The organism is Allobosea sp., from assembly GCF_017308015.1.
GTDB lineage: Bacteria > Pseudomonadota > Alphaproteobacteria > Rhizobiales > Beijerinckiaceae > Allobosea.
This window is the reverse complement of record NZ_JAFKFW010000004.1, coordinates 1-55,367: the sequence shown is the minus strand read 5'-3', so window position 1 is coordinate 55,367 and position 55,367 is coordinate 1. Positions and strand designations below refer to the sequence as shown.

The 55,367-nt window shown below is 66.3% G+C and carries 56 protein-coding genes (1 of these 56 running past the window's edge); 33 read left to right on the top strand and 23 right to left on the bottom strand.

Annotation, left to right across the window (positions count from 1 at the left end; all coding sequences use genetic code 11):
* The 7 genes from J0I42_RS04675 to J0I42_RS04645 all read right to left on the bottom strand — a co-directional run.
* Positions 1-666, bottom strand: partial view of a hypothetical protein gene (locus J0I42_RS04675; RefSeq protein ID WP_291653250.1) — the 5' portion only. It extends 114 nt beyond the left edge of the window; 666 of the gene's 780 nt are visible here — the first part of the coding sequence; its start codon is at positions 664-666; its stop codon lies off the left edge, out of view.
* Positions 663-1,910, bottom strand: a complete 1,248-nt coding sequence (locus J0I42_RS04670; RefSeq protein WP_291653248.1) for a glycosyltransferase family 4 protein — start codon at positions 1,908-1,910, stop codon at positions 663-665. Before J0I42_RS04670 ends, J0I42_RS04675 begins: the two co-directional genes overlap by 4 nt.
* Positions 1,907-2,761, bottom strand: a complete 855-nt coding sequence (locus J0I42_RS04665) for a class I SAM-dependent methyltransferase (RefSeq protein ID WP_291653247.1) — start codon at positions 2,759-2,761, stop codon at positions 1,907-1,909. The genes J0I42_RS04670 and J0I42_RS04665 overlap by 4 nt, the downstream gene beginning before the upstream one ends.
* The gene (locus J0I42_RS04660) at positions 2,758-5,052 is read right to left on the bottom strand and encodes a glycosyltransferase (RefSeq protein ID WP_291653245.1); all 2,295 of its coding nucleotides are present in this window, start codon (positions 5,050-5,052) and stop codon (positions 2,758-2,760) included. Before J0I42_RS04660 ends, J0I42_RS04665 begins: the two co-directional genes overlap by 4 nt.
* A gap of 133 nt (positions 5,053-5,185) precedes the next feature.
* Positions 5,186-5,980 (bottom strand): calcium-binding protein, encoded by a 795-nt coding sequence (locus tag J0I42_RS04655; RefSeq protein ID WP_291653579.1) that lies wholly within the window; start codon positions 5,978-5,980, stop codon positions 5,186-5,188.
* A gap of 297 nt (positions 5,981-6,277) precedes the next feature.
* A complete protein-coding gene (locus J0I42_RS04650; protein ID WP_291653243.1) occupies positions 6,278-7,633 on the bottom strand; it encodes an HlyD family type I secretion periplasmic adaptor subunit in 1,356 nt (451 codons plus the stop codon).
* Positions 7,630-9,384, bottom strand: a complete 1,755-nt coding sequence (locus J0I42_RS04645) for a type I secretion system permease/ATPase (protein WP_291653241.1) — start codon at positions 9,382-9,384, stop codon at positions 7,630-7,632. The genes J0I42_RS04650 and J0I42_RS04645 overlap by 4 nt, the downstream gene beginning before the upstream one ends.
* A gap of 318 nt (positions 9,385-9,702) precedes the next feature.
* Here J0I42_RS04645 and J0I42_RS04640 point away from each other — a divergent pair, with 318 nt between their 5' ends.
* Positions 9,703-10,317: a MarR family winged helix-turn-helix transcriptional regulator gene (locus J0I42_RS04640; RefSeq protein ID WP_291653239.1), complete on the top strand. Its 615-nt coding sequence runs from the start codon at positions 9,703-9,705 to the stop codon at positions 10,315-10,317.
* On the top strand, positions 10,266-11,459 hold the full coding sequence (locus J0I42_RS04635; protein WP_291653237.1) for a glycosyltransferase: 1,194 nt from the start codon (positions 10,266-10,268) through the stop codon (positions 11,457-11,459). The genes J0I42_RS04640 and J0I42_RS04635 overlap by 52 nt, the downstream gene beginning before the upstream one ends.
* Positions 11,460-11,548: 89 nt before the next feature.
* Here the strand turns inward: J0I42_RS04635 and J0I42_RS04630 are convergent, their stop codons facing one another.
* Positions 11,549-12,451, bottom strand: a complete 903-nt coding sequence (locus J0I42_RS04630; RefSeq protein ID WP_291653235.1) for a LysR substrate-binding domain-containing protein — start codon at positions 12,449-12,451, stop codon at positions 11,549-11,551.
* Positions 12,452-12,576: 125 nt separating this feature from the next.
* On the opposite strand from J0I42_RS04630, the gene J0I42_RS04625 reads away from it, so the two are divergent.
* The 24 genes from J0I42_RS04625 to J0I42_RS04510 all read left to right on the top strand — a co-directional run bounded on the left by J0I42_RS04625 (position 12,577) and on the right by J0I42_RS04510 (position 33,511).
* Entirely contained in the window at positions 12,577-13,611 is a 1,035-nt protein-coding gene (locus tag J0I42_RS04625) for an ABC transporter substrate-binding protein (RefSeq protein ID WP_291653233.1), read from the top strand.
* Between the two features lie 92 nt (positions 13,612-13,703).
* Positions 13,704-14,747: an ABC transporter ATP-binding protein gene (locus J0I42_RS04620; protein WP_291653232.1), complete on the top strand. Its 1,044-nt coding sequence runs from the start codon at positions 13,704-13,706 to the stop codon at positions 14,745-14,747.
* The gene (locus J0I42_RS04615) at positions 14,744-15,610 is read left to right on the top strand and encodes an ABC transporter permease (protein WP_291653229.1); all 867 of its coding nucleotides are present in this window, start codon (positions 14,744-14,746) and stop codon (positions 15,608-15,610) included. Before J0I42_RS04620 ends, J0I42_RS04615 begins: the two co-directional genes overlap by 4 nt.
* Positions 15,607-16,407: an ABC transporter permease gene (locus tag J0I42_RS04610; RefSeq protein WP_291653228.1), complete on the top strand. Its 801-nt coding sequence runs from the start codon at positions 15,607-15,609 to the stop codon at positions 16,405-16,407. Before J0I42_RS04615 ends, J0I42_RS04610 begins: the two co-directional genes overlap by 4 nt.
* A 14-nt stretch (positions 16,408-16,421) precedes the next feature.
* On the top strand, positions 16,422-17,540 hold the full coding sequence (locus tag J0I42_RS04605) for an NAD(P)/FAD-dependent oxidoreductase (protein WP_291653577.1): 1,119 nt from the start codon (positions 16,422-16,424) through the stop codon (positions 17,538-17,540).
* The gene (locus J0I42_RS04600) at positions 17,521-17,829 is read left to right on the top strand and encodes a (2Fe-2S)-binding protein (protein WP_291653226.1); all 309 of its coding nucleotides are present in this window, start codon (positions 17,521-17,523) and stop codon (positions 17,827-17,829) included. The genes J0I42_RS04605 and J0I42_RS04600 overlap by 20 nt, the downstream gene beginning before the upstream one ends.
* On the top strand, positions 17,826-19,280 hold the full coding sequence (locus J0I42_RS04595) for an NAD(P)/FAD-dependent oxidoreductase (protein WP_291653224.1): 1,455 nt from the start codon (positions 17,826-17,828) through the stop codon (positions 19,278-19,280). The genes J0I42_RS04600 and J0I42_RS04595 overlap by 4 nt, the downstream gene beginning before the upstream one ends.
* Positions 19,277-20,404 (top strand): NAD(P)/FAD-dependent oxidoreductase, encoded by a 1,128-nt coding sequence (locus J0I42_RS04590; RefSeq protein ID WP_291653223.1) that lies wholly within the window; start codon positions 19,277-19,279, stop codon positions 20,402-20,404. Before J0I42_RS04595 ends, J0I42_RS04590 begins: the two co-directional genes overlap by 4 nt.
* Positions 20,405-20,423: 19 nt before the next feature.
* A complete protein-coding gene (locus tag J0I42_RS04585) occupies positions 20,424-20,765 on the top strand; it encodes a Rid family hydrolase (protein WP_113584410.1) in 342 nt (113 codons plus the stop codon).
* A 133-nt stretch (positions 20,766-20,898) separates the two neighbouring features.
* Positions 20,899-22,056: an acyl-CoA dehydrogenase family protein gene (locus J0I42_RS04580; protein ID WP_291653216.1), complete on the top strand. Its 1,158-nt coding sequence runs from the start codon at positions 20,899-20,901 to the stop codon at positions 22,054-22,056.
* A 175-nt stretch (positions 22,057-22,231) separates the two neighbouring features.
* Entirely contained in the window at positions 22,232-22,924 is a 693-nt protein-coding gene (locus J0I42_RS04575; protein WP_291653215.1) for a Crp/Fnr family transcriptional regulator, read from the top strand.
* Positions 22,925-23,071: 147 nt separating this feature from the next.
* Entirely contained in the window at positions 23,072-23,524 is a 453-nt protein-coding gene (locus J0I42_RS04570; RefSeq protein ID WP_291653213.1) for a c-type cytochrome, read from the top strand.
* Between the two features lie 22 nt (positions 23,525-23,546).
* Complete coding sequence (locus tag J0I42_RS04565) at positions 23,547-24,911, top strand: cbb3-type cytochrome c oxidase subunit I (RefSeq protein ID WP_291653211.1); 1,365 nt, start codon at positions 23,547-23,549, stop codon at positions 24,909-24,911.
* Between the two features lie 64 nt (positions 24,912-24,975).
* The gene (locus J0I42_RS04560) at positions 24,976-25,800 is read left to right on the top strand and encodes a CbbQ/NirQ/NorQ/GpvN family protein (protein ID WP_291653209.1); all 825 of its coding nucleotides are present in this window, start codon (positions 24,976-24,978) and stop codon (positions 25,798-25,800) included.
* Positions 25,801-25,809: 9 nt separating this feature from the next.
* Entirely contained in the window at positions 25,810-27,702 is a 1,893-nt protein-coding gene (locus J0I42_RS04555; RefSeq protein ID WP_291653207.1) for a nitric oxide reductase activation protein NorD, read from the top strand.
* Positions 27,703-27,712: 10 nt separating this feature from the next.
* Positions 27,713-27,868, top strand: coding sequence for a hypothetical protein (locus J0I42_RS04550; RefSeq protein ID WP_291653205.1), 156 nt, complete (start codon positions 27,713-27,715; stop codon positions 27,866-27,868).
* A 102-nt stretch (positions 27,869-27,970) separates the two neighbouring features.
* Complete coding sequence (locus J0I42_RS04545) at positions 27,971-28,279, top strand: DUF2249 domain-containing protein (RefSeq protein WP_291653203.1); 309 nt, start codon at positions 27,971-27,973, stop codon at positions 28,277-28,279.
* 27 nt (positions 28,280-28,306) lie between these two features.
* Positions 28,307-29,704 carry a hypothetical protein gene (locus tag J0I42_RS04540; RefSeq protein WP_291653201.1) on the top strand — a complete coding sequence of 466 codons (1,398 nt, stop codon included), beginning with the start codon at positions 28,307-28,309 and terminating at the stop codon, positions 29,702-29,704.
* Entirely contained in the window at positions 29,667-30,209 is a 543-nt protein-coding gene (locus tag J0I42_RS04535) for a DUF2249 domain-containing protein (protein ID WP_291653200.1), read from the top strand. Before J0I42_RS04540 ends, J0I42_RS04535 begins: the two co-directional genes overlap by 38 nt.
* Complete coding sequence (locus J0I42_RS04530) at positions 30,206-30,490, top strand: metal-sulfur cluster assembly factor (protein ID WP_291653198.1); 285 nt, start codon at positions 30,206-30,208, stop codon at positions 30,488-30,490. The genes J0I42_RS04535 and J0I42_RS04530 overlap by 4 nt, the downstream gene beginning before the upstream one ends.
* A gap of 113 nt (positions 30,491-30,603) precedes the next feature.
* Positions 30,604-31,749, top strand: coding sequence for a copper-containing nitrite reductase (nirK, locus tag J0I42_RS04525; RefSeq protein WP_291653196.1), 1,146 nt, complete (start codon positions 30,604-30,606; stop codon positions 31,747-31,749).
* Between the two features lie 61 nt (positions 31,750-31,810).
* On the top strand, positions 31,811-32,698 hold the full coding sequence (locus tag J0I42_RS04520; protein ID WP_291653194.1) for an SUMF1/EgtB/PvdO family nonheme iron enzyme: 888 nt from the start codon (positions 31,811-31,813) through the stop codon (positions 32,696-32,698).
* Positions 32,695-33,246: a cytochrome c oxidase subunit 3 family protein gene (locus J0I42_RS04515; protein WP_291653193.1), complete on the top strand. Its 552-nt coding sequence runs from the start codon at positions 32,695-32,697 to the stop codon at positions 33,244-33,246. Before J0I42_RS04520 ends, J0I42_RS04515 begins: the two co-directional genes overlap by 4 nt.
* 4 nt (positions 33,247-33,250) lie before the next feature.
* Complete coding sequence (locus J0I42_RS04510; protein ID WP_291653192.1) at positions 33,251-33,511, top strand: hypothetical protein; 261 nt, start codon at positions 33,251-33,253, stop codon at positions 33,509-33,511.
* Between the two features lie 89 nt (positions 33,512-33,600).
* Here the strand turns inward: J0I42_RS04510 and hemN are convergent, their stop codons facing one another.
* Entirely contained in the window at positions 33,601-34,944 is a 1,344-nt protein-coding gene (hemN, locus tag J0I42_RS04505; protein WP_291653191.1) for an oxygen-independent coproporphyrinogen III oxidase, read from the bottom strand.
* 201 nt (positions 34,945-35,145) lie between these two features.
* Here hemN and J0I42_RS04500 point away from each other — a divergent pair, with 201 nt between their 5' ends.
* Positions 35,146-35,532 (top strand): RidA family protein, encoded by a 387-nt coding sequence (locus J0I42_RS04500; RefSeq protein WP_291653190.1) that lies wholly within the window; start codon positions 35,146-35,148, stop codon positions 35,530-35,532.
* Positions 35,533-35,837: 305 nt separating this feature from the next.
* Here J0I42_RS04500 and J0I42_RS04495 read toward each other — a convergent pair whose 3' ends face one another.
* The 7 genes from J0I42_RS04495 to J0I42_RS04465 all read right to left on the bottom strand — a co-directional run bounded on the left by J0I42_RS04495 (position 35,838) and on the right by J0I42_RS04465 (position 41,975).
* Positions 35,838-36,743: a TIGR01459 family HAD-type hydrolase gene (locus J0I42_RS04495; protein WP_291653189.1), complete on the bottom strand. Its 906-nt coding sequence runs from the start codon at positions 36,741-36,743 to the stop codon at positions 35,838-35,840.
* Positions 36,721-37,551, bottom strand: a complete 831-nt coding sequence (gene phnE, locus J0I42_RS04490; protein ID WP_291653188.1) for a phosphonate ABC transporter, permease protein PhnE — start codon at positions 37,549-37,551, stop codon at positions 36,721-36,723. Before phnE (J0I42_RS04490) ends, J0I42_RS04495 begins: the two co-directional genes overlap by 23 nt.
* On the bottom strand, positions 37,548-38,354 hold the full coding sequence (phnE, locus tag J0I42_RS04485; protein WP_291653187.1) for a phosphonate ABC transporter, permease protein PhnE: 807 nt from the start codon (positions 38,352-38,354) through the stop codon (positions 37,548-37,550). The genes phnE (J0I42_RS04490) and phnE (J0I42_RS04485) overlap by 4 nt, the downstream gene beginning before the upstream one ends.
* A complete protein-coding gene (gene phnC / locus J0I42_RS04480) occupies positions 38,351-39,169 on the bottom strand; it encodes a phosphonate ABC transporter ATP-binding protein (RefSeq protein ID WP_291653574.1) in 819 nt (272 codons plus the stop codon). Before phnC ends, phnE (J0I42_RS04485) begins: the two co-directional genes overlap by 4 nt.
* A gap of 38 nt (positions 39,170-39,207) precedes the next feature.
* Positions 39,208-40,197, bottom strand: coding sequence for a phosphate/phosphite/phosphonate ABC transporter substrate-binding protein (gene phnD / locus J0I42_RS04475; protein WP_291653186.1), 990 nt, complete (start codon positions 40,195-40,197; stop codon positions 39,208-39,210).
* A gap of 122 nt (positions 40,198-40,319) precedes the next feature.
* Complete coding sequence (locus J0I42_RS04470; RefSeq protein ID WP_291653185.1) at positions 40,320-41,102, bottom strand: DeoR/GlpR family DNA-binding transcription regulator; 783 nt, start codon at positions 41,100-41,102, stop codon at positions 40,320-40,322.
* Positions 41,103-41,198: 96 nt separating this feature from the next.
* Positions 41,199-41,975 (bottom strand): sulfite exporter TauE/SafE family protein, encoded by a 777-nt coding sequence (locus J0I42_RS04465; RefSeq protein WP_291653184.1) that lies wholly within the window; start codon positions 41,973-41,975, stop codon positions 41,199-41,201.
* A 686-nt stretch (positions 41,976-42,661) separates the two neighbouring features.
* Between J0I42_RS04465 and J0I42_RS04460 the strand changes: the two genes are divergently transcribed.
* The 3 genes from J0I42_RS04460 to J0I42_RS04450 all read left to right on the top strand — a co-directional run bounded on the left by J0I42_RS04460 (position 42,662) and on the right by J0I42_RS04450 (position 46,069).
* The gene (locus tag J0I42_RS04460) at positions 42,662-43,684 is read left to right on the top strand and encodes an amino acid ABC transporter substrate-binding protein (RefSeq protein ID WP_291653572.1); all 1,023 of its coding nucleotides are present in this window, start codon (positions 42,662-42,664) and stop codon (positions 43,682-43,684) included.
* An 86-nt stretch (positions 43,685-43,770) separates the two neighbouring features.
* Positions 43,771-44,943, top strand: a complete 1,173-nt coding sequence (locus J0I42_RS04455; RefSeq protein ID WP_291653183.1) for an amino acid ABC transporter permease — start codon at positions 43,771-43,773, stop codon at positions 44,941-44,943.
* Between the two features lies 1 nt (position 44,944).
* Positions 44,945-46,069 (top strand): amino acid ABC transporter permease, encoded by a 1,125-nt coding sequence (locus J0I42_RS04450; protein ID WP_291653182.1) that lies wholly within the window; start codon positions 44,945-44,947, stop codon positions 46,067-46,069.
* Between the two features lie 53 nt (positions 46,070-46,122).
* Here the strand turns inward: J0I42_RS04450 and J0I42_RS04445 are convergent, their stop codons facing one another.
* The 6 genes from J0I42_RS04445 to J0I42_RS04420 all read right to left on the bottom strand — a co-directional run bounded on the left by J0I42_RS04445 (position 46,123) and on the right by J0I42_RS04420 (position 52,579).
* Positions 46,123-46,998, bottom strand: a complete 876-nt coding sequence (locus tag J0I42_RS04445) for an alpha/beta hydrolase family protein (RefSeq protein ID WP_291653181.1) — start codon at positions 46,996-46,998, stop codon at positions 46,123-46,125.
* The gene (locus J0I42_RS04440) at positions 46,995-48,014 is read right to left on the bottom strand and encodes an ABC transporter ATP-binding protein (RefSeq protein ID WP_291653180.1); all 1,020 of its coding nucleotides are present in this window, start codon (positions 48,012-48,014) and stop codon (positions 46,995-46,997) included. The genes J0I42_RS04445 and J0I42_RS04440 overlap by 4 nt, the downstream gene beginning before the upstream one ends.
* Entirely contained in the window at positions 48,011-49,003 is a 993-nt protein-coding gene (locus J0I42_RS04435) for an ABC transporter ATP-binding protein (RefSeq protein ID WP_291653179.1), read from the bottom strand. Before J0I42_RS04435 ends, J0I42_RS04440 begins: the two co-directional genes overlap by 4 nt.
* Entirely contained in the window at positions 49,000-49,908 is a 909-nt protein-coding gene (locus J0I42_RS04430) for an ABC transporter permease (RefSeq protein ID WP_291653178.1), read from the bottom strand. The genes J0I42_RS04435 and J0I42_RS04430 overlap by 4 nt, the downstream gene beginning before the upstream one ends.
* Entirely contained in the window at positions 49,905-50,882 is a 978-nt protein-coding gene (locus J0I42_RS04425; protein WP_291653177.1) for an ABC transporter permease, read from the bottom strand. The genes J0I42_RS04430 and J0I42_RS04425 overlap by 4 nt, the downstream gene beginning before the upstream one ends.
* An 83-nt stretch (positions 50,883-50,965) precedes the next feature.
* Positions 50,966-52,579, bottom strand: coding sequence for an ABC transporter substrate-binding protein (locus J0I42_RS04420; RefSeq protein WP_291653175.1), 1,614 nt, complete (start codon positions 52,577-52,579; stop codon positions 50,966-50,968).
* Between the two features lie 96 nt (positions 52,580-52,675).
* Here J0I42_RS04420 and J0I42_RS04415 point away from each other — a divergent pair, with 96 nt between their 5' ends.
* Positions 52,676-53,548, top strand: a complete 873-nt coding sequence (locus J0I42_RS04415) for a MurR/RpiR family transcriptional regulator (protein ID WP_291653173.1) — start codon at positions 52,676-52,678, stop codon at positions 53,546-53,548.
* Positions 53,549-53,556: 8 nt separating this feature from the next.
* Here J0I42_RS04415 and J0I42_RS04410 read toward each other — a convergent pair whose 3' ends face one another.
* Complete coding sequence (locus tag J0I42_RS04410) at positions 53,557-54,444, bottom strand: LysR family transcriptional regulator (protein WP_291653172.1); 888 nt, start codon at positions 54,442-54,444, stop codon at positions 53,557-53,559.
* A gap of 100 nt (positions 54,445-54,544) precedes the next feature.
* Here J0I42_RS04410 and J0I42_RS04405 point away from each other — a divergent pair, with 100 nt between their 5' ends.
* On the top strand, positions 54,545-54,979 hold the full coding sequence (locus tag J0I42_RS04405) for a PACE efflux transporter (RefSeq protein WP_291653569.1): 435 nt from the start codon (positions 54,545-54,547) through the stop codon (positions 54,977-54,979).
* Positions 54,980-55,164: 185 nt separating this feature from the next.
* Positions 55,165-55,367 (top strand): CoA-transferase (locus J0I42_RS04400; protein ID WP_291653170.1); only part of this gene is annotated, 203 nt, incomplete at its 3' end.

The following is a 55,367-nucleotide window of genomic DNA, read 5'->3' as shown; positions in this document are numbered from 1 at the left end:
GATCGCGTCGAGTCGCTCGTCAAAGCCGCGCAAGGTGCCGTCGAAACGGAGCTGGAAGACGTCGAGCTCGCCGAGCCGGCGCACGATCTCGCTCTGGCTCTCTGTCTCGGCCTTGGTCGCCTCGGCCAGCGCGTGGTTTTCTTCCAGCCGCGCCGCGATGCGGTCGAGCTTCTCGTTGAGCTCCTTCTGGGCAAGCTGGGCGCGCCGGTTGAGCACGATCAGCATCTCGACCTTGTCGAAGAAGCGCGCCAGCGGCACGGCGATCGCCGCCTCCGCCGCGAGTTCGTCCGCCGCCGGCAGGCGCAGTTCGAGCTCCACGCCGGTCGCAGGCGAAATGCCGACGACCGTCAGACGCGAGCGCGCCGCGACGAGGGTCTCGTCGAGATCAATCGAGAAGGCATGCTTGCCGTCACCGATGCCGTTGCGGCGCAGGTCGATGCGGCTCTGGTCGGCCTTGGCCTCGGCGACGACCTTGCCGTCGCGGGAGATCCTGACCGTGATCGCCTCGTCGGGCCGGGCCTCGTCCCAGATCCAGCCATGCAGGCGGCTGCCGTCGAGGGCATCGACCCGCCCGTTCAGACGGGCGGGATTGACGTTAGGGAGACGGACCTCGTTGTCTTGCTGAGGAAGACGGACCTCCTGGTCCTGATACTGAGCCGTTGTCATGCGGCCTCCGCGAGCTTGAGATCATCGAAGAGGGCGAGGTGGCGGCCGGCGCAGCCGGCAAGCGTCGGCTGCTCGGCGATACCGTGGACGAGGCGCTGCCAGAGGCCGGCCTCCTCCATCGCCCGGCGAAGAGTGCGGGCCAGCGCGGCCGGGTCGCCCGGCCGGACATGCAGCCCGTCGATCTCGTCGCGCACCATCTCGGCCATGCCGCCGATGGCGCTGACGATCGGCGGCCGGCGGTGCTGGAACGCTTCCTGGATGACGAGCGGCGCGTTCTCCCACCAGATCGAGGGCATCACCACCCAATCGACCTCGGCGATCAGGCCCGGCACCTCGTCGCGGGAATAAGGCCCGCAATGGGTGACGACACCCGCGGCGCCGGCGAGTGCCGTATCGAGCGCGGTCGTAAAGGCCTCGCTCTGGAACGGCGCGCCGCCATGGATGCGCAACGAAAATTCGGTCTCGCCGGACGCGCGCAGCAATTGCGCCGCCTGCAACAGCGGCAGCACGCCCTTCCAGGGATTGAGATTGCCGAAATAGCCGAAGCTGGCGCGCCGGCCTTTCACCGACCGATGCGGCGCGGCGTCCTGAGCGGGGCGGGCATTGGCGATGACCTCGATCCGCTCCCCGGGCAGGCCCCAGTCAATATAGCGCTGGCGCAGGAAGCGGCTCGGCGCGACGAAGCGGTCGACTGCTGCGAGATGCGTCTTGATGAAGCGCTCGCGCAGCAGGAAACGGTCCGAGCCGATCTCGGGGAAGCAGCCATGGCAGGCCGAGGGCGAGGAGCCCGTGCAGCGCTGGCGGTCGCCCGGCCGCACCATCAGCCCGTCATGGTGGCAGATCGGATAATAGTCGTGCAGCGTCATCACGATCGCCGCCTGCGGCAGCAGCCTTCGCGCCAGCGTCAGGAACTCGGCGCCGATCAGCACGAGATGGTGGACGTGGATGACGTCGGGCCGGAATTCCTCCAGCAGCGTCGCGAGATCCTGCAGCGTGCCGTAATGGTCGATCTGGCTCATATGGAAGCGGTCGTAATGCTGGCTCCACAGCACAACGTCCTCGCCGACCGCCTGCAGCGCCGTGCCCGGATGCGGCTCGCGATGCATCGCATTGGTCGCGCCGAGGAACAAAACCTCGCAGCCCTGCTCGCGATAGGCCTGCGACAGGTCATGCGCGAAGATCTCGGTGCCACCGGGATGCAGCGAGGGATGGTTATGCGCGACGACGAGGATACGGCGGCTCATGCCAAGTCTCCTGGTCCCTTGCCTCCCGGTCCCTTGCCCCCCGGCTTCGTCGCGATCAGCAGATCCTGGTAGTGCGCCGCGCTGATGCCGCGCCAATGGCCCGGACGCAGCGCCTCGACGGCGAGCCCGGCCTCCATCGCCTGCTCCAGCAGGAAGCGGCTGTCGATGCCGGCGGCCGCGAGCGGCGCCTCGTCGATGGCGTACCAGCCCGGCCCGTCCTGCCAGCGCTTGAACGAGAGGCGCTCCTGGCCGGTCGAGGTGCCATCGATCGCGAAGGCGGTGAGGAACAGGCGCCCACCCGGCGCCAGCAGGCGCGAAGCCTCCTGCAGATAGACCACCAGTTCCTCGGGCGGCAGATGCGTCGCGACCGAGGTCATCGTCACGAAATCGAAGCTGGCATTGGCGAAGCCGAAACGCACCTCGATGCCCGGCAGCGAGCCCTGCGGATTATAGAGCGGATGGGCGATGTCGAGCCGCTGGAAGCGGAAGCGCGGATAGGCTGGCGTGATCGTCTGGGCGCACCAGAGGATGCCCTCCATCACCGGGTCGACGCCGTCATAACTGCCGCGCTCGGGATCGAGGTATTGCGTCAACGGCACCGCCATGCGGCCGATGCCGCAGCCGATATCGAAGACGCGCTCATGCGGTTTCAGCCGGCCGATCCGGATGAAATGACCGAGGAATTCGGCACCGATCGCGCGATAATCGCCATCGCCGACGAAGATCGAATCCGGTGGTGGATGCGGCATGAAGCGGTTGCTCTGCAGCGAGGCCTGAAGCCAGTCGAGCTCCGGCCCGGCAGAAACCTCCGCGGGAACTGGCTCGGGTGCGATCTGTCTCAAGGCGGTCATGCAGCGGTCGCTCTCCTGAAGCCGAAGCGGGGGACAAGGTCGGGTTCGCTGGGAACGGCGGGCGCAGGCAGCGCAAGCTCCGGCCCAGAGATCTCGAAGGCCTGCATCAGCGCCTCGATCTGGGCGCCCCAACGGTGGGACTGCAGCCAGGCATTGTGCTGGGAGGCGGCGCCGCGCGTGTAATCGACGCTGCGCGCGATCGACTGCCGCTCGAGATGATAGAGCGCGACATCCGGGACATAGAGGATGCCGAAGCCGACTCGCCTGATCTTGAGGCAGAGATCGCTGTCTTCGTAATCGCCGATGACATAGCTCTCGTCGAAGCCGCCGAGCTCTTCGTAGAGCTCGCGCGCCATGACGATGCAGGCGCCGGTGACACCGGGTACGGGGCGCTCGATATTGGCCGGCGCGTAGCTTCCGGGCATGCCTTTGAAGTAATGATGGTTGAGCCAGGTGCCTTTGCTGTCGCGCTTGAAGAACAGCCCCGCGTGCTGCAAGGAACCGTCGTCGTAGAGCAGCTTCGGGCCGACGGCGCCGACCCGCGCTCCACGGTCGAGCTTGGCGATCAGTGCCGGCAGCCAGCCGTTGCCCGATGGAATCACGTCTGAATTGACGAGGGAGAGAACTTCGCCGCGCGCCTGCGCGGCGCCGGCATTGCAGGCGGCCGAGAAGCCGCCATTGCGCCGCATCGCGACAAGCTGCATCGGCAGGCCATAGGCGAGATGGAGCCCGCCGAGGAGATGCGCGACCTCGGCCTCGTGCTCGGGTGAATCGAGCACATAGATCAGCTCGGCATTTTCCGTGAACCACGGGTCGCCGGCGAAGGCAGCGACTTGCACGCGCAGGAAATCATAGACGCGGTAGAGGGGGATCACGACCGAGGCCTTCGGTCGCGCCGGCGGCTGGCCGAACGTCTTGACGACCGGCTCCGGCCGATTGTCGCGCAAATCCGCCTGACAGGCGGCCAGAATCGGCGCGAGCGTCGTCTCCAGCATCTCCGCCGTCAGGTATTGCGGCGGGATCGCCGCAAGCGCCCGCGCCCGGATCATCACCGCGTCGGCCGGCTGCACCGGCGGGCGCAATGTCAACGTCGTCCCGGATTTCAGCTTGATCTCGCAGCGCGGCTGCAGCACCGGCGCGCCACCGGCGTAATCCGGTGCAAAGCCGGCAAAGCCCGTAGCGGCGCGCGTCTCGCCATCCGCCCCGGTCGGCAGCCGCACGGGAAAGCGCTGCAGGCGGGAGAGCATCGCGATCGGCTCGCCATTGCCGCTATGGAGCAGCACCTCTTCCAGCAGGTCGTCGGGATCGCGCAGCCAGCCGCCGATGAGCAGACCGGCCCGGTTGCAGACGGCAAGGTCGAGCTCGGCAGCAGGCAGATCGTCGCTGCGGCGGACATGCTGGACGGCCAACGGCACACGCCGCTGCATCTCGACCGAGAGCAGGCGGCCCTGCTCGGACAGGCCGGCGAGTTGCTCGACGACCCAGTTGCGCAGGCCGTCGCGGCTTGCGGCCTTGCCCGCCCACCAGCGGCCGAGCGAGGGCGCGGATTGCCGGCCGGGCAGCGCGCGCAGCACCAGCGAACGCTCGCCCTGCAGGATGAGAAGTCCGCCGCCGCGGCTCGGGGGCGCATCCAGCACGAGATGGACCTCGCGCTTGCCGCTGCGATCGGCCGTGCCGAGGCGGGACTTGAGATCGAGGCGCGTGAGCCCCGCACCATCGAGGCGCGCGACGCCCTGCAAGGCGCCGAAATCGGCGGGCACGGCGGTCTCGAACAGCCATTGCCCCTCGACCAGCGCCGCGGTCGGCTGCATCGCGATGGGCTTGGGAAACAAGGTCAGCAGGAACTGGCGCAGGAAGGACAGATAATTCGGGATCGCGGCGAGGCCGAACAAGGGCGGCCAGGACCGGACCAGCGCATTGGCGAGCGTCAGGCGCGCCTGCGGAGCAAGCTCCTTCAGCAGCTCGGTCGGATCGGCAAGGCCATGGACCAGCGTCGGGTCGAAGCCCGCCGTCACCTCGCCCTGCGGTCCATGATCGCTGAGCGTCGCGACGACATTGTCGTGCCCGGACGAGCGGAAGGCGACGGCAAGCCGCTCGCGGCCGTCGCGCAAGCCAAGCGAGATCGAGGCCGCCGGCAGGCGCCGGCCGCCGCCCGCGAGCGCGATCGCAGGCTTGCCGAAGGGCGAGGCCTCGAGCGTCCAGCAGAGCAGGAAGACCGAGCCGCCGAGGCGGTGGAGTTCGAGCTGGGCAGGCGGTGTCGTCGCCATCGCGACGGGCGCGAGAGAAAGCATTGGGGGGTTCCTGCGGTATCGAGAATCCCGGAGCGCTTGCGGAAAGCGGGGACGCTTTCCGGGGGCGTGCACGCTCCGGGAGTTGCGAGCCTCTCGACCGGCCGCTGTGGCCAACCGAGAGGCAGCATCAGGATCAGGCGACCGTGAAATACGAGTTCGGATCGGCCTGAACGTCTTCGGCGCTGACACCGACCAGGGTCAGGGTGTCGCCATTACCGAGATCGACGACGGTGTTGCCGCCGACCGTGGTCGCCCGCGCGGCCACGTCTTCCGCTGTGTGAACACCCGTGCCGTTGATGTCGGAGGCGATCTGCAGCATGTCCGACCCGGCCTCGAAATCGAGGACGACGTCGTTGCCGCCGCCACCGGCGAACACGAAGGTGTCGCTGCCTGCGCCACCATGCAGGATGTCGTTGCCGGCACCGCCGAACAGCATGTCGTCGCCAGCGCCACCCTGCAGGATGTCATCGCCGGCGCCGCCATAGAGGATGTCGGCTCCTTCACCGCCCTGCAGAACGTCATTGCCGGCACCACCCTGAAGGATGTCGTCACCCGGTCCGCCTTGCAGGATATCGTTGCCTTCGCCGCCGATCAGGACATCGTCGCCGGCATTGCCGCGCAGGATGTCGTCGCCGGCGCCACCGATGAGCGTGTCGTTGCCCTCGCCGCCGAACAGGGCGTCATCGCCCTCATCGCCGGACAGGACGTCGTCGCCGAGCCCGCCGAAGAGGATGTCGTCACCCTCGCCACCGAACAGGGCATCGTTGCCGCCGTCGCCGAACAACGTGTCGTTGCCCTCCTCGCCGAACAACGAATCGACCTGATCCCCACCCTTGACGATGTCATCGCCGGCTCCGGCAAGGATCACGTCGCTGAAACGACTCCCAATCAAAAAGTCGTCGAATGCACTTCCTTCGATCGTCGCCATACGGCACCTCCTGGGCGATCTGGTGAACCTGGAACGTTCGGCGGCCGCACCGCGAAACGAGAAGACCAGGAACATTTTCGACAGCCTTCGATAGATCAGACTATCGATCGGCGCGAGGAAGATTGCTCAACGATCACAGATCAGCAAGAATTTTATTATGATCATTTTGCGACGCAACATGATTTGGACTTTATTATACAATCAATAATCTACACATAATGGGGAGTATATACTTTCAAAATCGAATTAAATTCTGAAATACACAAACCCGCCGTCCACGGCGCTGCTGACGCTCGCTCAATCCTCACGGAATGCCCGGTTGAAGCTGTCGGTAATCGGCGAGAGCAGGTAATCGACCGCCCGGCGTGCGCCATTGACGATCATGACCTCGGCAGTCATGCCGGGATGCAGCGTAACCTTGTAGTCGCGCAGGCTCTCCGGATCGATCTCGGCCCGGACGACGAAATAGGGAACGCCTGTCTTCTCGTCGACGAGTTGGTCCGGCGCGACGTAATTCACCTTGGCCTGGAGCGGCGGCAGCAGGCGAGAGTTGAACGCGGTCAGCCTCACTCGGGTACTGAAGCCGACACGCACCGCATCGATATCGCGGGGATCGACCTTCGCTTCGACGATCAAGGGCTCGTGCTCGGGAACGATATCAAGGATCGCCTCGCCCGCCGCGATCACGCTACCGGCCGTGCGCATCCGGATATTGGCGACGACGCCCTCCTGCGGCGCGGTCACCACCAGCCGACGCAGCACGTCCTCGGCCTGAACGATGCGCTCGCTCACCTCCGAGAGCATAAGCTGGGATTCCTGGATCTCGCCGCCGATATCGTTCTGCCGCTCGAGACCGATCGAGAGAATTTCGAGATTGGCGCCGGCGACCGCCTGCTCGGCCTTGGCCTTGCGGGCCGTGTATTCACCGACCTTGCCGGACAGCTCGCTCTGCTTGGTCTGCAGCTCGACGAGCTGACTGCGCTTGGCGTAGCGCTTCTCGTAGAGGTCGGCCATGATTCTGACCTCGTCGTCGATCAGCGAGCGTTGCTGCGCGGTGGCGTCGATTTGGGCCTTCAGCGCATCGGCCTCGGCCTGATGCTGCTCGATGACCCGCTGCTGGATATGGACCTTGCCGTCATGGACCTGAGCGCGGGACCTGAACAGGCCCTGCTCTGCCCGCAGAACCTCGCGCGCGATCGGCGAGTCCATTTGCGCGATGTCCTCGGGAAAGGTGATCGCCACGGCACCCGCCTGCTCGGCCCGCAGACGCGCGAGCTTGGCTTCCAGACCGATCCGCTTGGCCTGCAATTGCTGCAGTTCCGCACGCTGGCGCGCATCCTCCAGACGCAGCAGCGGTTCGCCCTTGGCGACGCGCTCGCCTTCGGCCTTCAGCAGGGTCTTGAGGATACCGCCTTCGAGATGGCTGACCGTCTTGCGCTTGCTGTCGACCGCGACGATGCCGCTGGCGACCGCAGCATTGTCGAGCCGGGCCGTCACCGCCCAGGCTCCGAAGCCGCCAAAACCAACGCCGATCGCGGCGACGCCCGCCAGCACGAGATTGCGCAGGCTGGGCGTGTGCTCGTCGTGGACTTCCGCCTCGATCTGGAGGGTGAGCGCGTGCTCGGGGCGCTTGATCAGGGAACGTCCGGTCATGCCTTCACCTCGCGAACCGGGGCAGTCGTGGCCGATGTCTTGGCTGCCGGCTCGATCTCGACCCGACCGCCTGGCGTAATCATGCCGGCGATCTCGCCGCGCGGCCCGAATTGCTGGACGCGGCCCTCGCGCAGCACGAGCAGCTTGTCGACGACCTGCATCACCGAAGGACGATGCGCGATCAGCACGACGATGGCGCCACTCTCGCGCGCCGCCGCGATGGCGCGGATCAGGCTCTGTTCGCCCTCGGCGTCGAGATTGGCATTGGGCTCGTCGAGCACGATCAGGCGCGGCATGCCGTAGAGCGCGCGCGCCAGCCCGATGCGCTGGCGCTGGCCGCCGGACAGATTGAAATCGCTGTCGGCGACATTGGTGTCGTAGCCCAGCGGCAAACGGCCGATCAGCTCGTGCACGCCGGCGACGCGGGCCGCCTCAAGGATCGCATGCGGGTCGGGATCGCGCATCCGGGCGATGTTCTCGGCGATCGTGCCGTTGAGCAGCGAGACCGATTGCGGGAGATAGCCAACCATCGCGCCGAAGGAACCGCGCTCCCACAGATAGGTGCTGTGCCCGTCCAGATAGACGCCGCCGACATTGGGCCGGAGCACCCCGACGAGCAGGCGCGCCAGCGTCGACTTGCCGGCGCCGGACGGGCCGACGACACCCAATACCTCGCCGGGCCGCAGCGAAAAGGAGACACTCTTGATGACGGTCTGCTCCTGCCCCGGCGGCGCATAGATGACGCGATCGACCACGAGGTCGCCCTGGCAGGGTGGCGTCGGCACGGTCTGGCGCTGGGAACTGCGGCTCAGCACGAGCTCTCGCACGCGCTTCCAGGCCGCAGCGGCGAGTACCCATTGCCGCCAGTCGGTGATCATCGAATCGAAAGGCGCCAGCAGCCGGCCGAGCAGGATGCTGGCGGCCATCAAGGTGCCGGCCGTCACCTCGTTGCGGATGATCAGAATGGCGCCGGTCGCATAGACCGCGAGCTGCATCGTCATCCGCGAGGAGCGCGTGACCGCGGCGATGAACTTGCCGCGCCGCGTGCCCATGTCGAGCTGCTCGATCATCGCCAGTTGCTGGCCGCGCCAGCGCCGGGCGAGGGCCGGCAGCATGCCCATTGCCTCGATCGTCTCGGCATGGCGCAGGCTGGCACCGACCTCGTTGATGCTGGCGACGCCAGCCTCGGTCGCTTCCTTCAGGATGCGGCGGGTCAGCATGTCGGAGAGCACGCCGAGCAGCAGCAGGATGATCAGCGAAGCGACGCCGACCAGCCCATAGACCGGATGCAGTGCGAAAAGTACGGCGAGGAAGATCGGCGACCAGGCCGCCTCGAGCGGCGTCGCGATCGCCGAACTCGCGATGAAGAACCGGATATCGTTGAGGTCACGGATCGCCTGCGTCGCCTGCCCCGATCCCTGCTCTAGCGAAGAACTCACCGCCGCCTGCAAGGCCGGCAAATTGAGTTTTCGCGCGAAGATGCTCGCCATCGCCTGGAATGTCAGAGAGCGGATGAACTCGATCGTGCCGTAAAGCGCCAGCGCACCGACGGCGATCACCAGCAGCATGGTCAGTGTGTCATAGCTGCGGCTGACGATGACCCGGTCCTGCACCTGCATCATGAACAGAGGGACGGTCAGCAGCAGCAGGTTCACGCATAGGCTGAGAAAAGCCGCGTAGCTCAGGCCGCCGACGAACGAGCGCTGGAGATTCCGGATCAGGGCGTCGGGCGCCGGCTTCACCGCCTTCATGCAAGGCTCCGAAGAATGAGGATGCGTTGGGTCCGAGAGGATTGCGGGCGGCAAGCCCGTCATCGGTCCGGCAACGAGACAGGGAGGGAGTGTCAAGATTATGACAGATTAGAAGCGTAGCTCACCGACTCAACATGAAGCAATCAAGGCAAAAACATGCGAAATTTTGAATTTCGAAACAGTTTCTGCGCATTAAAAGAAAAATACAATCTTATCTAACAGCTTACGTAGATAACGTATGCTTTGCCTATAGGCTTATCTCTACAGATGGAGGCAAAAGAGATGGATAGTTCAATTTTCGATCCGATGGGGTGAGGAATGCATTTCAAATTGCACGGCGGCGAGCAATTCACCGGCAGTTCCCCGAACGGCCACCATCCGGCAAATGGTTCGGGCGTCCTCGAAGAGGTCCCCGATCGCCGAATCTCTCCTTTCGACCTGGCACGGGTAGTCGAACGCGTCAGCCGGCGCTTCCTCGACTATCTCAGACTCGAACTGGCCAAGCTCGGCATCGACGACATCTCGCCATCGCAAGTCATGGTTCTGATGACGATCGGACAGGGCGAGATCGCGGTCCGGGATCTGCTGGACCGCGGCCATTATGGGGGCTCGAACGCCTCCTATAATCTCAAGCAACTGGTCGAGAGCGGCTATCTCGACCGTGGCGCCTCCCCGCGCGATCGCCGTCAGGCCCGCATTTCGCTCTCGCTCAAGGGCCAGATGCTGTGCGAGCGGCTGCGCCTTCTCGACGAGGCCAGCCAGTTCGGCCAGCGACTGGAAAGCAACCGCGACACCGACCTCAAGACGACGCACGAAACCCTGCGCCAACTCGAACAGTGGTGGAACGATGCGCTCCGCTACGGCGGAGTACTGCTCGCATCATGCATGTCCTATTCGTTCATCGCGCGGGATCTGGTCAATTCGCTGCTCTGATCAGCTGTCTCGTCGCCGAGGGCATCGAGATCACGCTGGTCACCGAACGCCCGGCGCCGGAGCAGCCGGGCGTGCATCAACTCGTCTATTCCGTAGCCGGGACCGCGACCCAGCACGCCGCGCTCGCAGCCACCGAATATCACCTGCGCACGGGCGAGGCCGTGGCGCGTCTGATGGAGCGCCTGAAGCGAAGTGACCCGCCCGATGTCGTCCTCGGCCATATCGGCTGGGGCGGCATGCTCTTCGCCCGTGACGCGCTGCCCGATGCGGCGCTGATCGGCTATTGCGAATATTATTACCGCAGCACCGGCTCGGACCTGGATTTCGGCATCGGCGAGCCGGCGCCCGCGGCCGATCGGCATCGCGTGCGCATGCGCAACGCGGCGCAGCTCCTCGCGCTCGATACGCTGGATGCAGCCTATGCGCCGACGCAATGGCAGCGTCGTCAATATCCGAGCGCCTATCGCCAGCGCATCGCCGTCTGCCATGACGGGATCGATACGCAGACCTGCCGCCCCGATGCCGGAGCCTCCTTCGTCCTGCCCGACGGTCGCCTCTTGAGGCCGGGGATGCCGGTCGTCACCTTCGTCGCGCGCGATCTCGATCCCTATCGTGGCTATCCGGAATTCATGCGCGCGGCAGCGATCCTGGCGGCGCGCGCGCCCGATGCGCTCTTCGTCGTGGTCGGCGGTGATGGCGCGGGCTACGGGCGTCCGCGCTCGGACGGCAAGAGCTGGCGCGAAGCGATGTGCGCCGAGACCGGGCTCGGCGACCGGATCGCCCATATTCCCTGGCTGCCTTATGAGAACCTGGTCCGGCTCTTCCAGGTCTCAGCCGTCCATGTCTATCTCACCGTACCCTTCGTGCTCTCATGGTCGCTGCTCGAGGCGATGGCCTGCGGCTGCCTTGTCGTAGGCTCCGAGACCGAACCGGTGGAGGAAGCGATCCGCGACGGCGCCAACGGCCTGCTCGCCCCATTCCATGATGCGGATGCGCTGGCGGAACGCATCGCCGAAGCCCTCTCCAGCCCTGCACTGATGCGGCCCTTGCGCCGCGCCGCGCGGGAAACCGTCCTGGCTGCTTACGAGCGGGAGCGCTGCATAGCGCGCCAGAGCGGCTGGATCCATCAGTTCGGCGCGTAAAGAAGCTCCTGTTCATCGCACCTCCCTCGCGCGGGACCCGTGCCGGCTTCGCTTGAAAATGCTGCAACAGCCCGCCGCAGGAGGCCGTTCTATTCCGCCTCCTGGTCGGCGAAGTCTCGGACCGCGGTGCGAACCCGTTCGGCGAAATCCAGAGCGGCGGCGGAGCGAAAGCGCCCGCCACCCCAGATGATCGCCATGTCGAACACCACCGCCGGCCGGAGCGGGCGAATTTCGATCCCGCGGCCGCGATATTCCGCCGCCGTGAACGGATCGACCACCGCAACACCAGCGCCGGCGGCAACCAATCCGCAAGCGATCATCGACAGCGGTGTCTCGATCCGCGTCAAGCGCGTCACGCGATGGGCCGAGAACAACGCATCGATCCGATAGCGCAACTGGGTCGACTGCTCCAGGGAGACGAACGGCTCGCCCGAAAAATCCTCCGGCTCGAGCTCCGCCTTCTCCGCGAGCCGGTGCCCCGTCGGCAGCACCGCGACCTGAGCGACTGGCGGCAACATCTCGATGTCGATCCCGGGAAAATCGAGCGGCATCTGCGCAAACCCCAGCTCGCAGAAGCCCGATGTGACCCAGTCCACCACCTGCGAGGAAATGCTGCCGTAGAGCGCGATCTCCAGCCCCGGCTTCTGCGCGAGGTAATGGCCGACGACTCGCGGCAGAAAGCCGACATTGAAGGCCGGAAGCGCCGCCACACGTAGCGAACCCGCACGCCCCTCGCGCAGGTTGCGGGCCGCATTCTCGATGCGCTCGAGCCCGACGAACTGGCGCTCGACCTCGCGATAGAGCGATAGTGCCTCGTTGGTCGGCACCAGCCGCGCGCCCCGCTTCACGAAAAGCGGCAGCCCGAGCGCATATTGCAGGTCCTGGATCAGGCGCGTCACCGCCGGCTGCGTGACGTTGAGCGCCTGGGCCGCCGCCGTGATGCCGCCAGTCACGATCACCGTCCGGAATGCCTCGATCTGGCGTGGATTCAACACATTTGGCTCCCCCCAGCCCCATCATAACATTTCGGCATGGACTGCGCGAAACATTCGATTTGACCAGTTCCAAAACAGCCCCGAACCTGACAACATCACTCGAAAAATGAGGAGGGGACACCGTGAAGCTCGCCATCACATTCGCTCTTGCCGCTGGAACCGCTCTCGCGGGCTCCATCGCCTTCGCCCAGCAGAAGACGCTTTACGTCGCTGGCTATGGCGGTTCCTACGAGCAGACCATGCGCAAGGAGGTCATCCCGGCCTTCGAGAAGCAGTCCAACGTCAAGGTCGAATATGTCGCCGGCAATTCGACCGACACGCTCGCCAAGCTGCAGGCGCAGAAGGGCAACCAGCAGATTGATGTCGCGATCGTCGACGATGGCCCGGCCTATCAGGCGGTGGCGCTCGGCTTTTGCGGCACGCTGGCCGACGCACCCGTCTACAAGGACGTCGCGCCGGTGATGAAGTTCAAGTCGAACAAGGGCGTCGGCCTCGGCCTCGTCGGCACCGGCCTGTTCTACAACAAGAAGATCTTCGACGAGAACAAATGGCCGGCCCCGACCTCGTGGAACGACCTGAAGTCGAAGACCTACGGCAAGAAGATCGTCAGCCCGCCTATCAACAACACTTATGGCCTGCACGCCCTGATCGCCTTCGCGCAGATCGGCGGCGGCGGCGAGAACAATATCGAGCCGGGCTTCGAGGCCTTCAAGAAGGACATCAACCCGAACATCGTCGCCTATGAACCTTCTCCGGCGAAGATGACCGAGCTCTTCCAGAACGGCCAGGCCGTGCTCGGCGTCTGGGGCTCGGGCCGCGTCAAGGCCTTCGCCGATACCGGCTTCCCGGTCGAGTTCGTCTATCCGAAGGAAGGTGGCTTCGCGCTCGGCTCGGCCGCCTGCCCGGTCGAGGGGTCGAAGAACGCGGCCGAGGCCAACGCCTTCATCCAGTTCATGCTCTCGCCCGCGATCCAGAAGATCATGGCGACCGGCGCCGGCTTCGGCCCTGCCAATATGACGGTGACGCTCACCGCCGACGAGCGGAAGGGCCTGCCCTATGGTGACGAGGTGAAGGCGCTCAAGGCGGTCGACTGGGACGTCGCCAACGCCAAGCGCGAGGAATGGACCCGCCGCTGGAACCGCGAGGTCGAGCGGTAAGGCGCTTCCGATTCTCACTGCCGTCGTTCCGGGCGTCGGTCCGGGATGACGGCAGTGTTTCGGCGACCTCCTTCACGACGCGCGCAGGATCCATGTCCCATCTCGTTCTCGAAGGCCTCGGCAAATCCTACGGCACGGCGGTCGCCGTCGAAGGGCTCGACCTCACGGTCGCGCGCGGCGAGTTCATCTCGCTGCTCGGCCCTTCCGGCTGCGGCAAGACCACGACCTTGCAGATGATCGCCGGCTTCGTGCCCGTCGATCGCGGCCGCATCCTGCTCGACGGCGGCGATCTCGGCGGCGTCTCCCCCAACAAGCGCGGCCTCGGCATCGTCTTCCAGAGCTATGCGCTCTTTCCGCATATGACGGTGGCGCAGAACATCGCCTTCGGCCTCGAAATGCGCGGCGTCGGGAAGGCGGAACGCGAGAAGCGCACGCTGGAAGCCATGGCGCTGGTCGGGCTCAAGGGCTTCGAGGACCGCTATCCTCGGCGGATGTCGGGCGGGCAGCAGCAGCGCGTCGCCCTCGCCCGTGCGCTGGTCATCCGGCCATCGCTCCTCCTGCTCGATGAACCCCTCTCCAATCTCGACGCCAAGCTGCGCGAGGAAATGCAAGGAGAACTGCGTCAGATCCAGCGCTCGATCGGCACGACCACGATCCTCGTCACCCATGACCAGCACGAGGCGATGGCGCTGTCCGACCGGATCGTCGTGATGAATCGCGGCCGCGTCGAACAGATCGGCGCCCCCGATGCCGTCTATGGCGCGCCCGATACCGCCTTCGTCGCGAACTTTCTCGGCAAGACCAACGTCCTGGCGGCAACCGGCGACGGCCATGGCCGGGTCACGATCGAAGCTCTTTCCGTGCCACTCGCTGGCGCGGGTTCAGGTGCGCTCCACATCGCGGTGCGCCCCGAGCGCCTTGGCTTCGCTGCTGACGGGGCTCCGGGCTTCACCGCCCGCATTACATCCCGCGTCTTCCAGGGCGCACACTGGCTGCTCACCGCCGAGAGCGTCGCCGGCCCGGTCACGCTGATCCGGCACAATGACGGCACGCTCGTCCCCGGCGAAGGGGAGAGCATCAGGCTGAGCTTCGGTCCCGGCGACGCCGCGCTCCTCGCGGAAGGTACAGGCTCATGAGCCCGAACGCCTCCGCCCGCGCGACGCCCTACTGGCTGACCGGACCCACGCTCGCCGTCTTCCTCGGCCTCGTCATCATCCCGCTCGGCATGACCGTGCTGCTCGCTTTCTACGACTGGGGCCAGTACAAGGGCATTGTCGCGGAGTTCACCCTGAAGAACTTCCGCGAGATCTTCAGCGACAGCTATTTCCTCGAAGTCTTCCTGCGCACCTTGCGCATCGCCGTGCTGGTGACGCTGTTCGCGATCCTGATCGGCGTGCCCGAGGCCTATATCCTGAACCGCATGGCGCCGTCCTGGCGCGGCATCTGCCTGCTCGCGATCCTCGGACCGCTGCTCGTCTCTGTCGTGGCGCGCACGCTCGGCTGGGCGCTGCTGCTCGGCTCGAATGGACTGCTCAACCGCGGACTGATGGCGCTCGGCCTGATTGGTCAGCCGCTCGAATTCATGTTCACCGAGACCGGCGTGGTGATCGCGCTCGTCCATGTGCTGATCCCCTTCATGATCCTCGCGGTCTGGGCCTCGCTGCAGCGGCTCGATCCGCAAATCGAGAACGCCGCGCTCTCGCTCGGTGCCTCCCGCCTCACCATCTGGCGTCGCGTGATCCTGCCGCAGATCGTGCCGGGCATCCTCTCGGGCTCGATCATCGTCTTCGCGCTGGCGGCGAGTGCCTTCGCCTCGCCCGCGATCATCGGCGGCCGGCGGCTCAAGGTCGCGGCGACGCTCGCCTATGACGAGTTCCTGAACACGCTGAACTGGCCACTCGGCGCCGCCGTCGCCGTGCTGCTGCTCGCCGCACTGGTCATCCTGACCGTCGGCACCAACCGGCTGGTCGAGCGCCGCTATTCGCAGGTGTTCGAATGAGCCGCAACGGTCCCTTCGCCATCCTGTTCCACACGCTTTTCGTCGTCTTCATGCTGGCGCCGCTGGTGGTGGTCTGCCTCGTCGCCTTCACGCCCGAGGGCTATCTCTCGCTGCCGGGCCGGGTCTGGAGCCTGCGCTGGTTCAGGGCGATCCTGGACTATCCCGAATTCCTGCGCGCTTTCCGGGATTCGCTCTGGCTGGCTGCCTTGTCATCGACGGTTGCGATCGGGCTCGCAGTACCCGCCGCACTCGCCATCGCCCGCTATCGCTTCCCCGGGCGCGAGGCGATGACGGCCCTGTTCATGTCGCCGCTGATGGTCCCCCATGTCGTGCTGGGCATCGCCTTCCTGCGCTTCTTCACGCAGATCGGCCTCTCCGGGACCTTCCTCGGGCTAGTGCTGAGCCATATCATCGTGATCCTGCCGTTTGCGCTCAGGCTCGTGCTCGCAGCCTCCTACGGCATCGACCGGCGCATCGAGCATGCCGCGATCTCGCTCGGCGCGAGCCCGGCCGTCGTCTTCCGGCGGGTGACGCTGCCGCTGATCCTGCCCGGCGTCGTCTCGGGCTGGCTGCTCGCAGCGATCAATTCCTTCGACGAGGTGACGATGACCGTCTTCATCGCCTCGCCCGCGACCACCACGCTCCCTGTCCGGATGTTCCTCTATATCCAGGACAATATCGACCCGCTCATCGCAGCCGTCTCCGCCTGCCTGATCGCCCTGACCGCCATCCTGCTGATGGCTTTGGACAGGCTGTTCGGGCTCGACCGGCTGTTCGTCGGAACCGGAAAAGGCTGACGCCAGTGTCCACTATTCCCAGAGAACCCGATGTCGCCGTGATCGGCGGCGGCGTGGTCGGCGGCGCCATCGCGCTCGGCCTCGCCCGCAACGGCGCCAAGGTCGCGATCCTCGACGAGGGCGACACCGCCTTCCGTGCCTCGCGCGGCAATTTCGCGCTGGTCTGGGTGCAATCCAAGGGCTTCGGCATGCCCGACTATGCGCTCTGGTCGCGCCGCTCCGCCGATAGCTGGCACGAATTGGCCACGGCGCTCGCCGGCGAGACCGGCATCGACGTCGCCCATAGCCAACCCGGCGGCTTCATGCTCTGCCTCTCGGAGGAGGAGCTCGACAAGCGCGTTGACGCCATGCGCCGCCTCCATAACAGCCGGCCCCTGACCGATTTCCCCTATGAGGTGCTCGACCATGCCGAGACCAAGCGGCGCCTGCCAGCCATCGGCAAGGACGTGGTCGGCTCGCTCTATTCCCCGCTCGACGGCCATGTGAATTCGCTCAAGTTGTTCCGGGCACTCCGCGAGGCGACGGTCCGGCGCGGCGTCGATTACCGCCCGAACAGCCCGGTCGAGACGATCGTGCCGAAGGATGGCGGCTTCGCCATCACCGGCCCCTGGGGCGAGATGCGCGCCGGCAAGGTCGTACTCTGCGCCGGTCTCGGCAATGCGCGCCTCGCCCCGATGGTCGGGCTCGATGCGCCGGTGAAGCCGAGCAAGGGCCAGATCATCGTCACCGAGAAGACCGAGCCCTTCCTGCACAATCCGATGGTCACGGTGCGCCAGACCGACGAAGGCGGCGTCATGATCGGCGACAGCCAGGAGGATCGCGGCTTCGATACCGTCGTCGGTCAGCCGATCCTCTCGACCATGGCGGAACGGGCGGTGAAGATGTTCCCGCGCCTCGCCGGCCTCAATGTCGTCCGGACCTGGTCCGCGCTGCGCGTGATGAGCCCCGACGGCTTCCCGATTTACGATCAATCCGAAACCCATCCCGGCGCCTTCGTCGTCACCTGCCATTCCGGCGTGACGCTCGCCGCCAATCATGCCCTGACGCTTGCTCCGGCGATCCTTTCCGGCACCTTGCCCGACAGCGTCGCGAGCTTCACCGCACGGAGGTTCCATGTTCCGGCCCATAGCTGACCTTGCCGCGAGCGGGGCGCTGAGCTTCACCTTCGACGGCCGGCCGATGACGGCGCGTGCGGGCGACACGGTCGCCGCCGCCCTGCTCGTCAACGGCATCACCGCCTGCCGCGAGACGCCGGTCTCGGACACGCCACGCGCGCCCTATTGCCTGATGGGCGTCTGCTTCGACTGCCTCGTCGTCATCGACGGTATCGGCAACCGGCAAGGCTGCCTCGTGCCGCTCGCCGAGGGCATGCGCATCGAAACCCAGCACGGCCGCCGCCATCTCACGGAGGCCTCGGAATGACTCCGATCGCCAGCATCGAACAGCTCGACGAGAGCTATGACCTCCTCGTCGTCGGCGCAGGCCCGGCAGGTCTCTCCGCCGCCGCGCGCGCTGCCGAACTCGGTCTCTCCATCCTGCTCGCCGACGAAAACCCCGCACCGGGCGGCCAGATCTACCGCGCCGTCACCACGACGCCGGTCAAGAACCGCGCCATCCTCGGCGAGGACTACTGGCGTGGTGCCGATATCGTCGCGCGCTTCGAACGCTCGAAAGCCGTTTACGCCCCGCGTTGCACCGTCTGGTCGATCGGGCCGGACGAAACCGCACCCGGAGCCTTCGAGCTCGGCCTCTCGCTCGACGGCAAGGCCCGCATCATCGGCGCGAAGCAGGTGATCCTCGCGACCGGCGCGCAGGAGCGCCCCTTCCCGATTCCGGGCTGGACCCTGCCCGGCGTGATGACGGCGGGCGCCGCCCAGATCGCGCTGAAATCCGCCGGCGCCATTCCCTCGGGGCGCACGGTCATCGCCGGTTGCGGCCCCCTGCTCTACCTGCTGGCAGGACAGCTCGCGGCCGCCGGCTGCCAGATCGCCGCCGTGCTCGATACGACGCCTTCGGCCAATCGTTCCAAGGCGCTCGGCGCCATCCCGGACTTCCTGCGCTCGCCCTATCTCGCCAAGGGCCTCAAGCTGATGCTGACGGCGCGACGCAAGCTGCGCTTCGTCTCCGGCGTGACCAGCCTGACCGCAACCGGAGAAGGAAAGCTCGCCTCGGTCCAGTTCGAGCAGAACGGCCGTACCGGCACGCTCGCCTGCGACACCCTCCTGCTGCATCAGGGCGTGATACCCAGCGTCAACTTCTCCAACGCCGCCGGCTGCGCCCATGATTTCGACACCGAGCAGCACGCCTGGGTGCCGCGCGTCGATGCCTGGTTCGGCTCGACCGTGCCCGGCATCGCTATCGCCGGAGACGGAGCCGGCATCGGCGGCGCGGAAAGCGCGGCGCTCCGCGGCGAGATCGCAGCCTTCGGCGCAGCATCGCGCCTCGGCAAGCTGAACGAAGCCGAGCGCGATCGGCAGGCGACGCCGGTCCGCGCCGAACTGGACAAGAAGCTGCGCGGCCGGCGTTTCCTCGACCTGCTCTACAAGCCGGCGCCGCAATTCCTGGCGCCCCCCAGGGACGAGACCATCGTCTGCCGCTGCGAGGAGGTCACCGCCGGCCAGATCCGCGACGCAGCCAAGCGCCTCGGCGTCACCGGTCCCAACCAGATGAAGGCCTTCCTGCGCTGCGGCATGGGGCCCTGCCAGGGGCGCCTCTGCGGCCCGACCGTGGTCGAGCTCATCGCCGAAACGCGCGGCACGACACCGGCCGAGACCGGCTATTACCGCCTGCGCCCGCCGATCAAACCGGTGACGCTCGCCGAGCTGGCGGCGCTGCCGCAGACCGAGGCCTCTGTGAAGGCGGTCATCCGATGAGTGGAAACGGTCGCAATGCCGATGTCATCGTCATCGGCGGCGGCATCCATGGCTGCTCGACGGCGATGCACTGCGCACTGCGCGGGCTCTCGGTCATCCTGATCGAGAAGGACCACGCCGGGCGCCACGCTTCCGGCGTCAATGCCGGCGGCGTGCGCCAGCTTGCCCGCCATGTCGCGGAGATCCCGCTCTCCAACGCCTCGATGGCGCTCTGGCACAATATCGCCGAGCTGGTCGACGATGATTGCGGATTCACCAGCGACGGGCAGGTTCTGGTCGCCGAGGACGAGGCCGATCTCGAAGGGTGCCGCGCCCGCGTCGCCGATCTGACCCTGCGCGGCTTTCATCACGAGGAACTGATCGATGCGAAGGAATTGCGCGCCATCGTCCCGGCCGTCTCCGAGACCTGCCCGGGCGGCGTGATCTCGCGCCGCGATGGCGCCGCGATTCCCTTGCGCGCGACGCAGGCCTTCAAGCGCAAGGCGGAAAGCCTCGGCGCGACCATTCGTGAAGGCGTTCGCGTCACCAAGGTCGAGAAGGACGGCTCGAACTGGCGCGTCGTCACCGATGCCGGCGCCTTCCTCGCACCCCGCATCGTCAATGCCGCAGGCGCCTGGGCCGACCGTATCGCAGCCGATCTCGGCGAGCCCGTGCCTCTCGGGGTCATCGCTCCGATGCTGATGATCACGGCGCCGTTGCCGGCCTTCATCAAGCCGGTGGTGATCCTGCGCGGCCGCAAACTCTCGTTCAAGCAGTTCGATAACGGCACGGTGCTGATCGGCGGCGGCCATCTCGGCACACCCTTGCGCGACGAGAACGTCACCCTGCTCGACTGGCGCAAGCTCGCGATCAGCGCCGGTACGGTCTGGGATCTTTTCCCGATCATGCGCGGCGCGCCGGTCGTGCGCGCCTGGGCCGGGATCGAGGCCCGCATGCCGGACGACCTGCCGGTCTTCGGCAAGAGCGCCATGCATGAAGGCGTCTACCACCAGTTCGGCTTCTCGGCCCATGGTTTCCAGCTCGGTCCGGGCGCTGGCGCCGTGATGGCCGAGATCATCGCGGCAGGCCGCTCGAACGTGCCGATCGACGGCCTCGACATCGCCCGCTTCACCAAGACCCACTGAGCTTCAAAGGAGAAGACCCATGGCCATCAAGCGTTCCATCCGCACGCCCATCCAGAACCGCGTCGTCGAGACCGGCAACCTCGCCTTCGTCGGCGGCGTCGTCGCCGACGACACCAAGCAAGGGATGGGCCCGCAGACCCAGAACATCCTCGGCAAGATCGAGGGTTATCTCGGCGAGGTCGGGCTCGATCGAAAGGCGATCGTCGCCGCCCAGATTTTCGTCACCGACCTCACGCTGAAGAAGGAGATGGACGCGGTCTGGACCAGCTTCTTCGGCGAGGACATGCCGACGCGCGCCACGGTCGGCGTCGCCGATCTCGGCGGCCCGCTGATCGAGATCGTGGTCACCGCCTCGCGCTGATCCGTTTCAGGAAACGACAAGGCTGCAGGCGCATGATCGCGCCTGCAGCCCATCCTCGGAAAGCACGAACAGGGGTGCCCAACCTCCCAGCGCTGGCCTAGGGTCTTCGCCTGACGACAGCCCCGAGACCAGCATGCAGCACGCTTCCGACCATTCCGAAATCCGCGACGCCGTCGCGAAGCTCTGCGCGGATTATCCGGGCGAGTACTGGCGCAAGCTCGACCGCGAGATGGACTATCCGACGGAGTTCGTGACGGCGCTGACCGAAAGCGGCTTCCTCTCCGCACTGATCCCCGAGGAGTATGGCGGAGCCGGCCTCACGCTCTCGGCGGCAGCCGTCATCATGGAGGAAATCCAGCGCCAGGGCTGCAACGGCGCCGCCTGCCACGCCCAGATGTATGTCATGGGCACCGTGTTGCGTCACGGCAGCGATGACCAGAAGCGGCGCTACCTCCCGAAGATCGCGTCGGGCGAACTGCGCCTGCAGGCCTTCGGCGTCACCGAGCCGACCAGCGGCACCGACACTACGGCCTTGCGCACCACCGCCCGCCGCGAGGGCGACCACTATATCGTCAACGGGCAGAAGATCTGGACGAGCCGCGCCGCGCAGTCCGACCTGATGCTGCTGCTCGCCCGCACCACGCCGCGCGACCAGGTGCAAAAACGCACCGATGGGCTCTCCGTCTTCATCCTCGACATGCGGGAGGCGCTGAAGGACGGCCTGACCATCCGGCCGATCCGCACGATGATGAACCATGCCACCACCGAGGTCTTCTTCGACAATGTGAAGGTCCCGGCCCAAAATCTCGTCGGCGAGGAGGGCAAGGGCTTCCGCTACATCCTCTCCGGCATGAATGCCGAGCGCATCCTGATTGCAGCCGAATGCGTCGGCGACGCCAAATGGTTCATCGACAAGGCCTCGACCTACGCCAAGGAGCGTCATGTCTTCGGCCGGCCGATCGGCCAGAACCAGGGCGTCCAGTTCCCGATCGCCAAGGCCTACGCCAACATGCGCGCTGCCGAGCTGATGGTCCGCGAGGCCATCCGGCTCTACGAGGCCGGCGCCAATCCGGGTGCCGAGGCCAACATGGCCAAGATGCTCGCGGCCGACGCCTCCTTCGAGGCGGCCAATGCCTGCGTGCAGACGCATGGCGGCTTTGGCTTCGCCGAGGAATACGATGTCGAGCGCAAGTTCAGGGAGACGCGGCTCTATCAGGTTGCCCCGATCTCCACGAACCTGATCCTGACCTATCTCGCCGAGCATGTGCTGGGCATGCCCCGCTCCTACTGACGCTGCCGACGATCATCGCCGTGCCTTTCGTCGCACTCTTTGCCATAATGCAAAGAAGGCTCGCACGGCTTCACCTAGTGTCCGCTCATGGCGTCGTCCCTGCGTGACCGCAGGGCGGCGCCGGCATCTCGAACGCCCGCCGCGGACATCTCGTGGCGGGCCGGCCCGGACGACCATGAGCATCGATCCCGACCTGCTGCGTGGCACGCCCCTCTTTGCGTCCCTTGCGGCAAGCGCGCGGCAGACCATCGCCGCAGCCGCCTCCCTGCGCCGTCTCGCAGCCGGCGAGCGCGCCTTCACGCAGGGCGAGCCGGCCGGCGAAATCTTCCTCCTGCTCGCGGGCGGCCTCAAGCTGACGCGATCCGGCTGGGGTCGGGAGCCGGTGATTCTGCGTATCGTTCATCCCGGCGAGGTCTTCGAGCTCGACCATGGCCCGCACCGGATCCGGCACGATGCCACGGCAAACGCCCTGCGTGACAGCACGCTCGCCGTCTGGCCGCTCGCCGTCTGGCAGAGGCTGCTGCATGAACTACCCGGCCTGCCTTTCGGGCTCATCCAGGCGCTCGGCCTCGAATTGGCGGAGACGCAAGGGCGCTTTCTGGAGATCGCCTCGCTCGACGTGCCCCGGCGCCTCGCCCATGCGGTCCTGCGCCTGATCGACCGGGCCGGGCGTCTTGAGGAGGAGGGTACGCGGATCAATCTCCCGCTCTCCCGGCAGGATCTCGCGGCCATGACCGGCACCACCCTGCACAATGTCTCCCGCATCCTGACACGCTGGGAGCGCCATGGCCTGATCATCGGAGGCCGGCGCACGCTGCTGGTGCGCGATATCCCCGCCCTGATGCGCCTCGCGACAGCGGAAGCCTGACCGCGACCCGCCGCCTGCGTCCTGTTTGCCGAAGCGCAAAGAAACTTCCCGAGCCCCTCGTTATCACCCCCCTGTCCCCCGCCGCTCACATGCGGGGGCTCTTGAGCCGGCGTTGCCGGCGCGCACGCGCAACGGAAGGGTGAACGCATGGCCGAACGTCTGACAAAGGCGGGAGCCCGAAATGTCTTTTACGGCGGATCGATCTTCTTCTTCGCCATCTTCGTCGGGCTCACCGCCCACAGCCACTGGTTCATGCGGACACAGTCCACCGACGAGGCGACGCTCTCCCCCGCCGTCGCCCGCGGCAAGCATGTCTGGGAGCGCAATTCCTGCATCAACTGCCACACGCTGCTTGGCGAGGGCGCCTATTTCGCGCCTGAGCTCGGCAATCTCTGGAAGCGCTATGGCGGCGACAAGGATCCGGCCGGCGCCCGCGAGAGTCTGAAGGCCTGGATGGCGGCGATGCCGACCGGCATCGAAGGCCGACGCCAGATGCCGCAGTTCAACCTGACCGAGCAGGAACTCAACGATCTCGCCGATTTCCTGGAATGGACGAGCCGGATCAAGACCCAGAACTGGCCGCCCAACGATGCCGGCTGAGACATCGCGACAGGAGAGAGCCATGCCAGGCTACAACACCACGAGATATGAGACCCAGAGCGTCGCGATGCTCTATTTCTACGGCGCGCTCGCGCTGTTCGTCGCGCAGGTCACCTTCGGAGTCGTGGCGGGATTGATCTACGTCCTGCCCAATACGCTGTCGGTCGTCCTGCCCTTCAACATCGTGCGCATGATCCACACCAACGCCCTGGTGGTCTGGCTGCTGCTCGGCTTCATGGGCGCGACCTACTATCTCTTGCCGGAGGAGGCGCAGACCGAACTCTACAGCCGCAAGATCGCGGTCATCCAGTTCTGGCTGTTCTTTATTGCCGCGGCGATCGCGGTCGTCGGCTATCTCTTCCGCATCCATGAGGGCCGCGAATTCCTGGAACAGCCCTTCGCGATCAAGGTCGGCATCGTCGTCGTTGTTCTGATGTTCCTGTTCAACATCACCATGACCTCGCTGAAGGGCCGCAAGACCACGGTCACCAACATCCTGCTCTTCGGCCTCTGGGGCCTGGCGATCTTCTTTCTGTTCGCCTTCTACAACCCGGCCAACCTCGCGCTCGACAAGATGTACTGGTGGTACGTCATCCATCTCTGGGTCGAGGGCGTCTGGGAGCTGATCATGGCCTCAGTGCTGGCCTTCCTGATGATCAAACTCAACGGCGTCGACCGCGAAGTCGTCGAAAAATGGCTCTACGTCATCGTCGGGCTCGCCCTGTTTTCCGGCATCCTCGGCACCGGCCACCACTATTACTGGATCGGCGCGCCCGGGTACTGGCAGTGGATCGGCTCGCTGTTCTCGACGCTTGAGGTCGCACCCTTCTTCACCATGGTGATCTTCACCGTGCAGATGACCTGGAAGGCCGGCCGCAACCATCCCAACAAGGCGGCACTGCTCTGGTCGATCGGCTGCTCGGTGATGGCCTTCTTCGGCGCGGGCGTCTGGGGCTTCCTGCATACGCTCTCCTCGGTGAACTACTACACCCACGGCACGCAGGTAACCGCCGCCCACGGCCACCTCGCCTTCTTCGGCGCTTATGTGATGCTGAATCTCGCGATGATGGCCTATGCCATCCCCGAGCTGAAGGGCCGTGCGCCCTACAACCAGTGGCTCTCGATCGCGAGCTTCTGGATGATGTGCACGGCGATGTCGGTGATGACATTCGCACTGACCTTCGCCGGTGTCGTGCAGGTCCATCTCCAGCGCGTCCTCGGCCAGGGCTTCATGGACGTGCAGGACCAGATCGCCCTGTTCTACTGGGTTCGGCTCGGCTCTGGCGTGGTGGTGGTGATCTCCGCGCTGATGTTCGTCTGGGCCGTGCTGGTACCCGGGCGCGAGCGCAGCGCCGATCCGTTTGCCCTCGCTCAACCGGCGGAATGACGCTTCCGCCCGCCGGTCAGCAGGCCGGCGGGCCACCGCCCTCCCGATTGATTGGATGCCCGCGATGAACATGATTCCGCGCCCGCCGATTCCGGCGCCCGCTAGCGACACGATCGACATTCCCGCCTACACCGCCTCCGGCAACGAGCGCTTCCTGTTCGAGAAGGCCTGGGAGCGGCGTCTGCCGCTGCTGCTGAAAGGGCCGACCGGCTCGGGCAAGACCCGTTTCATCGCGCATATGGCTGCACGCTTAGCTCTGCCGCTCTACACGATCGCCTGCCATGACGATCTCTCCGCCGCAGATCTCACCGGCCGGCATTTGCTCAAGGGCGGTGAGACCGTCTGGATCGACGGCCCCCTGACTCGGGCGGTGCGGGAGGGCGGGCTCTGCTATCTCGACGAGATCGTCGAGGCCCGCAAGGACGTCGCTGTGGTGCTGCATCCGCTGACCGACGACCGGCGCATCCTGCCGCTGGAGCGCACCGGCGAACTTTTGGCCGCACCGCCCTCCTTCATGGTCGCTGTCTCCTACAACCCGGGCTACCAGAACCTGCTCAAGAACCTGAAGCCCTCGACCCGCCAGCGCTTCGTCTCGATCAGTTTCGATTTCCTGCCGCGCGAGCAGGAGATTGCCGTCGTCGCGCAGGAAAGCGGACTCGACGAAGCTATGGTCGCCCCGCTGGTCGATCTCGCCCGGCGGCTGCGTACGCTCAAGGGACAGGATATCGAGGAGGGCGTTTCGACCCGCCTCGTCGTCTATGCGGCAAGCCTGGTCGCCGCCGGCCTGCCGAGGCAGGAGGCCGTGATGGCCGCCATCATCGAACCCCTGACCGACGAGCCGGAGATCCGCGCCGGGCTGGTCGAGATCACCCGCGCGGTCCTCGCCTAGGAGGCTGCGATGCTGGACTTCCTCGAACTGGAAGAGACGGTCGGGCGCTTCTGGCACCGGCTGGTCGGTGATACCGCGAGCCTGCCGCACCATCCGCAGGCCGCGGTGACGCTGGCCGCCATGTCGTCGACGCTCGCCGTCTGCTTCCGCGGTTTCGGCGGCGAGCCCGGCATCCGAATCGTTCCCGCCCGCGAACGCACGACCGGTCACCGGCTGAACCTGCGCCAACGCGTCGGCCTTGGCGAGGAAAGGCTGACGCAGGCAATGCGCACACCGGACAGCTTACAACTGCCCACGCAGATCGCGCTTTTCCCGGAGACCGGGCTGAACCGCGATCTCTATATCTGGCTCGCCGCCTGCATGGCCGCGATGCCGGCACGACCGATCACCGAGACAGATCCGCTCCAGCGCGACCTCGCCTTGATCTCTGCGGCGCAGCGCCTTGTCGCCAGAGTCCTCGCCGCCTTTCCCGGCCTCGCTCCGGTCTATCGCCAACTGGCCGAAGCCCTGCTCGCCACCCGGCGCCGCGAAGGCCTGCCCGCGACCGAAGCGAGGGTCGAGGCGCTGATCGGTGCGCTGCTGAAGGGCAAACCCCTCCACATCACTGCCGAAGACAGGCTCGACCGGGCTCCAGCCGGCTACCTGCCGGCGCTCGGCGTACCGCTCTGGCCGCTGGCGAGTACCGCCGCGCCGGCCCGAACGCGTCGACGCGACGAGGACCAGCCGCCTCCGGCCTCGACTCGGGCCGACGAGCAGACGAAGACCTACGCCGCCAGCCGCGAGGAGACGGCCGAGGACTGGCGCGAACGCAGCCCCTTCGCCCTCAACCGCTTCGAGACGATCCTGGCGATGTCCGAGATGATCGCGGTCGACCGCCCTTCCGACGACAGCGAGGAGCACGAGCCCGAGGCCGCCGACGAGCTCGACGACATGGTGCTGAGCGAACGCAAGGGCCGCCCGGCCTCCCGCTTCCGCTTCGATCTCGACCTGCCACCGGAAGCGATGGACGAGACGGCACTGGCCGGCGCTCTGACCTATCCGGAATGGGATTTCCGCAGCGCCTCCTATCGCGACGATCATTGCCGCGTGCTTGCCGCGATGGCGCAGCAGGAGCTGGTGCCTCCGGTGCAGGATGCCGCGACGCGTGCGCTCGTGCGGCAGGTCCGGCGCCAGTTCGAGGCCCTGCGCCCGCTGCGGGAGCCGCAGCGCGGCCAGATCGACGGCCCCGATCTCGATCTCGACGCGGTAGTGCGCCGCCAGGCCGATCTCGCCGCCGGCGGCCCCGGCAGCGACCGCATCCATCTGGCGAGCCGGCCGCAGGCACACGACCTCGCCGTGACGACCCTGATGGATGTCTCACTCTCGACCGATTCCTGGTTCGACGACTTGCGCGTTCTGGATGTCGAGAAGCAGGCGCTCACCGTCTTCGCCCACGGCCTTGCCGCCTGTGGCGACCGCCACGAGATCCTGACCTTCACCTCGCGCCGCCGCGACTGGGTGCGGATCGAGACGGTGAAGCGCTTCGACGAAGCGATGGGGCCGGCGGTCGAGGCTCGCATCGCCGCGCTGAAGCCCGGCTACTACACCCGCATCGGCACCGCGATCCGCCATGCCACGGCCGGTCTGAAGGCGAGGCCCGACCGGCGCAAGCTGCTGCTCGTCCTCACCGACGGCAAGCCCAACGACATCGACCATTATGAAGGCCGCTTCGCCATGGAGGATACGCGCATGGCGGTGATCGAGGCGCGCCGCGCCGGCATCTGCGTCTTCGCCGTCACCGTCGACCGGGAGTCGCGCGCCTATATCCCGCATCTCTTCGGTCGCAACGGCCATGCGGTGGTCTCCCGGCTCGATCGCCTGCCGGCGGCCTTGCCGGCGATCTACCGCGCGCTTGCGGCTTGAGGAGAACGCCATGACCGACGCCCAGATGGGTCTCGTGGTCGCCACACCTGCGATCATCGTGATGGCCCTGCTGCTCTACCGGATGGGCGTGCTGCAGAAGGGCGGCGTTGCCGCGGCCATCATGATGTCGCTGGCCATCGCCGTCCTGCTCTTCCTCGAACAATGAGTCCGGCAAAGCCGCGCTGTTTGCGTTTGGGCAAACTGCCGCGGGCGCGCCTTCGCTAGGCTGGAGAGCCGCCCGCATCGGGGCCGCAACCGGAGCCGAACCATGACCACCCAACCCCTCGAACCGCTCGACGTGCGCACCATCCCGCCGGTCGTGCGCCATGCCACTATCTTCGGCATCATGGAGCGGCTCTCCCCCGGTGACGCCTTCAGAATCGTCAACGACCACGACCCGGCGCCGCTGCGCCGGCAGATCGAGGCGCGTTATCCGGGCGCCTATTCCTGGGACTACATCGTGCAGGGTCCGGAGATCTGGCAGGTCGAAATCGGCCGCAACGAAACCGGCGACAGCGGCCACGACGCCGATTGCGGCGGCCATGACGAAGGCCATTCCTGCACCTGCGGCCACTGACCGCTTCGCATTCGGGAGACCGCAGCCATGCCGATGGCATCGCTGTCCCGCTGGACCATGAGCTATTTCGCGGCCGCGCTCGCCTTCCTTGTCGCGGCCGAGGCGCTTGCCGTCGCCGGCATCGGCTATCCCGCCGCCGGCCTTGTGGAACCCGCGACGCTCCTCCTCGTCCATTTCGTCGCGATCGGCTGGCTCAGCCTCGCCATGGCCGGCGCGCTCCTGCAATTCGTACCGGTTCTGGTCTCCAGCCCTCTCGCCTTCCCGCGGCTCGCCTTGCCGGCGCTCGCCATGCTGGCGGCGGGCCTCGCCCTGCTCTGCGCCGGCTTCGCCACGCTGGCCGGCTGGATCGAAGCGCCGCTCGACCTGCTCCCGCTGGGCGCTGCCTTCCTGCTTTGCGGCTTTTCCCTGCTCGGTCTGATGTTGGTCGCCACGCTCCTGAGCGCACGACCGGTCGCCCTGTTCGCACGCTTCGTTCTTACCGGCCTGGCCTGTCTTGCAGCCACGGCGTTGAGCGGCGCCGGCTTCTCGACACTGCTATCGGGGCACGGAGACTGGCTCGGCACCGTCACCCTGCTACCCGATGGCCTGCCCTTTCACGCCCTGCTCGGCCTCGGCGGCTGGCTCGGGCTGATCGCCGTCGGCGTCAGTTACCGCCTCTTCGTCATGTTCATGATGGCGCCGGAGCCGCCCTCGCGCCGCGTACGCCCGGTTTTGCTGCTCGCCGGCTTGGGGTTCGGCCTCGCCTTGGTCGGTCTCGCTGCGCCCTTCGCCGGTATCGAGCCGGGGGCTTTGTGGATCACCGCGATCCTCGCAGCACTGATACTGGCCAGCCTCTTCTACGCCCGCGACATCCTCACGCTCTATCGTGCCCGCCGGCGCAAGGCGCTCGAGATCAACATGCTCGCCAGCATCCCGGCCTTCGGCGCGCTCGGCCTCGGGCTGACGCTACTGCCGGTCGCCGTCATCGCCCATGCCGGCGACGGCGCGATCGCGGCACTCGTCTTTCTGATCGCCTTCGGCTGGCTCGGCGGCTTGACGATGGCGCAACTGGTGAAGATCGTCTCCTTTGTGACCTGGCTCGAAACCTATACGCCCCGCCTCGGGCGCGGCCCGGCGCCGCGTGTCGGCGACCTCGTCGCCATGCCGCGCACCGGCTGGTGGTTCCTCCTCTATTACGGCGGGGTCGGGCTGGCCGCTGCCACGCTCGCCATCGCCGCATCGACCGGCTTCCGCCTGGCCATGGCGCTTTGCCTCGCCGGCACGGCCGGAATCGTCACCGAGCTCATCGGCATCCGCCGCTTGTCGCAGATCAAGGCGTCCGACCGGCCGCCGGCGCATGAACGCCCCCGGCTACTGGCCGCGCGGGCCGAGGAAAGGAAACCTGCCCATGTCGAAACCGGAAGAATCGCCCGTCCGCGAGCTTGACGTCCGCCCGATGCTGCGGGCTGGCGAGGAACCTTTCCAGGCGATCATGGACGCCGTCGGGGCGCTTGCGCCGGGCGAATCCCTGCGCCTCATCGCGCCCTTCCGGCCTGTCCCTCTGTTCTCGGTGATGGCCAATCGCGGCTTTTCGGCCAGCGATCGCCCGCTCGGCGGCGGCGACTGGGAAGTCCTGTTCTCGCCGGTCGCCGGCATGCAGGTCGAAACCGGGCTCGCTGCGGGCAGCAGTCCCTCCGCCCTGTCCTGGGGTGACCCCATCGAGGAACTCGATCTCGTCGATCTCGACCCCCCGGAGCCGATGGTCCGCATCCTGGAAGCGCTCGAAGATCTCAAGCCCGGCGACGTGCTGTTCGCGCTGCTCGCCCGCGAACCGGTCTTTCTCTTTCCGGAGCTGGCCAAGCGCCAGCACGAATGGGCCGGCAATTTCGATGCTTCCGGCACGGCCTATCGCCTACTCGTACGCCATGGCGGCGGGAGGGCGCACGGATGAACGCCGGTCTGGAGCGGCTTGTCGAGATTGCCTTGCGCGACGTCCTCGACCCCGAGATCGGCCGCAGCGTCGTCGATCTCGGCCTGATCTATGCGATCGCGGCGACGCCGGACGGCAGGGTCTCGATCACCATGACGACGACCACGCGCGGTTGCCCGCTGGCCGGCTTCCTGAAGGAGGCCGTCGCCATGGCGGCCGGAGCTGTCGAGGGCGTGACGGCGGTCGAGGTGACGCTGACCTATGAGCCAGCCTGGGAGCCGGCGATGATCGCCGCCGAGTGACGGCTCCCGCAACGATCGTCAAAGATGTTGTGCTGCAACAAAGACCGATTTCGCCAGGCTCCTAAAGTCCTCATGACCGGTCGAACTCCGGTCTTCCGGCAAGGAGACAAGCCATGGGCCAAGAGGCCAAACGGGGCGAAGAGCTCAAACTGACCCGCCGCAGCATTCTGGCGGGAGCGGCGGCTGCGGGGGCGATCGTCCAGGCGGCTTCCGCGCCGGCCCAGGCGCAGGCCGTGATGACCAAGGCCACCGCCACGGATATCGCCAAGCTGCCGCGCGTCAAGCCGAAGCTGGTTGATCCCCCTTTCGTGCATGCGCATGAGCAGATCGCGACCGGCGGGCCAAAGGTCGTCGAATTCGAGATGACGATCCACGAGAAGAAGATCATCCTCGACGATGCAGGCACCGAGACCTACGCCTTCACCTTCAACGGCACCGTACCGGGCCCGCTGATGGTCGTGCACGAGGGCGATTATGTCGAACTGACGCTGATTAACGCCGAAACCAACGAATTGATGCACAATATCGACTTCCATTCGTCGACCGGTGCGCTCGGCGGCGGTGGCCTGACCGAGGTTAACCCCGGCGAGAAGGTCGTGCTGCGCTGGAAGGCCACCCGGCAGGGCGTGTTCGTCTACCATTGCGCCCCTCCTGGCATGGTGCCCTGGCACGTCACCGCGGGCATGAACGGCGCCATCATGGTGCTGCCGCGCGACGGGCTGAAGGATGGCCAGGGCAAGGCCCTGAAATACGACAAGGTCTACTATGTCGGTGAGCAGGACTTCTATGTGCCGCGCGACGAGAACGGCAAGTTCAAGCGCTATGCCAGCGTCGGCGAGTCGCATGAGGATGTCGTCAAGGCGATGCGCACGCTGACCCCGTCTCATGTCGTGTTCAACGGCAAGGTCGGCGCACTCACGGGTAAGAATGCCCTCACCGCCAAGGTCGGCGAGACCGTGCTGATCGTGCATTCCCAGGCCAACCGCGACACGCGGCCTCACCTGATCGGCGGTCATGGCGACTATGTCTGGGCCACCGGCAAGTTCCGCAACCCGCCGGAACGGGACCTGGAGACCTGGTTCATCCCCGGCGGCTGCGCGGGCGCGGCGCTCTACACCTTCCTTCAGCCGGGCATCTACGCCTATGTCAACCACAACCTGATCGAGGCCTTCGAGCTCGGCGCCGCCGGCCATTTCAAGGTCGAGGGTGAGTGGAACGACGACCTGATGAAGCAGATCCTGGCGCCTGCCGGCATCTGACATGTCCACGCCTCCCCGCCATCCGGCGGGGAGGCCCTTCTTCCCGACAGGGATTCCGACCATGGCCACCACGCTGCGCCCCACGCTGCCGGGGCTGACGACCTCGCTCGGCCTCATGCTCCTCGCCGGAGCCGCCGCCCTTCTGCTGGCCGCGCCGATGCGCCGGCCAACCCCGAGCTTCCCCCTGCCGCAGACCACGATCGTGCCACCCGCGACTCTGCTGCACCGCCTCGACGGCGAATACAGCCGCGCCGGTCGCCCGGTCGACGCGCCCCGCGTCACGGTCAGGATCACGCAACCGCTCGAGATCATGCGCTATCAGGTGACCGCGGCCGACTACGCGCGCTGCATCGCGGCCAGCGCCTGCAAGCGGCTCGACAGCCCGGCACCGCGCGGCGACTTGCCCGCGACCGGCGTCAGCCATGCCGATGCCAGCGATTACGCCGCGTGGCTGACGCGCGAGACCGGTACGGTCTGGCGCCTGCCGACCGATCGGGAATGGGCCCACGCTGCCGGCTCGCGCTTCATCGACGATGCCCGCGGCCTCGACGGCGACGCCTATAATCCAGCCCGGCGCTGGCTCGCCGACTACGAGCGCGAGGCTAACCGCAAGGCGGCAAGCGATCCCGCCCCGCGCCCGGTCGGCAGCTTCGGCGCCAACGAGCACGGCGTCCACGACATCGCCGGCAATGTCTGGGAATGGACACAGACCTGCCTGCGCCGCGTCTCGCAGGATGCGGCAGGCCGCACGCTCAGTGAGACCAGCAATTGCGGCATCTATGTCGTCGAAGGCCAGCACCGCGCGCCGATGACCTTCTTCATCCGCAACCCCAAGGCGGGCGGCTGCTCGGTGGCGACGCCGCCCGACAATCTCGGCTTTCGTCTGGTCCGCGAGCGCAGCTGGCGCGACCGGCTGCCCGCAGCCCTCGGCCGGCTGCTGCCGGCATGACGGTTGCGGTCGCCAGCCGCACCCTCGACGGCGCAAGGCCGGTTCCGGAAGGCGGCATGGAACTCCTGCTCTGGATTCTCGTCTGGAGCGAACTCGTCGTCTTCGGCGCCCTGCTCGGCGCCTTCCTGCTGATCGCCTGGCTAAACCCGTCGGCGCATACCGCTTTCCACCTTGAACTCGACCTGCCGCTCGCCGGTTTCGCAACGGCGACCTTGCTGACCAGCGGTTTCTTCGCGGCTCTGGCCGCATCAGGACGAGCCCTGCGCCGGAACCTCATCCTCGCCGCACTGGGCGGCTTCGCGTTCTGCGCCCTGAAACTGACCGCCTTAAGCCATGAAATGCCGGCGCTGGTCGCGAGCGAGAACCGGCTGTTCGAGCTCTACCTGCTGACCACCGGCTTCCATCTCGCACATGTGCTCTTCGTCGCGATCCTGCTGCTCGTCGTCGCCTGGCGTCCCGCGCCGCGATCGGTCGAGACCGTCGCCTCGGTCTGGCACCTCGTCGATCTCGTCTGGCTGCTGATCCTGCCGGTTATCTATCTGGGCTGAGACGATGCCGGCACATGACCTTCCTTTCCCCGTCATCCTGTCCGCCTTGCTGCTCGCCACCGGTGCGAGCCTGCTAGCGGCGATGCTTCTGCCGGCCGCGCCACGCGGCGTCGCCATCGCGACGCTCAGCCTGATCAAGGCCGCACTTGTCGTGCTCGGCTTCATGCGGCTTCATCGAACAAGCCCGGCGCTGACGATCGCGCTGATCTGCTACGCGGCGGTGCTGTGCACGCTTGCGGGGATCAAGATCGCCATCGCCGGATAGTGATCCCGGCAGACCTCTTCGTCATTCCGGGGCAGGTCACAGGCCTGCACCCGGAATGACGGCGTAACGTCGGCGAAATCTTACCCACCTTAAACCGCCCGGCTGTACTGCCGCGGCGGCTGGTCGAGATGAGCGTCAAAGGCGGATGCGACCTTGCGCACCAGCAGGCGCGCCTCGTCCGGCAGCGAGACCCGGTGGCCGTCGAGCCGCACCACGCCCTCCTGCGAGAGCTGGCCAAGGCGCTGCAGCGCGCTTTCGAGAATCTGTGGATCGGCCTGGTGGCGTGCGCAGACAGCGTCGATATCGACCGTGAGGTCGCACATCACCCGCTCGATCAGCTCGGCACGCAGGCGATCCTCGGCGCTGAGGCGATAGCCGCGTGCCGTCGGCAGCGCGTTGTCGGCGATATGCTCGGCATAGCGGCCGATCACCACCTCGTTCTGGACATAGCCCTGCGGCAACCGCCCGATCGCCGAAGCGCCGAAGCCGATCAGCGCCTCGCAGCGATCAGTGGTGTAGCCTTGGAAATTGCGATGGAGCCCACCCTGCACCAGAGCACGCGCCATCGGATCTTCGGGCAGAGCAAAATGATCGAGCCCGATGCGAACATAGCCGGCCCCCACGAGGCGCTGCGCCATGGCCTCGGCCTGCTCGTGCCGGGCTTCGCCATCCGGCAGCTCGGCGGTGACGATACGGCGCTGGTGCTTCTTGAATTCGGGTACATGGGCATATCCGAAGATCGAGAACCGGTCCGGCCGCATCGCCAGGCATTGCTCGACGGTATCGAGGCAGGAGTGCAGCGTCTGGCGCGGCAGCCCGTAGATCAGGTCGAAGCTCACGGCCGCGATGCCGGCGCCGCGCAGGCCGGTGACGACCGCCGCCGTCTGCTCGACGCTCTGGATCCTGTTGATCGCCTTCTGCACGGCGGGATCGAAGCTCTGCACGCCGAGGCTCGCGCGGTTGACGCCTGCCTCGGCGAGCGCTGCGATCATGCTGGATTCGAGCCGGCGTGGATCGATTTCGACTGCGATCTCCGCCGTGGGATGCAGCGCAAAATGCTGCCGCAGCAGGGCGACCAGGGCGACGAAATCCTGGGGTTCCAGGATGGTCGGCGTGCCCCCGCCGAAATGAATATGGCGCACATCGAGCGGAGCCACGAGCCTTTCAGCGACCAGCGCGATCTCCCCGCGCAGCGCCGCGAGATAATCGATGATCGGCCCGTTGCGCAGCGCGACGGTGGTGTGACAGCCGCAATACCAGCACATCGAACGGCAGAACGGTACATGGAGGTAGAGCGAGGCGGTGGTTCCCGCCGCCAGTTCCTTCAGCCAGCCGGCATAGGTGTCCGCATCGACAGCCCCGCTGAAATGCGGGGCGGTCGGATAGCTCGTATAGCGCGGAAGCCGTTCGTCTCGGTATGGCGCAGCCTGCATCGGTCAGCTCCGGGCTGTTGTCGTTGAACCCGCTGACTAGCCGGTTCGGCCGATGGCTTCCTTGATCGAAGGCAAACTGCAGCCTGGATCGGCCGGCGGCAGGAGCACTGCCGTCAAGCTGCGACCATCGCTCGACGCGGTTCCGTCGCAACGCTGCTTGAGCTACACCTGATGCGGCCTCCCGCCCTGGATCGTCAGTTCATGAAACAGCCGCTTATGCCCGCCTCGCTCGCTCCGCCTTTCGGGCAATATTCCCATGGCATGAAGGCTGCAGCTCAGGGCATCCTTCTCACCTCCGGCCAGCTCGGCATCGCGCGCGACGGCAGCGTGCCGGAGGATGCCGGCGAGCAGGCCCGCATCTGTTTCGAGAGCATCGCCGCGATCCTGCGCGAAGGCGGCCTGTCGATGGCGAATCTCGTGCGCCTCAACGCCTTCGTTACCGACCGCAAGCACATGCCGGCCTATATGAAGGCGCGCGACGAAGCTCTGGCCGATTGCCCGGTCAAGCCGGCCTCGACGCTGGTGATCGTCTCCGGTTTCAGCCGGCCGGAATTCCTGGTCGAAGTCGAAGCGACGGCCGTCTACTGAACCCGCCGGGCCCTCCCCGGCAGACGCCCGCCCTGACGAATCTGGCGAGCTTTTTCTTCATTGGTCGGCTCCGGGCCGAGCGCCGCATCCACCTCGACCAACGGCATCACCCCGGCTGCATTGCGAACGAGCGAGTGCGACGCATGGCTGCCGGAGATTATGTCGGGATGGCTGCCGACTTCTCGGAGATGAGAACCGATCCGCGCCGGCGGCGGCGTTCCTGATGATGCGCGACGAAAGCTGGACGTTCTGCCCCGTCAGATGCGGTAACAGATCGCAGCTCTTGAATCCGATGCCGACATCGTTCAGTCCCAGGCGAACCAGGACAAGCCGTAACGCGGGGTCAGCCCCTCGCGCGCGAACAGCCGCCGGCAGCTCTCGGAATTGACAGTACCGTCCTCGCTCCAGTCGAGATCACCGCGATGGATGCCGCCCGCGATGAAGGCGGCATCGATTCCCGCGCCAGCTGCCCCGGCGACGTCGTGCTCGAGTGAATCTCCGATGGCGAGCAGGCGCCCGGCCGGGCGATCCAGATAGCGCAGGCAGCTCCGATAGATCCGCGGATGCGGCTTGCCGTGATAGTGAACGGTACCGCCCATCTCCTCATAGATCAGGGCCGCCAAACCCGGAGCCTCGTGCAAGGTGCCATCGGCATGGACGCGGTAGCGGTCGGGGTTGCCGCAGATCATCGGCAGGTCGCGTCGCAAGGCCTGCTCCAGCACCGGCTTCCAGCCCGCGACCGACTGGCTGTCGGGGTCCATGCTCATCACGAAAAGGAAGTCGGCCGCCTCGGGGGTATCCACCAGCGTCAGACCGAGCCCGTTCGCCAGATGGTCCTCGCCCGGCCGCGCCAGCAGCAGACAGCGCGGGCCGAGATCGCGATAGCCCGGTTCGGAGCGCTCCAGCAGGGCCTCGCGCGCATCGTCCCCCGCCGAGGCCACGCGGTCATAGAGCGGGCGGGCGAAGCCCATGCTGGCGAGAACGCCTTCGTTGTCGCGCCCGCTGCGTCCCGAATTGGACAGGATGATCACGGCCTTGCCCGCTGCCCGCAGGCGCTCGAGACAGGCGACCGCATCGGGATAGGGCCGCGTGCCGTCATGCAGCACGCCCCATTGATCGAGCAGGAAACCGTCATAGTGGTCGACGAGGGCCGAGAGGCCGCCGGGAAAGGCGGTCTCCGCCCGCGATTCAGACAATGCGGGAACGGACATAGGCCGAGAGCGCCTCGCTGATGATGACGATGCCGAGGATGGCGATCAGGATCACGATCGCCTGCGACCAGGCGAACTGGTTGATCGAAGCGTAGAGCAGGAGCCCGATGCCGCCGGCGCCGACGAAGCCGAGCACGCTCGACTCGCGCACATTGATGTCCCAGCGGTAGATCGAGGTGCCGATCAGTACCGGCAGGATCTGCGGCAGGATGGCGACGCCATAAACCTGAAGCGTGCTGGCCCCGGTCGATTCCACCGCCTCGATCTGGCCGGCATCGACCTCCTCGATCGCTTCGGCGACGAGCTTGGCGATGAAGCCGACCGAGCGCGCGGCGACTGCGCAGATGCCGGCGACCGGCCCCGGCCCGAAGATCGCGACGAAGACGAGACCCCAGATCACGGTGTTGATCGAGCGCGACAGGACTAGCATGGCCCGGCCGATCAGCCAGGTCGCCTGGTTGTAGGTGGTGTTGCGCGCGGCCAGGAAGGCGACCGGCAGGGCGAAGACGATGGCGATCATCGTGCCGAGCGTTGCAATATGCAGCGTCTCGATCAGCGGCTCGACGATGCGCGGCAGATAGGACCAGCGCGGCGGCCACATCCGTTCGATCAGGTCTGCGGCCTGTTCATGGGCATCGGCGAAGAAGGCCCATTCGATGTCGAGCGCCGAGACCGACCAGGCGGCAGCGACCGCGATGCCGCCGAGCCAGATCCACTGCACGATGCGCTCGCGCGGCGAATAGCGTTCCCAATGGTCGGGATAGCGGCGCATCGGCGCGCGGTCCTGCGGGAGCTGATGCGCCGTCATCTCAGCCTCCGCCGGGCCCAGTCGCTGAACCATTCGCCGAAGGCGACCATCGCCGCGATCGTCAGCAGGATCGCGCTGGCGAAATCGAAATCATAACGCGAGAACGAGGCCGAGAGCGTCTGGCCGATACCGCCGGCACCGACGATGCCGATCACGGTCGAATGCCGGAGGTTGGAATCGAGCCGGTAGATCAGCACGCCCAGCGTCTTGACCAGCACCTGCGGCACGACCGCGTAGAAGAAGGTCTGGCCGAAGCTCGCGCCGGTGGCGCGGATGGCCTCGACCGGGCCGGGCTTCATGTTCTCGATATCCTCCGCCAGCATCTTGCCGAGGAAGATGGCCGAGGAGAAAGCGAGGGTCAGCAGGCCGGCGACCGGGCCGAAGCCGAACAGTTTCACGAAGAAGATCGCGATGATGACCTCGTGGAAGGTCCGGCCCGTGACGATGAAGGCGCGCGCCAGCAGATAGAGCGGGCGCGGCGAGAGATTGGCCGCCGCCGCGATGCCGATCGGAATCGACAGCACCGCGCCGATGATCGTCGCAGCGATGGCGATCTGCACGCTCTCCACCATGCCGGTGAGCAACAGCTCCCAGCGGCCGAAATCCGGCGGAACCATCCGGGCCAGGATCGTCCAGGCGCGCGGCAGCCCGGCGAGAATGCGGGCCATGTCGACATTGAGCGTCGAGAGCGACCAGACCAGATAGACGCAGACCAGCGCCCAGAAGACGAGCCGCCGGCCGGGACTGCCGAAGATGCTCGGCGCCCGCCAGCGGCTGGGATAGGAGGCGGCAGCTGTCGTCATGACAGCGCGCCGACCTGTGCTGTGGCGACTGCCGGTGCGGCGGGAGCCTCGTCATCCTCGTCCTGCGGGGTCGACCAGTCTTCCTCGCCATAGATCCGGGTCAGCGCCGCGTCGGTCAGGGCGCTGGCCTCGGCGTCGAAGACGATCAGGCCATCCTTCATGCCGATGATGCGGTCGGCATGGGCGCGGGCGAGCGCGACGTCGTGGATATTGATGATGGCCGGGGTCTGGCGCTCGGCCACGAGCTCGCGCACGAGGCGCATGATCTGGCGCGAGGTCTTGGGATCGAGGCTCGCGGTCGGTTCGTCGAGCAGCAGCAGGTCCGGCCGCTGCATCAGGGCGCGCGCGATGCCGACGCGCTGGCGCTGGCCGCCCGAGAGCGCATCCGCCCGCTGGTTGTGATAGCCGTCGAGCCCGACACGATCGAGCAATGCGAAGGCGGCCTGGATATCCTCGGGAGGAAAGCGATAGCGCAGCGAGGCGAGAAGCCCGGTATAGCCGAGCCGCCCCGAGAGCACGTTCTGCATCACGCTGAGCCGTTCGACCAGGTTGTATTCCTGAAAGATCATGCCGATCCGGCGTCTTGCAGCCCGCAGGCCCTTGCGATCGAGCGCGACGATGTCCTCGCCGTTGAGCCTGACGCTGCCGGCGGTCGGCTCGACCAGCCGGTTGATGCAGCGGATGAATGTGCTCTTGCCGGCACCCGACGAGCCGATCACCGCGACGAGTTGCGGCCGGTCGATGACGACATCGACACCGCCCAGCGCCTTCTTGCCGGTCGGATAGACCTTGGCCAGTCCCGCGACGGCCAGCAGCGGAGCGCCGCCGGCCGAAGCCCCCGAAACAACCGACATCAATCGCCCTTAAGCTTCGAAAGGCCGTCCTGGGTATAGGTGATGCCGCTATTGCTCTGGATCAGGATGATGTCGCCCCAGGCGTCCTTATAGCTCAGCTCCTTGAAACCCTTGGTGTCCTTGAACTCCTTCGCGAGCGCCGAATTCAGGAAATCGAAGGTCAGGAAGGCCTGCTTGATCTTGGCCTGCAGCTCGGGCTTGAGATCGTGCGCGAGGCCGAAGGCCGTGCGCGGGAACGGGCTCGACTCATAGACGATGCGGATATCGTCGCGCTTGAACATGCCGCGATCAGCCATGCGCTCGACCACGCTGGAGGCGACCGGCGCGGCATCGTAGTCCTTGTTGACCACGCCCATGATCGAGTTGTCGTGCTTGCCGGAATAGAGCACCTCGTAGTCCTTGCCGGGGACGATCCCCTTCTCCTTGAACAGGATGCGCGGCGCGGTATCGCCGGAGTTCGAAGACGGCGCGACATGGGCGACGCGCTTGCCCTTGAGATCGGCGATGGTCTTGATCGGGGAATCCTTCGGCACGATCAATTGCAGCGTGTAGCCGATCGAATCGTCCTTCTTGGCCATGGCGACGATCGGCACGAAGCCGGCGAGGTTGACCGCGAAAGGTGTCGGACCGCTGGCAACGCCGGCAATATGCAGGCGGCCGGAGCGCATCGCCTCGACCTGCGCCGCATAGGATTCGGCGCCGAACCACTTGATCTTCTTGCCGGTCGTCTTGCTCAGATGCGCGAGGAAGTCGGCGAAGACGTTCTCGTAGACCGACGGGTCCTCCACCGGCGTGTAGGAGAAGATCAGCGTGTCCGGGTCCTTCTGCTTCGCCACATCGGTCGGAGTATCGGCGAGCAGGTCCCGATTGGCGTCGCAGTAGCGTGCATCCAGCGTCCCGCGATTGGCGCAATCCTGCGCCTGCGCGGGACCGGCGAACCCGATCCCGAAAGCGAGTAGGCAAAGGGACGCGATCTTGGCGCGCAGCATGGCAACCTCCCTGGACGCAGCGGCGCCCTGAAGGCGCTCGTGTAAGATTTCTTCCATCCTGATCAAAAGTGATCACCGACGCAAGAGTGTCGGCTAAAGATTTGAAGGGAGACCGGGGCGCTTCAGGCCACGAGCCAGCGCGTGCCGCTGCGCTCCCAACTCGCCCGCAGGCGCGGGCCGGGCTCTACGTCGACGACAACCAGACTCAGCGCCTCGGGCGGTGCGACGCGGGCCGTACCGGTCTGATCGAACTTGGAGCGGTCGGCCAGCGCGAGGCTCTGTCGGGCGCGACCCATCGCGGCCTGACGCACAGCGATCTTCTCGAGGTCGAAATCCATCGGCGCACCATCGTCGTCGAAGCCGCCGAGGCCGATGATGGCATAGTCGAAGCGGAAACCCATGATGCTGGCGATCGCCGCCTGACCGACGAGCGAGCCGTTGGCGCCGCGCGTCGTACCGCCGGTCACGACCACGTCGAAGACACCATGGTTGCAGAAGATCTGGGCGACGGAAACGCTCGCCGTCACCACCCTGAGGCCGGGCTTGTTGATCAGCGCCCGCGCGGCGGCCTCGACCGTGGTGCCGACATCGAGGAAGACCGAGGCGCCAGGCGGCACGATCCTGGCCACCGCGGCGCCGATCCGCTCCTTGCCGCGCGGGGAGACCGTGAGCTTCTGGGCATAGGCCGAGCGGATGCCGCCGGACGCAAGCCCGGCCCCACCATGGAAACGCTGCAGGAAATTGCCGGCCTGCAGGCGAATGATCTCGCGCCGGACCGTCTGGGCCGAGACGCCGAAACGCTCGGCCAGTGTCTCGATCGTGGTGAAGCCGAGCTCCTGCACGAGATCGAGGATCTGCCGCTGGCGCGGCGTCAGGGTCTCGGTATCGGGAGCGGAAGGGCTCATCGCATGTCCGTGCAAGACGTGCCGGGCGCGGGAAGGCTGCTCGGCCACGCGCGTATGATAGCCGCCCGGCCCGAAATGCAAGCGGCCGGATCCGCTCTAGCTGCTGCCCCAAAGCGCATGCACCGATTGCGCGATGGCGAAGCCGCTGACCGCGAGCAGGATCACGATCGCGACGATTCGATAGTGTCGCTGCAAGGCGGAACGGAACAGCCGCGTTCCGATCACCTGCCCGAGAAACAGCGCTGGGATGGTCACCGTCGCCAGCAGCGCCGTGGGTGCGACCAGGAGCCCGGAGACTCCGGCGAAGCCTATCGCAACCGCATCGGAGAGCAGGAAATACAGGACGATCGAGGCCCGCCCGACATGCATAGCCGTCTGGGCGTTGAGATAAAACAGCACCACGGGCGGCCCGCTCATCGCGGCGGCGCCGTTGAGCAGGCCGGAGAGGATGCCGACGCCGAAGGTTGCGGGCACTCCCGGCTCACGGCTCGCCTTCAGCCCGGCGGCGAGCGCACAGGTCGTCGCGAGCACCACGAGCGCGATGGCGAGACGCATCACGTCGGCCGGCAACGAAGCGAGGCCGTAGAGCCCGATCGGCGTCGCCAGAAGCGCGCCGGCGACGAGCAGCAGAACCGAGCGCAGATGTGCCGAGCGCCACAGGCCGGGCAACAATTGCAGGCTGCCGGCTACTTCGAGCAGCAGCACCATCGGCACGGCAGTGACGGGGTCGGCGATCACGGCAAGCAGCGGCACGGCCACGAGCGCGAAGCCGAAGCCGGTATAGCCACGCATGATCGCCGTCAGGAAGACGACGAGGATACAGGCCGAAACCTGCCCCGCGCTGAACGGCGCCAGCAAGCCGGCTATAGTCATGAAGCCCCCGTTGAATCGCTCATCGCCGCCGGGGCGTGGTCGAATTTCCTGCCTATCACCGGGCGCCACCGGCCTCCAGCGCCGCCGCCGTGGCGGCATATCCGCGCGCGCGGAACTCTGCAATGCCGTGACATCCTGGCGGCCTGCGAGATCGCAATTGGCGCTGGTCTCGAGCGCGGGCGAGATAGCGGCAGCGTAGGCAGAACCGATCCGGACCACGATCTCTCCGGGACTTGAACGAAAACGAGCCGCAAGTTCGACAGTCGCGATGCGCGGATAGAAGCCCCGCATCGGCGCTGATCACGGCCCGGAGACTCGCCAATTCCGTGTTGGAGCCGGCGGGAGCCGCAGTCTGGATGGTCCGATGCTCTTCATACCGGGAGACGATGCGACACACGTCGCTCACTCACGCTTTGGCGCCGGGCTCCGGCCGGGCCACGCCGCGGAACTCCTCACGGCGGGAAAGGGACGCGGCGGGGCTTCAGGAGTGATGTCCGGTGCGCTCCGCGCTTACCTGGTCCGAGAGATGATGTCGCCGTGGCGCAGGAGGCCGGAACTTTGACGGAAAGGTTAAAATCCGCCTCGTTCGGGGCCAGAAACGCTCTTGCGGTCGCAACAACGCCCCAATAGGCTCCTTGTCGACGCGCCGGATACAGGCGCGCACGAGGGGAACGTCCATGTCAAAGATGATCACCAGAATGGTCGCATTCGGCCTCGCCGCTGCGGCCTTTTCCGTATTCGCAGCGCCGGCTTCGGCGCAAGCCACGCTCGAAGCCGTAAGGAAGCGCGGCAAGGTACTCTGCGGCGTCTCACCGACGGCCCCCGGCTTCTCCTACGCCGACGACAAGGGCGTTCGCCAGGGCTTCGATGCCGATGTCTGCCGGGCGGTCTCCGCCGCTGTTTTCGGCGCACCGGACAAAGTCGATTTTGTCCCGCTCAACACCAATGTCCGTTTCCAGGGCCTGCAATCGGGCGAAGTCGATCTGCTCTCGCGCCAGACGACACACACCTTCTCGCGCGACACTTCGCTCGGCCTCGATTTCGCACCGGTCGTCTTCTATGACGGTCAGGGCCTTATGGTCTCGACGAAGCTCGGCGTGAAGAGCGCGGCCGAGCTGTCGCAATCGGCCGTTTGCATCCTGCCGGGTACGACGACGCTGCAGAACCTCGAGGACTATTTCAAGCCACGTAACATCAAATACGAGGCGGTCGTCTTCGAGAACCCCGACGAGTGGCGCAACGCCTTCTTCTCCGGCCGCTGCGACGTCATCACCACCGACCGTTCGGACCTGGCTTCCGTGCGCGCCATCGCCAACGATCCCAAGCAATACGTCATCCTGCCCGAGACGATCTCGAAGGAGCCGCTCGCGCCCGTCGTCCGCCAGAACGACAGCAACTGGCGCGACATCGTCTCCTGGACGGTCAACGCCCTGATCGCGGCCGAGGAATACGGCATCACCAAGACCAATATCGACGAGCAGCTCAACAGCAAGGACCCCGAGATCCAACGCCTGCTCGGCGTCAACGGCGACCTCGGCAAGATGCTGAGCCTCGACAACAAATGGGCCTATAACGCGATCAAGCAGCTCGGCAATTACGGCGAGCTCTTCGAGCGCCATCTCGGCGAGAAGACCCCCCTCGGCCTCACCCGTGGCCCAAACCAGCTCTGGAACAAGGGCGGCCTGATCTACTCCCCGCCCTTCCGGTGATCTTCGCCCAGCGTGCGTTCCCTCGATTGACCTGAGACCATCGGCTGCCTTCGGGCGGCCGATGCGTCCCCAGCCCGGAACAGCCGATGGCAACCTCAGATTCCAGCCCGGTGCGGCTGCTCTACGACGTGCGCGTCCGCGCCGTGCTCTATCAGGTCGTGGCGGTCGCGCTCGTCGTCGGTATCGGCCTTTATCTCTTCGACACTGTCTCGCGGAAGCTGGCGGCGCAAAACATCGCCACCGGCTTCGACTACCTGTCGCGGCCCGCCGGCTTCGTCATCAGCCAGTCCTTCATCTCCTACGATTCCGGCAACACCTACGGCCGTGCCATCCTGGTCGGCCTGCTCAACACGATCTGGGTCTCGGTCTTCGCCGTCATCCTCTCGACGGTGCTTGGGCTCGCCGTCGGACTTGCCCGCCTGTCGCGCAATCCGCTGCTCTCCACGCTCGCGCTGCTTTATGTCGAGGCGCTGCGCAACGTGCCGCTGCTCCTCTATCTTTTTCTCTGGTACGCGCTGATCGTCGCGGTCTTCCCGCCGGTACGCGACGCCTGGCAGATCCTGCCCGACGTCTTCCTCAGCAATGGCGGGCTGATCGTGCCCTCGCTGCGCTGGTCGCCGGCACATACCGGAGTGCTGGCCGGCGTCGTGCTCGGCATCGTGCTGGCCTACATCGTCGCCTCGTCCTTTCGCCGCAAGCGGGTCGCGACCGGCCAGAGCCGCATGGCCTGGCCCTTCGTCCTGATCGCCCTTGCGATCCCGCCGCTCGTCGCAATGCTGGTCTTCCAGCCCGAGATGGCAGTGAACTGGCCGGAGAAGGGGCGTTTCCGCATCACCGGCGGCCTTCAGGTCACCCCGGAATTCACCGCGCTGCTCGTCGGGCTCGGCCTCTCCGCTTCTGCCGGCATCGCCGAGATCGTGCGCGCCGGCATCCTTTCTGTCGGACGCGGACAATGGGAAGCGGCGCGCTCCGTCGGTCTGCACGACCGCCAGACCATGCGGCTCGTCGTGCTGCCGCAGGCGCTGCGCGTGATCATCCCGCCGCTGACCAGTTCCTATCTCTCGACCTTCAAGAACTCCTCGCTCGCCATCGCCATCGGCTATCCTGATCTCGTCATGGTCTCGAACACGACGATGAACCAGACCGGGCAGGCGATCGAGGGCATCGCCATCTTCATGCTGGTCTATCTGGGCATGTCGATCGCAATCTCCGTTCTGATGAACTGGTACAACGCCCGCGTCGCGCTGGTGGAGCGTTGAGATGACCGACACCGTCCAACTCAACGCGCTGGCTTCCATCCCCGACGAGCGGCCGGTGCGGCCGGCGCGGAGCTGGTTCGCGCTGCTCAAGCCCTATATCGGCTCGCCCTTCAACGCCGTCGTCACCTTCGCCTGCCTCTGGCTGATCTACCGCCTCGTCACGGGAGCCTGGGGCTGGCTCGTCACCCGCGCCATCGTCGAAGGCGGCCCGCAGACCTGCAAGGCCGCCGCCGGAGCCGGCGCCTGCTGGCCGTTCCTGGCGGCGAAGCTGCGCTTCATGATCTTCGGCTTCTACCCCTATGACGAACACTGGCGTCCGGCGCTCGCGGTGCTGCTGTTCCTCGGCGCGATGATCTACTCGATGATCCCGCGCTTCTGGTCGTCCCGGCTGCTCTGGCTCTGGTTGGCTGTCGTCGTCGCTTGCGGCGTGCTGATGTATGGCGGACTCTTCGGTCTCACCGTGGTCAACACCACGAGCTGGGGCGGCCTGCCGCTTTCCTTCATGCTCTCCTCGGTCGGACTCGCCTTCGGCTTCGTGCTCGGCGTGTTGCTGGCGCTGGCGCGCTCCTCGAAGCTGCCGGCGATCCAGGTCATCGCCGTCGTCTTCATCGAGATGGTGCGCGGCGTGCCGCTGGTCTCGATCCTGTTCATGGCCTCGGTGATGTTGCCGCTGTTCATGCCCGACGGCGTGACCATCGACAAATTGCTGCGGGCGCAGGTCGCGATCATCATCTTCGCCGGCGCCTATATCGCCGAGACCGTCCGCGGTGGCCTGCAGGCCGTGCCAAAGGGCCAGCATGAGGCGGCAGCCTCGCTGGGCCTCGGCTACTGGCTGTCGATGCGCAAGATCGTGCTGCCGCAGGCGCTGAAGATCGTTATCCCGCCATTGGTCAACATCTTCATCGGTTTCTTCCAGGATACGACACTGGTCACCATCATCGGCCTGCTGGATTTCCTCGACACGGTGCGCTCGGCGATGCGCGATCCGGTCTGGCAGGGCATCGCCGTTCTGGAAGGCTATGTCTTCGCGGCGCTCGTCTACGCCGTGTTCAGCTACGGTATGGGTTCCTATAGCCGCTTCATCGAACGGCGCCTGAAGACCGATCACAGCCACGGCCGGCACTGAGCGGCGCACCGATGGCCCCGCCCGCACCCCGGGCGAGGCTGGATGGCAGGTGATCAGAGAACCGGAGCGGTCTGCTTGCCGAGCTCTTCGGCCGGCGGAATCCGCCCCCCCTCGAACCAGTAGGACGCTGCCGCGCGCGACATCGCCGCCCCGTCATGGCCGATGCCGGCAACTGTAAGAAGCTGCCAGTTGCAGGGCACGCCGAGGCGCTCCGCTTCCATCTTGCCGAAATCGAGCATGAAATGGGCGCGGCCATAGCGATGCGGCCCCTGCGCCAGCGCTTCCGCCTGCGACGGCAGGTTCGGATCGTCGGTGGCGATGTCTCGATCGCCCGCGAACAGGATCATCGGATAGGCGAGCCAGCGCGCGAGCGCCGCCTTGTCGAGGCCGAGCCCACCAAGCCCTTCCGGGAAGTTCCGCCCAGGCGTCGGGAGCGTATACCAGCCGGGGTTGGAGGCCATCGCCGCTTCGAACAGCGCGCCGCCTTCCGTCGCCAACATGCGATGCACGAACTGGCCGCCGGCCGAATGACCGAAGATGCGGATGACCGGCTTGTCGATCACGCCGGCGGCACGCAGCGCATCGAGCACCCGGGCGGGTACGGCATAGAGCCATTCGGCACGCGGCGCGATCGTCCCCTCTTCGGAGACGACAAGGCCGTTATTGTAGCCCTCGGCTTTCGGGAAAGGCTCGTTCGGGAAGGTCGGCGCGACGATCAGCAGGTTATGCTTCTCGGCTGCGTCGATCCAGAAATCGCGATACTCGTCACCGTTGCGCAGCATGCCGTGCTGCACGACGATGACCGGATCGTTTGGCTGGTGCCGCGCGGGGCGGTAGAAATTCACCTCCAGCGCCTTGTCCGGATGGCTGATGTCGATGAAGGGCAGCGTGCTGCGCCCGACGGGCGGATTGAGGGTCGTGGTGGTCATGCGGCCTCCGGAGCCTTGTGCAGATGGCAGGCGGCGCTGCGGCCGGGCGCGATCTCCGTGAGGACCGGCCGGACCTCGCGGCAGACCGGCATCGCCTGCTCGCAACGCGGATGGAACGGGCAGCCAGGCGGCGGCGCCAGGGGAGAGGGCAATTCGCCCTTGAGCGGCTGGAAGGCGCGCTTGCGCCTTGCCGCAGACGGGATCGCGGCGATCAGTGCCGCGCTATAGGGATGCGCCGGCTCGGCGAAAATCTCCGCCGCCGTGCCGACCTCGACGATGCGGCCGAGATACATGATCGCGACCCGGTCGCTGATATGCCGGACGAGGCCGAGATCATGGCTGACGAAGAGATAGGTCAGGCCGTGGCGCTCGCGCACATCCATGAACAGGTTGATCACCTGCGCCTGGATGGAGACGTCGAGCGCCGAGACCGGCTCGTCGCAGACCAGGAAATCCGGCTTCACGGCCAGCGCACGCGCGATGCCGATGCGCTGGCGCTGCCCGCCCGAGAACTGGTGCGGATAGCGCTCGCGATAGGCGAGATCGAGACCGACCTCGCTCAGCGCCTGGTCCACCGCCCCGTCGATCTCCGCCCTGGGCAGGAGCTTGTGGACGCTGAGCGCCTCGCCAACGATGCGGCTGACCTTCATGCGCGGATCGAGCGACGCGTAGGGATCCTGAAAGATCATCTGGACCTTCAGCAGGAAATCGAGCCGCTCCTTGCCCTTCAGGCCGGCAACCGGCTGCTGCTCGTAGACGACTTCACCGGTCGTCGGCTTCAGGATGCCGGTGACGACGCGGGCCAGCGTCGACTTCCCGCAGCCGGATTCGCCGACGAGGCCGAGCACCTCGCCGCGCTTCACACTGAGATCGATGCCGTCGACGGCACGCAGCACCGGCGGCGCCTTGCCCCGCCCGGTCGCCATCAGGATGCGTTCCGCCAGCGTCGGCTTGCGTCGGAAATGCTTGGTGATGCCCTTGAGCTCGATGATCGGGGCGCTGGTCGAAGCACTCATGCCGCTTCTCCCACCGGCACCGGATTGTGGCAGCGGAAACTATGCGCATCCTGCCCCGTCGTTTCTGGATCACGCTCGGCGCAGACCGGCTGGACGCGCGGGCAGCGCGGGCGGAACGGGCAGCCGCTGGGGCGCGCATCAATGCGCGGCGCGACGCCGTCGATCTGGTTCAGACGTTCTCCGGGCGCGACATTGGCAGCCGATGAATTGAGCAGGCCGAGCGTATAGGGATGGCGCGGTGCGTCGAGCACGGCGTCGACCGGCCCGATCTCGACGACTCGGCCGGCATACATCACCGCCACCCGGTCGGCGAGCTCCGCCACCACGGCGAGGTCATGCGTGATCCAGAGCACGGCGGTGCCGGTCTCGCGCGCGAGCTTCTGCACCTCGAACAGGATCTGGCTCTGGATGGTGACGTCGAGCGCCGTCGTCGGCTCGTCGGCGATGATCAGGTCGGGCGCGTTCAGCAGCGCGGTCGCGATCGCGACGCGCTGGCGCATGCCGCCGGAGAACTCGTGCGGGAACTGCCTGAGGCGCGCTTCAGGCGAGGAGATGCCCACGCGGGCCAGGGCCTTCGCGGCCTCGCCGAGCGCTTCCTCGCGGCTGCAATCGCGATGCTCCAGGATCGCCTCGCTCATCTGCTCGCCGATGCTGAGCACCGGGTTCAGCGTCATCAGCGGGTCCTGGAAGATCATGGCGATGCGATCGCCGCGCAGATCGCGCAGGCGCTCCTCGGTCGCGGCACGCAGGTCCTCACCGCCGAAGCTGACCGTACCGGCGACGATCTCGCCCGGCGGATCGATCAGGCGCACCAGCGAAAAGCCGGTCACCGACTTGCCGGACCCGGACTCGCCGACGAGCCCCAGCACCTCGCCGCGCGAGACGCTGAGATCGACGCCGTCCACGGCAGGCCACGCACCGTCGAGCGCATGGAAGACGGTTCTGAGGCCTCGAACCTCGAGCAGGGGATTGGTTGCGAGATCACTCATGAGCGCACGTTGAAGCTGCGGCGCAGCCGGTCGCCGACGAGATTGAGCGAGACGATCAGCAGCACCAGCGCGATGCCTGGGAAGACCGCGATCCAGTATTCCCCGGAAAGCAGGAACTCGAAGCCATTGGCGATCAGCAGACCGAGCGAAGGCTGCGTTACCGGGACGCCGACGCCGAGGAAGGAAAGCGTGGCTTCCAGCGTGATCGCACCGGCAATGCTGATCGAGGCGACGACCAGGACCGAGCCGACCGAATTCGGCAGGAGATGCGCGACCATGATGTGCCGGGTCGGCAGGCCGAAATTAAGCGCAGCCTCTATATATTCCTTGCGCCGTTCGACCAGCGCGGAAGCGCGCATCAGCCGGGCATATTGCGCCCATTGCACCAGCACGATGGCGAGGATGACCTTGTCGACCCCGCGCCCGATCGAAGCCAGCAGAACGAGCGCGATCAGGATCGAGGGAAAGCCGAGCATGAAGTCGACGACGCGCATGATCACGGCATCGACCACCCCGCCGAACTGTGCGGCGAGGAGCCCGGCCGAGATGCCGATGAAGAGCGCGCCCAGCGTCGCGGTGAGGCCGACCATCAGGCTGGTGCGTAACCCGTAGAGGATCGCGCTCAACATGTCGCGGCCCTGCGAATCCGTGCCGAGCCAGTAGGTCAAGCCGTTCATGCCGGCCTCACCCGGGGGTAGGCGATTGTCCATCACGCTGAGCGAAGCGAGGTCATGCGGGTTCTGCGGCGCGATGACAGGGGCCAGCAAGGCCAGCGCGACCATGATGCCGAGCAGGATCGCGGCACCGCGCGTCGTCGGCCGGCTGCGGATGCGCCGCAGCACCTTTTCGCGTAGCGGCGTGTCGGCATAGGCCGGCACGGTCGGAGCTCTGGCTTCGACACTCATGCCATCTCTCCTGTCAGCTTCACCCGCGGATCGAGCGCGGCGTAGAGGATGTCGACGAGGAAGTTCACGGTGACGAAGAGCAGCGTCGCCAGCAGCACATAGGCGACGACCACCGGCCGATCGAGCTGATAGACCGAGTCGATCAGGAGCTTGCCCATGCCGGGCCAGGCGAAGACCGTCTCGGTGATCGTCGAGAAGGCGACCAGGCTGCCGAACTCGATGCCGACCACGGTTACGACCGGGATCAGGATATTGCGCAGCACATGGCGGCCGACGACGCGGCGCGGCTTCACGCCCTTGGCTCGGGCATATTTAACGTAGTCCTGCGTCATCGCCTCGGACGTGCCTGCGGCGACGAGGCGGATCATCAGCGCCATGTTGGGAATGGCGAGGTTGAACGCCGGTAAGGCGAGATGGCTGAGTCCATCCCAGGTCAGGAGGCTGGTCTGGACACCAAGGACGGAAACCGTCTCCCCACGCCCGGCAGTGGGCAGCCAGCCGAGCACCACCGCGAAGAGCAGAATCAGCATCATGCCCTTCCAGAAGCTCGGCAGCGAATAGCCCAGCACCGTGCCGCCCATGATGATGCGAGAAGGGCGGCTTTCCGGATCGAGTCCGGCATAGAGCCCAAGCGGAACGCCGGTCACGATCGCGAGCGTCATCGCCAGCAGCACGAGCTCGAAGGTGGCGGGCAGCCGGCCGAGGATGAGCTCGATCGCCGGCACGCCGTGCACGAAGGAGCGACCGAGATCACCCTTCAGGGCATTGCCCATGAAGACGAAATATTGCTGCCAGATCGGCAGATCGAGGCCGAGGCGCCGGATCAGCGCCTCGCGCTCGGCCGCGCTGGCCGAGGGCGACACCAGCAGCTCGATCGGATCGCCGATGCCGTAGACGGCGAAGAACACCACGACCGAGACCGCGAGCAGCACGAGCACGCTCTGGATCAGTCGTTGCAGGACATAGGCGGTCATGATGCTCGACCGGCTCCGCTCAATGGTTCACGGGCCGCCCTCGACGGGCGGCCCGGCTTGTCGATGACCTGTCGGCCGGCGGCTTACTTGGCTTTCGGCTTCACCGACATCGCCAGCATGAACTGGTCGGCGCGCCCCTTGACGTCGAGCTCGGACTTGAACGCCCAGATGCCACTTTCGAAGTGCAGCGGGATGAAGGCGTAGTCGTCGACGACGATCTTGCCGGCTTCCTGCAGCAGCGACGCGCGCTTGCCGTCGTCGAGCGTAGTCACCGCCTCGCGGATGATCTTGTCGAACTGGTCGTTCTTGTAGCCGCCATAGTTCGAGCCGCCGAGGGTCTTGGCCTCGTTCGGGGTCGGCGGCCACTGGCGCAGGAACGACGCGGCCTCGCCGGTGCCGGAGCCCCAGCCGCCGATCGCGACCGAGAATTCCTTCTTGGCGCGGCGCGGGAAATAGATCGCGCGGGTCATGGCGTCGACCTCAGCCTTGATGCCGACCTGGGTCAGATACTGCGCGACGGCCTGGGTGATCTGGCTGTCGTTGATGTAGCGGTCGTTGGTGGTCGAGAGCGTGACCTGGAAGCCCTTGGCATAGCCGGCCTCGGCAAGCAGCTTCTTCGCCTGCGCCGGATCATAGGCCAGCTTCGGCGGATTCGGCCGCGTGCCGAACATGCCGGTCGGCAGGTACTGGTAGGCCGGCTCGGCCGCGCCGTCCATGATACGCTTGACGATAGCGTCACGATCGATGGCGAGCGACATCGCCTTGCGGACGCGCAGATCCTTCAGCGGGTTCTTACCGTCTTCCGCCTTGACGAAGGGGCTCTGGTCGCGCGCCACATCGAGCTGGAAATAGATGACGCGGGTCGAAGGGGTGATGACATGGCCGAAGCGCTTGTCGTCCTTGATCCGGCCCAGGTCGCGCGCCGCGGGGTTCTCGATCACGTCATAGTCGCCGGCGAGCAGGCCGGCGAGACGCGGGCCGGCATTGGTCACCGGCAGCAGACGGACCGTCGACCACGGCTCGGCCTTGCCCCAGTAATTCGGGTTGCGCTCGAGCTCGATCGCGGAACCGCGCACATAGGACTTGAGCTTGTAGGCGCCGGTACCGATGGCGAGCGTGCCGTCGTTGAAGCCGGTTACCGTCGGCCAGGGGCCGGTGACGCCACAGTTCTTCGCGATGTCGTAGACGATCGGACCATGCTCGACGATCCCGGCCGATAGGATGCCGAGCCCCGAAAGCACGTTCGGCAGCAGCGGCTCGGGCGCGATCGTCGTGATGACGAGCGTCTGCGGATCAGGCGTCTCAACCGAGGCGAAGTTGCCGGTGACGTCGGCGAAGGAATCCGTGATCTTGGTTTCGTTCTTCAGCGTGCGGCAGAAGGTGAAGACCACGTCCTCGGCGGTGAAGGGCTTGCCGTTGCTGAACTTCACACCCTCGCGCAGCTTGAAGGTCCAGCGGTTCTTGCCGTCGTTCTGCCAGGACGTCGCAAGACTGGGGAGCAGCTTCTGCTGCTCGTCCTGGCTGACCAGCGAATCGAAGATGTGCTGGGCCAGCGCATTATTGGGCGTGAGGTCATGGTAATGAGGATCGACTGCCGTCGGCTCGGACGACAGAGCGATGCGCAGGGTCTGCGCCGGGACCGCCGTACCGGCGAGACAGGCGGCCGCGAAAGCCGCGAGAACAATGGGTTTACGCATGATGGAATCCGCTCCCGATTGAGAACCGTTTTGACAGCTTCATTTTCGTCCAGTAGCAAACATGAAAATTTTCGAACGTCAATCGGGTAGCCGCGCATGTCACAGGGCCTGAAGCCGACGACGGATCTTTCGAACCGGATCGCCCGGATCTACCCTTCGCTGAGCAACGGCCATCGCCGCGCCGCCGATTTCGTGCTGCAGCATCCGCTCGATGTCGCGACCATGACGATCGAGGGCCTGGCCGAAGGCAGCGGCACGTCCAACGCGACGGTGACGCGCTTCGTCCGGGCGCTCGGCTACGCCAGCTATGGCGAGTTCCGTGGCGGACTCTCTGCGGCCCTGAAATTCGCCCATGACCCGGTGGACACCTTCGCCGGAGCCCGCTCGACAGCCGGCTCGATCTTCGCGACTTTCACCGCCGCGCTCGCGGACCAGAACGCCAACCTGCAGGAGGCGAGCGACGGCCTGGACGAGGTCTCCGTGACGAAGGCAGTCGAGCTGCTGCTGAAGGCACCGCGCGTCTTCATCGCCGCCTCCGGCGCCAGCCACCATGTCGCCTCCTTCCTGGAGGACGGGCTCGCGCTCTATCTGGATGCCGACGTCATCTTCACCTCCTCGCGCACCGGACCGGAACGCGCCATCCGGCACATGATGTCGGCGCGGACAGACGATCTCGTCGTCGCGATCTCGGTGCCGCGCTATTCCCGCACCACGCTCGATCTCTCGACTTTCGCCAAGAAGCGCGGCGCCTCGCTGCTCGCCTTGACCGACAGCCCGACCTCGCCGCTCGCCCCTGTCGCCGATGTCACGCTGTTCGCGCCCGCCCGCAGCCGCCTGCTGCCGAACTCGCCGACGGCGGTCTTCGCACTCGCCGACGCCCTGATCGCCGCCGTCGCCCGTGAACGCCCGGACGCGGTCGAGGCCCTCAAGGAGCTCAGCGAAAGCCTGCTCTGGACCTTCCATCAATAGGCGGGCGCTCAAGCCGCACCGATGCGTGCCGCCGCGAAGCGCTCGCGCAACCAGCGCGCCGCCGGCCCGCAGGGGCGCTGCTTGTGCCAGACCATCTCCAGCGCCACGGGCAGATCGAAATCATCGAACTGGAGATCGGGCATCACGAGATCGGCCGTCACCGGCGAATTCGCGATGACATAGCTGGAGACGAAGGCCCAGCCGATGCCCTGCTTCACCAGTTGCAGGATCACCCAGTGGCTCTCGACCCACCAGACCTCGGCTGCAACGCGCAGGCGCTGCTTCTCCGGCCCGTCGCCGCGCGCCGCGACGAGAATCTGGCGATGGCGCTTCAGCTCCTCCCAGTCGACTCGCATACCGGCCAGCGGATGGTCTTTGCCGCAGACGAGCTTGATCGGCACCCAGCCGACCGTCTGGAAGCCGAGCTCCGGCGGCAAGGCCTCCTGACGCCACATCACCCCGATATCAGCCTGCCCCGCCAGAACGAGCTGGCTGACATCCTCCATCAGCGGGAACAGCAGCTCCAGTTCGACATGCGGGAAATGCCGCGCGAAATCGGCGAAGAGCGCACCCAGCAGATGTTCCGGATAGAGCTCGTCGATCGCGACGACGAGCCGCGTCTCGACATGGCTCTCGAAGCTGCTGGCGACGCCGATCAGGTGTTCCCGCCGATCCAGGATCACCTTCGCCTCCCGCAGCAGGCGCTCGCCCGCCGCGGTCAGCACGGGATTGCGTCCGGCCCGGCTGAACAGCGCGACGCCGAGGTCCTCCTCCAGATTGGCGACCTGCGTGCTCACGGCCGATTGCGCCTTGCGCAGTGCCCTCCCCGCTGCCGAGAACGAACCCTGCTCGGCCGCGGCCACAAAAGCCTCAAGCTGCTCGAAGGACAGATTCATCTATCTGATATCCAGATAAGATCTAACTTGAATGGCTCAGATTTGACGATAGAACGCACCGCGTCAATCAAGACCGGAACGACAGGTGTTTCGAATGTCCATGCGCTCCTTCCCCGACCGGATTCGCCATACCGTGATGTTCGAGATCATCGGGCTCGCGTTGGTGATCCCCGGCGGCGCCATGCTCTTCGACCTGCCGGCAACCCATATGGGCGTGATCGGCGTAGGCTCGGCCACCGTCGCGACACTCTGGAACTTCGTCTACAATCTCGGCTTCGACCACGCGATGCTCCGCTTCGCCGGCCATACCCGCAAGAGCCTGACGCTGCGCGTGCTGCATGCATTGCTGTTCGAAGGCGGATTGCTGGTCCTGCTGCTGCCGCCGATGGCCTGGTATCTCGGCCTCGGCCTGTGGGAGACCTTCGTGATGGACCTCGCCATCGTGGTTTTTTATGTGGTCTACGCCTTCCTCTTCAACCTCGCCTATGACCGGGTCTTCCCGGTTCCCGCCCGGTCGCGGCTGGCCGTCGCCTGAATCGGCTTCGGGCCCGGGCCAGCCTGAAATCGTCACGCCCCTCCCTGCCTGCTGGCGGTCCACGCCGCGGCAGCCATGGACATTCTCTGGCGATCGTATTCTGATCACGCCGGAACCACCGAGACGGCTTGCCCCGTCACGGCGCGAATGCATGTCGCGGCGGCAGGCCGCGCCTTGGAGGGACGATGACAGGTAAGATCTATGACGGGCCGGTGGCTGCGCTCGACGGGCTGCTGTTTGACGGGATGACGATCATGTCTGGCGGCTTCGGCCTGTCGGGCAACCCCGAGAGCCTGATCCCTGAGATCCGCGATTCCGGCGTGAAGAACATCACGGTGATCTCGAACAATGCCGGCGCCGACGGCTTCGGCCTGTGGATGCTCCTGCA

What these genes read in the sequence shown, in the direction of transcription:
- J0I42_RS04670 (WP_291653248.1), bottom strand. Translation starts at nt 1,910, where the DNA reads ATGAGCCGCCGTATCCTCGTCGTCGCGCATAACCATCCCTCGCTGCAT.
- J0I42_RS04665 (WP_291653247.1), bottom strand. Translation starts at nt 2,761, where the DNA reads ATGACCGCCTTGAGACAGATCGCACCCGAGCCAGTTCCCGCGGAGGTT.
- J0I42_RS04660 (WP_291653245.1), bottom strand. Translation starts at nt 5,052, where the DNA reads ATGCTTTCTCTCGCGCCCGTCGCGATGGCGACGACACCGCCTGCCCAG.
- J0I42_RS04655 (WP_291653579.1), bottom strand. Translation starts at nt 5,980, where the DNA reads ATGGCGACGATCGAAGGAAGTGCATTCGACGACTTTTTGATTGGGAGT.
- J0I42_RS04650 (WP_291653243.1), bottom strand. Translation starts at nt 7,633, where the DNA reads ATGACCGGACGTTCCCTGATCAAGCGCCCCGAGCACGCGCTCACCCTC.
- J0I42_RS04645 (WP_291653241.1), bottom strand. Translation starts at nt 9,384, where the DNA reads ATGAAGGCGGTGAAGCCGGCGCCCGACGCCCTGATCCGGAATCTCCAG.
- J0I42_RS04640 (WP_291653239.1), top strand. Translation starts at nt 9,703, where the DNA reads ATGCATTTCAAATTGCACGGCGGCGAGCAATTCACCGGCAGTTCCCCG.
- J0I42_RS04635 (WP_291653237.1), top strand. Translation starts at nt 10,266, where the DNA reads ATGCATGTCCTATTCGTTCATCGCGCGGGATCTGGTCAATTCGCTGCT.
- J0I42_RS04620 (WP_291653232.1), top strand. Translation starts at nt 13,704, where the DNA reads ATGTCCCATCTCGTTCTCGAAGGCCTCGGCAAATCCTACGGCACGGCG.
- J0I42_RS04615 (WP_291653229.1), top strand. Translation starts at nt 14,744, where the DNA reads ATGAGCCCGAACGCCTCCGCCCGCGCGACGCCCTACTGGCTGACCGGA.
- J0I42_RS04610 (WP_291653228.1), top strand. Translation starts at nt 15,607, where the DNA reads ATGAGCCGCAACGGTCCCTTCGCCATCCTGTTCCACACGCTTTTCGTC.
- J0I42_RS04600 (WP_291653226.1), top strand. Translation starts at nt 17,521, where the DNA reads ATGTTCCGGCCCATAGCTGACCTTGCCGCGAGCGGGGCGCTGAGCTTC.
- J0I42_RS04595 (WP_291653224.1), top strand. Translation starts at nt 17,826, where the DNA reads ATGACTCCGATCGCCAGCATCGAACAGCTCGACGAGAGCTATGACCTC.
- J0I42_RS04590 (WP_291653223.1), top strand. Translation starts at nt 19,277, where the DNA reads ATGAGTGGAAACGGTCGCAATGCCGATGTCATCGTCATCGGCGGCGGC.
- J0I42_RS04585 (WP_113584410.1), top strand. Translation starts at nt 20,424, where the DNA reads ATGGCCATCAAGCGTTCCATCCGCACGCCCATCCAGAACCGCGTCGTC.
- J0I42_RS04580 (WP_291653216.1), top strand. Translation starts at nt 20,899, where the DNA reads ATGCAGCACGCTTCCGACCATTCCGAAATCCGCGACGCCGTCGCGAAG.
- J0I42_RS04575 (WP_291653215.1), top strand. Translation starts at nt 22,232, where the DNA reads ATGAGCATCGATCCCGACCTGCTGCGTGGCACGCCCCTCTTTGCGTCC.
- J0I42_RS04570 (WP_291653213.1), top strand. Translation starts at nt 23,072, where the DNA reads ATGGCCGAACGTCTGACAAAGGCGGGAGCCCGAAATGTCTTTTACGGC.
- J0I42_RS04565 (WP_291653211.1), top strand. Translation starts at nt 23,547, where the DNA reads ATGCCAGGCTACAACACCACGAGATATGAGACCCAGAGCGTCGCGATG.
- J0I42_RS04560 (WP_291653209.1), top strand. Translation starts at nt 24,976, where the DNA reads ATGAACATGATTCCGCGCCCGCCGATTCCGGCGCCCGCTAGCGACACG.
- J0I42_RS04555 (WP_291653207.1), top strand. Translation starts at nt 25,810, where the DNA reads ATGCTGGACTTCCTCGAACTGGAAGAGACGGTCGGGCGCTTCTGGCAC.
- J0I42_RS04550 (WP_291653205.1), top strand. Translation starts at nt 27,713, where the DNA reads ATGACCGACGCCCAGATGGGTCTCGTGGTCGCCACACCTGCGATCATC.
- J0I42_RS04545 (WP_291653203.1), top strand. Translation starts at nt 27,971, where the DNA reads ATGACCACCCAACCCCTCGAACCGCTCGACGTGCGCACCATCCCGCCG.
- J0I42_RS04540 (WP_291653201.1), top strand. Translation starts at nt 28,307, where the DNA reads ATGCCGATGGCATCGCTGTCCCGCTGGACCATGAGCTATTTCGCGGCC.
- J0I42_RS04535 (WP_291653200.1), top strand. Translation starts at nt 29,667, where the DNA reads ATGTCGAAACCGGAAGAATCGCCCGTCCGCGAGCTTGACGTCCGCCCG.
- J0I42_RS04530 (WP_291653198.1), top strand. Translation starts at nt 30,206, where the DNA reads ATGAACGCCGGTCTGGAGCGGCTTGTCGAGATTGCCTTGCGCGACGTC.
- nirK (WP_291653196.1), top strand. Translation starts at nt 30,604, where the DNA reads ATGGGCCAAGAGGCCAAACGGGGCGAAGAGCTCAAACTGACCCGCCGC.
- J0I42_RS04520 (WP_291653194.1), top strand. Translation starts at nt 31,811, where the DNA reads ATGGCCACCACGCTGCGCCCCACGCTGCCGGGGCTGACGACCTCGCTC.
- J0I42_RS04515 (WP_291653193.1), top strand. Translation starts at nt 32,695, where the DNA reads ATGACGGTTGCGGTCGCCAGCCGCACCCTCGACGGCGCAAGGCCGGTT.
- J0I42_RS04510 (WP_291653192.1), top strand. Translation starts at nt 33,251, where the DNA reads ATGCCGGCACATGACCTTCCTTTCCCCGTCATCCTGTCCGCCTTGCTG.
- hemN (WP_291653191.1), bottom strand. Translation starts at nt 34,944, where the DNA reads ATGCAGGCTGCGCCATACCGAGACGAACGGCTTCCGCGCTATACGAGC.
- J0I42_RS04500 (WP_291653190.1), top strand. Translation starts at nt 35,146, where the DNA reads ATGAAACAGCCGCTTATGCCCGCCTCGCTCGCTCCGCCTTTCGGGCAA.
- J0I42_RS04495 (WP_291653189.1), bottom strand. Translation starts at nt 36,743, where the DNA reads ATGTCCGTTCCCGCATTGTCTGAATCGCGGGCGGAGACCGCCTTTCCC.
- phnE (WP_291653188.1), bottom strand. Translation starts at nt 37,551, where the DNA reads ATGACGGCGCATCAGCTCCCGCAGGACCGCGCGCCGATGCGCCGCTAT.
- phnE (WP_291653187.1), bottom strand. Translation starts at nt 38,354, where the DNA reads ATGACGACAGCTGCCGCCTCCTATCCCAGCCGCTGGCGGGCGCCGAGC.
- phnD (WP_291653186.1), bottom strand. Translation starts at nt 40,197, where the DNA reads ATGCTGCGCGCCAAGATCGCGTCCCTTTGCCTACTCGCTTTCGGGATC.
- J0I42_RS04470 (WP_291653185.1), bottom strand. Translation starts at nt 41,102, where the DNA reads ATGAGCCCTTCCGCTCCCGATACCGAGACCCTGACGCCGCGCCAGCGG.
- J0I42_RS04465 (WP_291653184.1), bottom strand. Translation starts at nt 41,975, where the DNA reads ATGACTATAGCCGGCTTGCTGGCGCCGTTCAGCGCGGGGCAGGTTTCG.
- J0I42_RS04460 (WP_291653572.1), top strand. Translation starts at nt 42,662, where the DNA reads ATGATCACCAGAATGGTCGCATTCGGCCTCGCCGCTGCGGCCTTTTCC.
- J0I42_RS04455 (WP_291653183.1), top strand. Translation starts at nt 43,771, where the DNA reads ATGGCAACCTCAGATTCCAGCCCGGTGCGGCTGCTCTACGACGTGCGC.
- J0I42_RS04450 (WP_291653182.1), top strand. Translation starts at nt 44,945, where the DNA reads ATGACCGACACCGTCCAACTCAACGCGCTGGCTTCCATCCCCGACGAG.
- J0I42_RS04445 (WP_291653181.1), bottom strand. Translation starts at nt 46,998, where the DNA reads ATGACCACCACGACCCTCAATCCGCCCGTCGGGCGCAGCACGCTGCCC.
- J0I42_RS04440 (WP_291653180.1), bottom strand. Translation starts at nt 48,014, where the DNA reads ATGAGTGCTTCGACCAGCGCCCCGATCATCGAGCTCAAGGGCATCACC.
- J0I42_RS04435 (WP_291653179.1), bottom strand. Translation starts at nt 49,003, where the DNA reads ATGAGTGATCTCGCAACCAATCCCCTGCTCGAGGTTCGAGGCCTCAGA.
- J0I42_RS04430 (WP_291653178.1), bottom strand. Translation starts at nt 49,908, where the DNA reads ATGAGTGTCGAAGCCAGAGCTCCGACCGTGCCGGCCTATGCCGACACG.
- J0I42_RS04425 (WP_291653177.1), bottom strand. Translation starts at nt 50,882, where the DNA reads ATGACCGCCTATGTCCTGCAACGACTGATCCAGAGCGTGCTCGTGCTG.
- J0I42_RS04420 (WP_291653175.1), bottom strand. Translation starts at nt 52,579, where the DNA reads ATGCGTAAACCCATTGTTCTCGCGGCTTTCGCGGCCGCCTGTCTCGCC.
- J0I42_RS04415 (WP_291653173.1), top strand. Translation starts at nt 52,676, where the DNA reads ATGTCACAGGGCCTGAAGCCGACGACGGATCTTTCGAACCGGATCGCC.
- J0I42_RS04410 (WP_291653172.1), bottom strand. Translation starts at nt 54,444, where the DNA reads ATGAATCTGTCCTTCGAGCAGCTTGAGGCTTTTGTGGCCGCGGCCGAG.
- J0I42_RS04405 (WP_291653569.1), top strand. Translation starts at nt 54,545, where the DNA reads ATGCGCTCCTTCCCCGACCGGATTCGCCATACCGTGATGTTCGAGATC.